At 60.5% G+C, this 55,208-nt stretch carries 51 protein-coding genes and 1 pseudogene; 31 read left to right on the forward strand and 21 right to left on the reverse strand.

What is annotated here, in order from left to right; all coding sequences use genetic code 11:
- The 3 genes from WA225_RS24385 to WA225_RS24395 form a co-directional block, all read right to left on the reverse strand.
- Nucleotides 1-193, reverse strand: a 193-nt coding sequence (locus tag WA225_RS24385; RefSeq protein WP_422609970.1) for a hypothetical protein, incomplete at its 3' end; no start/stop codon positions are given.
- Nucleotides 190-786, reverse strand: coding sequence for a DUF4123 domain-containing protein (locus tag WA225_RS24390; RefSeq protein WP_422609971.1), 597 nt, complete (start codon nt 784-786; stop codon nt 190-192). The genes WA225_RS24385 and WA225_RS24390, both read right to left, overlap by 4 nt.
- Before the next feature lie 300 nt (nt 787-1,086).
- Nucleotides 1,087-1,854, reverse strand: coding sequence for a tellurite resistance TerB family protein (locus WA225_RS24395; RefSeq protein ID WP_422609972.1), 768 nt, complete (start codon nt 1,852-1,854; stop codon nt 1,087-1,089).
- Between the two features lie 258 nt (nt 1,855-2,112).
- On the opposite strand from WA225_RS24395, the gene pcsA reads away from it, so the two are divergent.
- A complete protein-coding gene (gene pcsA / locus WA225_RS24400) occupies nt 2,113-2,835 on the forward strand; it encodes a phosphatidylcholine synthase (protein WP_422609973.1) in 723 nt (240 codons plus the stop codon).
- A 148-nt stretch (nt 2,836-2,983) separates the two neighbouring features.
- On the opposite strand, the gene WA225_RS24405 is transcribed toward pcsA, so the two are convergent.
- From WA225_RS24405 to WA225_RS24420, 4 genes are all read right to left on the reverse strand, one after another.
- The gene (locus tag WA225_RS24405; RefSeq protein ID WP_422609974.1) at nt 2,984-3,796 is read right to left on the reverse strand and encodes a class I SAM-dependent methyltransferase; all 813 of its coding nucleotides are present in this window, start codon (nt 3,794-3,796) and stop codon (nt 2,984-2,986) included.
- Nucleotides 3,797-3,829: 33 nt separating this feature from the next.
- Nucleotides 3,830-4,102, reverse strand: a complete 273-nt coding sequence (locus WA225_RS24410; protein WP_422609975.1) for a DUF4242 domain-containing protein — start codon at nt 4,100-4,102, stop codon at nt 3,830-3,832.
- 169 nt (nt 4,103-4,271) lie between these two features.
- Nucleotides 4,272-5,483, reverse strand: a complete 1,212-nt coding sequence (locus WA225_RS24415) for a cytochrome c biogenesis protein DipZ (protein WP_422609976.1) — start codon at nt 5,481-5,483, stop codon at nt 4,272-4,274.
- Between the two features lie 76 nt (nt 5,484-5,559).
- Nucleotides 5,560-5,760, reverse strand: a complete 201-nt coding sequence (locus WA225_RS24420) for a hypothetical protein (RefSeq protein ID WP_422609977.1) — start codon at nt 5,758-5,760, stop codon at nt 5,560-5,562.
- 236 nt (nt 5,761-5,996) lie between these two features.
- On the opposite strand from WA225_RS24420, the gene WA225_RS24425 reads away from it, so the two are divergent.
- Both WA225_RS24425 and WA225_RS24430 read left to right on the forward strand, forming a co-directional pair.
- The gene (locus WA225_RS24425) at nt 5,997-6,737 is read left to right on the forward strand and encodes a response regulator (RefSeq protein ID WP_064120018.1); all 741 of its coding nucleotides are present in this window, start codon (nt 5,997-5,999) and stop codon (nt 6,735-6,737) included.
- Complete coding sequence (locus tag WA225_RS24430; protein WP_422609978.1) at nt 6,734-8,041, forward strand: ATP-binding protein; 1,308 nt, start codon at nt 6,734-6,736, stop codon at nt 8,039-8,041. Before WA225_RS24425 ends, WA225_RS24430 begins: the two co-directional genes overlap by 4 nt.
- A 127-nt stretch (nt 8,042-8,168) precedes the next feature.
- On the opposite strand, the gene WA225_RS24435 is transcribed toward WA225_RS24430, so the two are convergent.
- Entirely contained in the window at nt 8,169-8,921 is a 753-nt protein-coding gene (locus WA225_RS24435; protein WP_422609979.1) for a DNA-binding domain-containing protein, read from the reverse strand.
- Nucleotides 8,914-9,753 carry a DUF692 domain-containing protein gene (locus WA225_RS24440; RefSeq protein ID WP_422609980.1) on the reverse strand — a complete coding sequence of 280 codons (840 nt, stop codon included), beginning with the start codon at nt 9,751-9,753 and terminating at the stop codon, nt 8,914-8,916. Before WA225_RS24440 ends, WA225_RS24435 begins: the two co-directional genes overlap by 8 nt.
- A 333-nt stretch (nt 9,754-10,086) precedes the next feature.
- Between WA225_RS24440 and WA225_RS24445 the strand changes: the two genes are divergently transcribed.
- Both WA225_RS24445 and WA225_RS24450 read left to right on the forward strand, forming a co-directional pair.
- Nucleotides 10,087-11,133 (forward strand): class I SAM-dependent methyltransferase, encoded by a 1,047-nt coding sequence (locus tag WA225_RS24445; protein ID WP_422609981.1) that lies wholly within the window; start codon nt 10,087-10,089, stop codon nt 11,131-11,133.
- A 55-nt stretch (nt 11,134-11,188) separates the two neighbouring features.
- Entirely contained in the window at nt 11,189-12,031 is an 843-nt protein-coding gene (locus tag WA225_RS24450) for an NAD-dependent protein deacetylase (RefSeq protein WP_422609982.1), read from the forward strand.
- Between the two features lie 199 nt (nt 12,032-12,230).
- Here WA225_RS24450 and WA225_RS24455 read toward each other — a convergent pair whose 3' ends face one another.
- Nucleotides 12,231-13,118 (reverse strand): LysR substrate-binding domain-containing protein, encoded by an 888-nt coding sequence (locus WA225_RS24455; protein WP_422609983.1) that lies wholly within the window; start codon nt 13,116-13,118, stop codon nt 12,231-12,233.
- A 147-nt stretch (nt 13,119-13,265) separates the two neighbouring features.
- On the opposite strand from WA225_RS24455, the gene WA225_RS24460 reads away from it, so the two are divergent.
- Genes WA225_RS24460 through WA225_RS24470 form a run of 3 tightly spaced genes read left to right on the forward strand, consistent with a single transcriptional unit; the run spans nt 13,266 to nt 15,847 of the window.
- A complete protein-coding gene (locus WA225_RS24460; RefSeq protein WP_103306907.1) occupies nt 13,266-13,964 on the forward strand; it encodes a CoA transferase subunit A in 699 nt (232 codons plus the stop codon).
- Nucleotides 13,965-13,988: 24 nt separating this feature from the next.
- The gene (locus WA225_RS24465) at nt 13,989-14,654 is read left to right on the forward strand and encodes a CoA transferase subunit B (protein WP_422609984.1); all 666 of its coding nucleotides are present in this window, start codon (nt 13,989-13,991) and stop codon (nt 14,652-14,654) included.
- An 11-nt stretch (nt 14,655-14,665) separates the two neighbouring features.
- Complete coding sequence (locus WA225_RS24470; RefSeq protein WP_422609985.1) at nt 14,666-15,847, forward strand: acetyl-CoA C-acetyltransferase; 1,182 nt, start codon at nt 14,666-14,668, stop codon at nt 15,845-15,847.
- Nucleotides 15,848-16,091: 244 nt separating this feature from the next.
- Here the strand turns inward: WA225_RS24470 and WA225_RS24475 are convergent, their stop codons facing one another.
- Together WA225_RS24475 and WA225_RS24480 are read right to left on the reverse strand one after the other, a co-directional pair.
- Nucleotides 16,092-17,411: an Nramp family divalent metal transporter gene (locus WA225_RS24475; RefSeq protein ID WP_422609986.1), complete on the reverse strand. Its 1,320-nt coding sequence runs from the start codon at nt 17,409-17,411 to the stop codon at nt 16,092-16,094.
- Nucleotides 17,412-17,483: 72 nt separating this feature from the next.
- Entirely contained in the window at nt 17,484-18,020 is a 537-nt protein-coding gene (locus WA225_RS24480) for a chalcone isomerase family protein (RefSeq protein WP_422609987.1), read from the reverse strand.
- A 147-nt stretch (nt 18,021-18,167) separates the two neighbouring features.
- On the opposite strand from WA225_RS24480, the gene WA225_RS24485 reads away from it, so the two are divergent.
- The gene (locus WA225_RS24485; RefSeq protein WP_422609988.1) at nt 18,168-18,944 is read left to right on the forward strand and encodes a hypothetical protein; all 777 of its coding nucleotides are present in this window, start codon (nt 18,168-18,170) and stop codon (nt 18,942-18,944) included.
- Between the two features lie 116 nt (nt 18,945-19,060).
- Entirely contained in the window at nt 19,061-19,624 is a 564-nt protein-coding gene (locus WA225_RS24490) for a hypothetical protein (protein WP_422609989.1), read from the forward strand.
- Here WA225_RS24490 and WA225_RS24495 read toward each other — a convergent pair.
- The 4 genes from WA225_RS24495 to WA225_RS24510 all read right to left on the reverse strand — a co-directional run bounded on the left by WA225_RS24495 (nt 19,614) and on the right by WA225_RS24510 (nt 23,319).
- Nucleotides 19,614-20,330 (reverse strand): alpha/beta hydrolase, encoded by a 717-nt coding sequence (locus tag WA225_RS24495; protein ID WP_422609990.1) that lies wholly within the window; start codon nt 20,328-20,330, stop codon nt 19,614-19,616. The two genes, WA225_RS24490 and WA225_RS24495, sit on opposite strands and share 11 nt — an antisense overlap.
- 180 nt (nt 20,331-20,510) lie before the next feature.
- Complete coding sequence (locus WA225_RS24500) at nt 20,511-21,623, reverse strand: succinylglutamate desuccinylase/aspartoacylase family protein (protein ID WP_422609991.1); 1,113 nt, start codon at nt 21,621-21,623, stop codon at nt 20,511-20,513.
- A 209-nt stretch (nt 21,624-21,832) separates the two neighbouring features.
- A complete protein-coding gene (locus tag WA225_RS24505; RefSeq protein ID WP_422609992.1) occupies nt 21,833-22,612 on the reverse strand; it encodes an ABC transporter substrate-binding protein in 780 nt (259 codons plus the stop codon).
- 278 nt (nt 22,613-22,890) lie between these two features.
- Complete coding sequence (locus tag WA225_RS24510; protein WP_422609993.1) at nt 22,891-23,319, reverse strand: rhodanese-like domain-containing protein; 429 nt, start codon at nt 23,317-23,319, stop codon at nt 22,891-22,893.
- Between the two features lie 101 nt (nt 23,320-23,420).
- Here WA225_RS24510 and ftrA point away from each other — a divergent pair, with 101 nt between their 5' ends.
- Complete coding sequence (gene ftrA / locus WA225_RS24515; protein WP_422609994.1) at nt 23,421-24,395, forward strand: transcriptional regulator FtrA; 975 nt, start codon at nt 23,421-23,423, stop codon at nt 24,393-24,395.
- A gap of 7 nt (nt 24,396-24,402) precedes the next feature.
- Here the strand turns inward: ftrA and cobF are convergent, their stop codons facing one another.
- Together cobF and WA225_RS24525 are read right to left on the reverse strand one after the other, a co-directional pair.
- Nucleotides 24,403-25,173 carry a precorrin-6A synthase (deacetylating) gene (gene cobF / locus WA225_RS24520; RefSeq protein ID WP_422609995.1) on the reverse strand — a complete coding sequence of 257 codons (771 nt, stop codon included), beginning with the start codon at nt 25,171-25,173 and terminating at the stop codon, nt 24,403-24,405.
- The gene (locus tag WA225_RS24525) at nt 25,173-25,742 is read right to left on the reverse strand and encodes a histidine phosphatase family protein (RefSeq protein WP_422609996.1); all 570 of its coding nucleotides are present in this window, start codon (nt 25,740-25,742) and stop codon (nt 25,173-25,175) included. The genes cobF and WA225_RS24525 overlap by 1 nt, the downstream gene beginning before the upstream one ends.
- 330 nt (nt 25,743-26,072) lie before the next feature.
- Here WA225_RS24525 and WA225_RS24530 point away from each other — a divergent pair, with 330 nt between their 5' ends.
- The 8 genes from WA225_RS24530 (at nt 26,073) to WA225_RS24565 (ending at nt 34,336) form a co-directional block, all read left to right on the forward strand.
- Nucleotides 26,073-26,927 carry a MurR/RpiR family transcriptional regulator gene (locus WA225_RS24530; RefSeq protein WP_422609997.1) on the forward strand — a complete coding sequence of 285 codons (855 nt, stop codon included), beginning with the start codon at nt 26,073-26,075 and terminating at the stop codon, nt 26,925-26,927.
- Nucleotides 26,928-26,929: 2 nt separating this feature from the next.
- Nucleotides 26,930-27,574, forward strand: coding sequence for an isochorismatase family cysteine hydrolase (locus WA225_RS24535; RefSeq protein WP_422609998.1), 645 nt, complete (start codon nt 26,930-26,932; stop codon nt 27,572-27,574).
- Complete coding sequence (locus WA225_RS24540) at nt 27,571-28,902, forward strand: glutamine synthetase (protein ID WP_422609999.1); 1,332 nt, start codon at nt 27,571-27,573, stop codon at nt 28,900-28,902. Before WA225_RS24535 ends, WA225_RS24540 begins: the two co-directional genes overlap by 4 nt.
- Entirely contained in the window at nt 28,886-29,638 is a 753-nt protein-coding gene (locus WA225_RS24545; RefSeq protein WP_422610000.1) for an N-formylglutamate amidohydrolase, read from the forward strand. Before WA225_RS24540 ends, WA225_RS24545 begins: the two co-directional genes overlap by 17 nt.
- 81 nt (nt 29,639-29,719) lie before the next feature.
- Entirely contained in the window at nt 29,720-31,069 is a 1,350-nt protein-coding gene (locus WA225_RS24550) for an APC family permease (RefSeq protein ID WP_422610001.1), read from the forward strand.
- Nucleotides 31,070-31,187: 118 nt separating this feature from the next.
- Nucleotides 31,188-32,204 carry an arginine N-succinyltransferase gene (locus WA225_RS24555; protein WP_422610002.1) on the forward strand — a complete coding sequence of 339 codons (1,017 nt, stop codon included), beginning with the start codon at nt 31,188-31,190 and terminating at the stop codon, nt 32,202-32,204.
- 61 nt (nt 32,205-32,265) lie between these two features.
- Nucleotides 32,266-33,300 carry an arginine N-succinyltransferase gene (gene astA, locus WA225_RS24560; protein WP_422610003.1) on the forward strand — a complete coding sequence of 345 codons (1,035 nt, stop codon included), beginning with the start codon at nt 32,266-32,268 and terminating at the stop codon, nt 33,298-33,300.
- A gap of 166 nt (nt 33,301-33,466) precedes the next feature.
- The gene (locus WA225_RS24565; protein WP_422610004.1) at nt 33,467-34,336 is read left to right on the forward strand and encodes an isocitrate lyase/PEP mutase family protein; all 870 of its coding nucleotides are present in this window, start codon (nt 33,467-33,469) and stop codon (nt 34,334-34,336) included.
- Between the two features lie 395 nt (nt 34,337-34,731).
- Here WA225_RS24565 and WA225_RS24570 read toward each other — a convergent pair whose 3' ends face one another.
- On the reverse strand, nt 34,732-35,970 hold the full coding sequence (locus WA225_RS24570; protein WP_422610005.1) for a M20/M25/M40 family metallo-hydrolase: 1,239 nt from the start codon (nt 35,968-35,970) through the stop codon (nt 34,732-34,734).
- 125 nt (nt 35,971-36,095) lie between these two features.
- Nucleotides 36,096-37,169, reverse strand: a complete 1,074-nt coding sequence (locus WA225_RS24575) for a diguanylate cyclase (protein WP_422610006.1) — start codon at nt 37,167-37,169, stop codon at nt 36,096-36,098.
- A 177-nt stretch (nt 37,170-37,346) separates the two neighbouring features.
- Here WA225_RS24575 and WA225_RS24580 point away from each other — a divergent pair, with 177 nt between their 5' ends.
- The 6 genes from WA225_RS24580 (at nt 37,347) to hglS (ending at nt 45,142) form a co-directional block, all read left to right on the forward strand.
- A complete protein-coding gene (locus WA225_RS24580; RefSeq protein ID WP_422610007.1) occupies nt 37,347-38,801 on the forward strand; it encodes a flavin-containing monooxygenase in 1,455 nt (484 codons plus the stop codon).
- Nucleotides 38,802-38,822: 21 nt separating this feature from the next.
- Nucleotides 38,823-39,749 carry an alpha/beta fold hydrolase gene (locus tag WA225_RS24585; RefSeq protein WP_422610008.1) on the forward strand — a complete coding sequence of 309 codons (927 nt, stop codon included), beginning with the start codon at nt 38,823-38,825 and terminating at the stop codon, nt 39,747-39,749.
- A 138-nt stretch (nt 39,750-39,887) separates the two neighbouring features.
- Entirely contained in the window at nt 39,888-41,387 is a 1,500-nt protein-coding gene (gene glcD, locus WA225_RS24590; protein ID WP_422610009.1) for a glycolate oxidase subunit GlcD, read from the forward strand.
- Nucleotides 41,387-42,436: a glycolate oxidase subunit GlcE gene (gene glcE, locus WA225_RS24595; RefSeq protein ID WP_422610010.1), complete on the forward strand. Its 1,050-nt coding sequence runs from the start codon at nt 41,387-41,389 to the stop codon at nt 42,434-42,436. Before glcD ends, glcE begins: the two co-directional genes overlap by 1 nt.
- A gap of 2 nt (nt 42,437-42,438) precedes the next feature.
- Nucleotides 42,439-43,659, forward strand: coding sequence for a glycolate oxidase subunit GlcF (gene glcF / locus WA225_RS24600; protein ID WP_422610011.1), 1,221 nt, complete (start codon nt 42,439-42,441; stop codon nt 43,657-43,659).
- An 88-nt stretch (nt 43,660-43,747) separates the two neighbouring features.
- Nucleotides 43,748-45,142, forward strand: a complete 1,395-nt coding sequence (gene hglS / locus WA225_RS24605; protein WP_422610012.1) for a 2-oxoadipate dioxygenase/decarboxylase HglS — start codon at nt 43,748-43,750, stop codon at nt 45,140-45,142.
- 54 nt (nt 45,143-45,196) lie between these two features.
- Here the strand turns inward: hglS and WA225_RS24610 are convergent, their stop codons facing one another.
- Nucleotides 45,197-45,874, reverse strand: coding sequence for a type 1 glutamine amidotransferase domain-containing protein (locus WA225_RS24610; RefSeq protein WP_422610013.1), 678 nt, complete (start codon nt 45,872-45,874; stop codon nt 45,197-45,199).
- A gap of 407 nt (nt 45,875-46,281) precedes the next feature.
- Between WA225_RS24610 and WA225_RS24615 the strand changes: the two genes are divergently transcribed.
- From WA225_RS24615 to WA225_RS24640, 6 genes and pseudogenes are all read left to right on the forward strand, one after another.
- Nucleotides 46,282-46,797, forward strand: a complete 516-nt coding sequence (locus tag WA225_RS24615; protein WP_007919523.1) for an Hcp family type VI secretion system effector — start codon at nt 46,282-46,284, stop codon at nt 46,795-46,797.
- A 91-nt stretch (nt 46,798-46,888) separates the two neighbouring features.
- The gene (tssI, locus tag WA225_RS24620) at nt 46,889-48,931 is read left to right on the forward strand and encodes a type VI secretion system tip protein TssI/VgrG (RefSeq protein WP_422610014.1); all 2,043 of its coding nucleotides are present in this window, start codon (nt 46,889-46,891) and stop codon (nt 48,929-48,931) included.
- Nucleotides 48,921-49,658: a DUF4123 domain-containing protein gene (locus WA225_RS24625; RefSeq protein WP_422610015.1), complete on the forward strand. Its 738-nt coding sequence runs from the start codon at nt 48,921-48,923 to the stop codon at nt 49,656-49,658. The genes tssI and WA225_RS24625 overlap by 11 nt, the downstream gene beginning before the upstream one ends.
- Nucleotides 49,658-54,367, forward strand: coding sequence for an RHS repeat-associated core domain-containing protein (locus tag WA225_RS24630; RefSeq protein ID WP_422610016.1), 4,710 nt, complete (start codon nt 49,658-49,660; stop codon nt 54,365-54,367). Before WA225_RS24625 ends, WA225_RS24630 begins: the two co-directional genes overlap by 1 nt.
- Nucleotides 54,368-54,377: 10 nt before the next feature.
- Complete coding sequence (locus WA225_RS24635) at nt 54,378-54,731, forward strand: hypothetical protein (RefSeq protein ID WP_155740679.1); 354 nt, start codon at nt 54,378-54,380, stop codon at nt 54,729-54,731.
- 170 nt (nt 54,732-54,901) lie between these two features.
- Nucleotides 54,902-55,208: pseudogene (locus tag WA225_RS24640) on the forward strand (IS4 family transposase); the annotation flags it as partial.

Below are 55,208 nucleotides of genomic sequence, written 5' to 3' on the forward strand. Positions count from 1 at the left end.
GGCGTATGCCCAATGGCCGCGCCGTCAGCGCATACGGCAACGTCAATTCGGCGACCGGGTCGTGAGGTCGTTCCACCAGGCCATAAGCCAAGGGCAACAGTTGCACATGGGTTTGCCGCAATGGGCAGGCGCCGGGAGAACCGATGGGGGTTTTGGACGCGGCGGCAGCGGCTAAGTTGGCGGGGTGGTTCATGATGGGCCTCGTTCAGATGCCCACTGGTGCGCCAGAGCCGCAGCCAGCGCGACGCGCTCGCCGGGTGATTGCAGCGAGGGCGTGTGGAGCAAGTGATGGATTTGCGGATGCTGTTCGAACTCGCGGCTACCGAGCCAGAACACGACGTTGGCGTAATAAAACAACGCAGAGGGACCGCCGAGGCCGAGGGCAGATGCTTGAGTTTCCAACTGATCAAGTACGCCCCAGCGTTGTGCCAGACGCAACAGCACTGCCGGGCCGCTCGGCAACTCGACGCTGATCAGTTTGCGCAGGTGTTCGGCGACGCCGTGCAGCGGCGCAGCACTGAACAACAGGACGCCCCACTCCTCCTGAGCGTTATGCAGATAGAACTGCGCCAACGGATCGTCCGGTAGCTCGATCGCCACCAACAATGGCGAGACATCGCGCAATGCCGAAAACGGTGGTTGGTCGTAGAGCGCAAGCGTGCTGGCCGTCGGGTTGAGCTGTTTCAACCGCAGCGGCAGATCGCTGATCGTCGCACCGTCCAGCAACAAAAAGGCCTGCTGCTCGCCCCAAGGCAAACCCTCGGGAAATGCACTTAAATCACTCACAGCGCCGCCTCGCCCATCAGACAGTGCGAGCCGCAAGTGAAATGCAGGGCAGGAGGTTGTTGAACCGGATCAGTTGGCCAGCGCACCCTCCTGCCCCGGAATCCGGGCAGTTGATATGGCTGGAAAACACCCTTGATTTCGAATCTGCAAGCGGCTGACGTGCCGACCGTGAGCATCCACATTTCCCTGTGTCTGGTTAAGACACAGGACTTTGCTTGGCTCCACGGATAGCCGCAGTCGGCCACTTCCCTTAATTACGTAGGACGTATCCGGTAACAACCACCACCAGTGTGGGCGTTGCTATGCCTGGCCCTTGGCTTGCCGCTCCAGATGCACCTGCAAATCCGGATCGATCTGCAGCGCTGCTGCCAGTTCATCCAGATAACTGCGCTCGGCGTCCTGCTGATCATCCACCAGGATCACGCTGACCAAATACATTTCAGCGGCCATGGCCGGATTACCATTGGCCGCCTGCGCGACCTCGTTCGCATCCAGCGGTTTCGAGACTTCGGCGTCAAACCATTGCTGCAATTGTTGATCATCGGTGTGCTTGCTGATTTCTTCATTGATCATCTGTTGTTCGCGGGCGTCGATTTCGCCGTCAGCCTTGGCCGCGGCGATCAAGGCACGTAACACCGCGTGACTGTGCTCTTCAACTTCCGGTCCCGCCAACAGATTGGCCGTTTGCGGGATCTGTTGCGGTGCTGCACTGGCCTGGCTGCGTTGCCAGGCTTGATACGCCTGATACGCCATCATCCCCAGCGAAGCCAGCGCCGCATAGTTGGTGCCGCCGGAGCGACTTTGCGTGCCGCCACCCAGCGCACCGCCCAGTGCGCCGCCTAATCCGCCGCCAGCGCCACCGCCCAACAAGCCACCGAGCAAACCGCCGAGCCCACCCAGCCCACCGGACGAGCCCGCACCACCCGCACTGGACTGCCCGCCGCCACCGAGCAGACCGCCGAGTAATCCACCCAGACCACCCAGACCGTCACCGGTCGTGGCGCCACGTTGTTGTCCCGCCGAGGCTTGGCCTCGCAGCAGTTGTTCGAGTAAATCGCTGGTGTTCATGACGTCATCCTCAGGCATAGGCAGTGACTGCGTCTGGCAACGATAGCCCCCTGCAGCCGCAGCGCCAGCACCGTTTGGCTGACATTCGATACGCGGATGATTCTGGCCTGCGTATTTTCCAGTGGCCAGCTAAGATTCAAGGATGGTGAACCTTATCCCGGCCTGACCGGTCGATAGCTGCAACCCCGACCCGGTTTGCCGGCGCCCTTCTATTCAAGGGTGATACCCGGCTTGCTTCACTTTCTGGAGAACGCCCCCGTGATATCGACCGTACACATCGCCAGGCTCAAAGCATGGGGCGCCCATGGTTTTACCGCGACCGGCGTGGTCACCGCTTTTCTCGCCACCCTCGCCCTCCTGGAAAACCAGCCGACCCACTGCCTGATGTGGCTGGGCGTGGCGCTGATCGTCGACGGCCTCGACGGTGCACTGGCGCGCAAGGTCAATGTGCAATCGGTGCTGCCGAGTTTCGACGGTTCGATCCTCGATCTGGTGATCGATTACCTGACGTATGTGTTTATTCCGGCGCTGTTCATCTACCGCTACATTCCGTTGCCTGACTACACCTTGCTGCTGACGGTGTCGCTGATTCTGGTGTCGTCGCTGTTCTGCTTCTGCAACGTCAACATGAAGAGCAAGGACAACTATTTCGTCGGTTTTCCCGCGGCCTGGAACGTCGTTGCGCTGTGTCTGTACATCATCGGACCAGGGCCGTGGATCACTTTCCTCACGGTCATCGGTCTGGCGTTGCTGACGGTGACGCGGATGAAATTCCTCCACCCGTTCCGCGTGCGCCGCTTTATGCCGATCAACATTGCGGTGACGGCGATCTGGCTGCTGTGCAGTTTGTCGCTGGTGCTCAACCACCCGGTGATCAACCCGATGGTGATGAGCTTGTGGCTGCTGATGTCGGCGTATTTTCTGGGGATCTGCATCTGGCGCACGGCACTGGAATGGTTTGATCGGGCCCACTTGAAATAGGCCTTGATGCCTCGCCTCAATCATTGTGGGAGCGAGCCTGCTCGCGAAAGCGGTGTATCAGCCGAATTATTTATCGACTGACAGGCCGCCTTCGCGAGCAAGCTCGCTCCCACAGGGTTATGCAATGAGGTGAAAGATTTGTCTCTGCCTAGCGTTTGCTGATCACCACCTCCAGATACTCACTCGGCACCACCAGCGAACCCTTCCCGGCGCGATTCGAGCGATTGAGCAGATCCGTCAGGTCACTTTCCAGCGCCTGACCGCTCTCCGGCGGCAATGCCGCGAAGGCCTTGTGCACCGGCCCGTACCAATGCCGAAAAATATCGATGAAGTGCGCGGCCGAGCGATAACGGAAATTGAATTCGCGACGGGTCACCTGCACGACAAAGTCGCGATCATCGAAATGCTCATGCAGCCACGCTTCCGTGCCCCAGTTCGAGGGTGGCTGAGCCACGGGCGGAGGCGGCAGATGCCGGCCCAGCGTCTTGAACATCTGGCCGACAAAACCTTCCGGCGTCCAGTTAGCCAAACCGATCCGCCCACCCCGGCGGCAGACACGCGCCAGTTCGGCGGCAGCCTTGTCCTGATCCGGCGCAAACATCACGCCAAAGGTCGACAACACGGCGGCAAAACTGTCGTCAGCGAACGGCAATGCCTCGGCATCAGCCACTTCAAACGTGACCTCCAGATGCTCGGCGCGGGCGCGATCCTGTCCGCGCTCAAGCAACGCGGCGACATAATCGGTCGACATCACCCGACAGCCACGCCGCGCCGCGGCCAGCGTCGCATTGCCATTGCCGGCGGCGACATCCAGCACCTCCTCATCGCAGCGCAGGTCGCAGGCTTCGGCGAGGTTTTCGCCGACGATCTGCAACGTCGTGCCGATCACGGCGTAGTCGCCACTGGCCCAGGCGACTTTCTGGCGTTCCTTCAAGGCAGTCAGATCAATCGGTGTACTCATGCAGGCGAACTCCACCAAAGTTTGAATCCGGCATCATTCGGCCGTGGTCGGGTCGATGACCGTCACCACCCGCGCCACGCTGTTGGCCGGGAATCCACCGAGCCTGGCGTGCTCGCGCACTTGCGCCTCATCGGGCGCGATGTACACGCAGTAGATCTTGTCGGCAGTGACGTAGCTCTGCAGCCACTGCACGTGCGGACCGAGTTCGCGCAAGGCCTGGCAGGACGTTTGCGACACGGCTTTGAGTTCTTGCTCCGACAGCTTTCCGGCTCCTGCAATCTCGCGTTCAATCACGAATTTCGGCATGGCAACCTCGCGTTCTTGTTATGTCGCAAGACCGGCAGTGGCCCTGCTCGCCCACTATCGCGCCGACACCGCGCGCCGTCCCTGCCAATCGTCCGGCAGCCCGGCAAAACGGCCGCTTTGCCGATGAGTGGTGCGGATCTGTTAAACCGGTGCAACAGCGCATGGTGCGTCATGCGGCCGGAGCCTTGGCTTCCTCCAGTAACTGACGAATCATCTGCTCCTGCGCTTCGTAAAGACCTTCGCCGAAGTGGCTGTAACGCACCTGCCCCTTGGCGTCGATCAGGTAATGCGCCGGCCAATATTGATTGTCGAAGTGGCGCCAGATCGCATAGTTGTTGTCGATGGCCACCGGGTAGGTGATGCCGAGCTTTTGCACCTGATCCCTGACGTTGTCGATGATCCGCTCGTAGCCGTATTCCGGGGTATGCACGCCGATCACCACCAAGCCGTCCTTCTGGTATTTCTGCGCCCAGTCTTTGACGTAGGGCAGCGTGTGCTGGCAGTTGATGCAGTCGTAGGTCCAGAAATCCACCAGCACCACTTTGCCGCGCAGGGATTCGGCGCTCAGCTCAGGGGAATTCAGCCATTGCACGGCGCCGGACAGCGACGGCATCGCGCCCTGGTTTTGCTCCGGCATCGAATCGGCGCGGACTTTACTGACGAAGTAGTCGATCACTTTCGGCACGTGTTCCAGCACGCTCTTCTCGACGGTGGCGATGCCTTCGGAAGACGTCCCGGCGAGCAGCGTCTTGTCGACACCGGTGGAAATCAGCGCCGCAGCGGCGAGTACCGCAACACCGGCGCCGCGTCGAAACCAACCGGTGAACGGAATCGACGGTTTCAGCCGATTGACCAGCCCACGCCCGGCAAAGATCAAAGTCCCCAGCGACAACGCACTGCCGGCACCGTACGCCAGGAGCAGCAAACTGGTGTGGGCATTGGCGCCTTGCAACATCGCTCCGGTCAGAATCACGCCGAGGATCGGCCCGGCACACGGCGCCCACAACAGGCCGGTGGCGACACCGAGCATGATCGAAGCCAGCGGCCCGGCGCTTTTGCGGGTGTTTGCATCGAGGCGATTACCGAGCAGTACCAACGGCCGAGTCAACCAGTCACCGACACGCGCGAAAATCAGCGACAGCGCGAACAAGACCATCACCACCAGCGCAATGTGTCGCCCGCTGTTGCTGGCCTGAATCACCCATTCACTGCTGACCACGGCCAGGCTGGAAATCAGCGCGAACGTCAGCGCCATGCCGCCAAGGGTCAGCAAAATCGAGGTGCGTTGGCGGTTGGCGCCGGCGAACAAAAACGGCACCACCGGCAAAATACACGGGCTGAGGACAGTCAACAGACCGCCGAGGAAAGCGATTAAATACATGTGGATCACCCTGAATGAATATGAACCCCTGTGGTGAGGGAATTAATCCCTTCACCACAGCGTTATTTGCAGGAAGTCAGACGCTCTGGCGGTCCAGCCGATGGCTCTGCGGCGTGCGACTGGAGCCGTCGGCGGCGAGCAAACCGTCAGCGTCTGATTTGGCAAGCGGCGTCAGTTGAAAGCAGTTGCTGCTGTGACAGCTATGCTGTTCAACCGCAGCGTTGGCATGGGCGGCGACACCGGCCAGGGAGAAGGCGATGGCGGTTTTGCTGATCATGATGGTGTCGGTGTCCTCAAGGCTGCAATGGGTTTGGGCCGAGGCGATCGGTGTGGGCCTCGATGGAACCTATTTGAAGCTCGTGAGGTATCGCGGATGTGTCGGCAAACAGTGCGTTTTTGCGTCCCCGTGTATCCGTCGACACGGCAGATACACTGCAATACAAAGGCAGGCAGGCGGGCCGTTGCAGGCTCGATAGACTGCACGGCATTCCCCTTTGCTAGAGGTTTTAACCGATGGACCATGTCGATCACATTCTCATCGTCGACGACGACCGCGAGATCCGTGAACTGGTAGGCAATTACCTGAAGAAAAACGGTCTGCGCACCACCGTGGTCGCCGATGGCCGGCAAATGCGCAGCTTTCTCGACGCCAACACGGTCGACCTGATCGTGCTCGACATCATGATGCCCGGCGACGATGGCCTGCAGCTGTGCCGCGAACTGCGGGTGGGCAAACACAAGGCCACGCCAGTGCTGATGCTGACCGCGCGCAACGATGAAACCGACCGTATCATCGGCCTGGAAATGGGCGCAGACGATTACCTGACCAAACCCTTCGCCGCCCGCGAGCTGCTCGCACGGATCAACGCCGTGCTGCGCCGCACGCGTATGCTGCCGCCCAACCTGGTGGTCACCGAAGCCGGTCGGCTGCTGGCTTTCGGTCGCTGGCAACTCGACACCTCGGCCCGCCACTTGCTGGACAAGGACGGCACCATGGTCGCCCTCAGCGGCGCCGAATACCGTTTGTTGCGAGTATTTCTCGACCACCCGCAGCGGGTGCTCAGCCGCGACCAACTGCTCAACCTGACCCAGGGCCGTGACGCCGACCTGTTCGACCGCTCGATCGATTTGCTGGTCAGCCGTCTGCGCCAGCGCTTGCTGGATGACGCGCGCGAGCCGGCCTACATCAAAACCGTGCGCAGCGAAGGCTATGTATTCTCACTGCCGGTCGAAATCCTCGGTGCGCCGGCATGAGCCGCAGTCTGCATTGGCCACGCACCCTCGCTTCGCGCCTGTCGCTGATCTTTCTGATCGGGCTGATTCTGGCCCAGGCATTGTCGTTCGGCGCGCAGTATTACGAGCGTTACCAAAGCGCGAAAAACACCATGCTCGGCAATCTCGAAACCGATGTGTCGACCTCGATTGCGATTCTCGACCGCTTGCCCGCCGAGGAACGCCCGGCCTGGCTGCAACGGCTGGCCCGGGCCAACTACGGCTATCTGCTGAGCGAGGGCGAACCGGGGGTGGCGATCAAGGCCGGCGATGTACCGATTGCCGTGACCTCGATCACCGATGCACTCGGCGAAAACTATCCGCTGACTTTTACCGACATTCCCGGTGCGCAAAAACATTTTCAGGGGCATTTACGCCTCGGCGACGGCAGCCCGGTGACCATCGATGTGCGCCCCTCGATGGTGCCGCTGTCACCGTGGCTGCCGGCGGTATTGCTGGGACAACTGGTCCTGATGATCGCCTGCACCTGGCTGGCGGTGCGCATCGCCATCCGCCCCCTCACCCGCCTCGCCGACGCCGTGGAAACCCTCGACCCCAATGCGCACCCGATCCACCTCGACGAACAAGGCCCGACCGAAGTGGTCTACGCCGCGCGCGCCTTCAACGCGATGCAGGCACGCATCGCCGCCTACCTGAAAGAACGCATGCAATTGCTCGCGGCCATTTCCCATGACCTGCAAACGCCGATCACGCGGATGAAACTGCGCGCCGAATTCATGGACGATTCGGCGGAAAAGGACAAGCTGTGGAATGACCTCGGCGAGATGGAACACCTGGTGCGCGAAGGCGTTGCCTACGCCCGCAGCATCCACGGCTCGACCGAAGAAAGTCGGCGCACCAACATGGATTCGTTTCTCGAAAGCCTGGTGTTCGACTATCAGGACATGGGCAAGGATGTGCAGTTGGTTGGCAAAAGCGAGGTGGTCATCGACACCCGTCCGCATGCCTTGCGTCGTGTGCTGGTCAACCTTACCGATAACGCGCTGAAGTTTGCCGGCGCCGCCGAAGTCTGGGTCGAAGCGAACAAGGGCAACCTCTCGCTGACCGTCATGGATCGCGGCCCGGGCATCGCCGAGGCCGAACTCAAGCAAGTGCTGGAGCCGTTTTACCGGGTGGAAAACTCGCGTAATCGCGAGACCGGCGGCACCGGGCTCGGTCTGGCCATTGCCGAACAACTGGCGATGGCGCTGGGCGGTTCGCTGACCCTGAGCAACCGCCAGGGCGGCGGGCTCTGCGCTGAACTCAAACTGCCCCTGCATGCCTGAACGCTGTGAAAAACCTGTGGGAGCGAGCTTGCTCGCGAAGGCGTCGTGTCAGTTGACCGTTTGGCTGACTGGCACACCGCTTTCGCGAGCAGGCTCACTCCCACAAGGTTTTTATAATTCCTGACGTTCAGGGTTCCAGGCCCACTACCCCGTCTTCGTGCATTTGCTGCAACAACGCCAATCCACTGTCCCTGAATGCTGCGCTGCCGGGCTGGCCCGCCTCGCTCGCCAGCGCTTGCAGATGTTCGCGCCCGGTCAAGGAAGGCAACTCGCCGATGCGCTGCAACAACCGCCAGGCCAACGGGCTCAATTGAGCAAAGCGGACACTGAAATCCGCCGTACGCCGCACCAGCAACAAGGTTGGCTGCGCTGGCGGCTCGGCGGGTTGCCAATCCGGCGACAGCAACTGCACCGGCCATGCATACGCCAACGGCCACGCCAGTGCCGACACCTGCAATGGCCGATCCAGCAACAGTGCCGGATCACTCGGTGGCAAGGGCTCGGCAGCGGACTGTTGCAGCACCATCTCCACCCATTCGTAATGTGCCAGCTCCAGCAGAAACGCCGGCCAGTCGCCGTCATTCAAAACCGCCGGCGCGGCGGCGAGAAACCCGACAAACTCTTCAGCGATCTCGCCAAACTTGGGTGTCTGCGCGCGGTAGTCGCGCAGAAAACTGCGCAGCAAGGCACGCCAGCGAGCATCGCCAATCATCCTGATCAACACCGGAAAGGTCGGACTTAACAACGCCGAAACGTTATTGAACACCAAGTCCCGATAGACATTGACCCGCGCCGCGTTCATGTCGGTTGGCAGAGGCTGATGGTCGGGGTCGCGTAAATAAGCGGTCAGCGCGTGCTGTTGCAGTGGCAGGCTATCCACGGCGCACCTCCTGATGTTGCAGTTGGCGAATGGTTTGCAACTCGGCGACCAGTTCGCAAAACGCCGGGAAGTTGAAATCCCGCTCCAGCAAAGTCGGTTGCGCGCCGAACCGAGCAAAAGCGTCAGCCAACAGCGACCAGACCACGGGTTTAACCGAAGCGCCGTGGGTGTCGATTTTCAACGTGTCCGACTCATCAAAATGCCCGGCCACGTGCATGCCGACCACCCTGCCCGGCTCGATCCCGGCGAGAAACCGCTGTGGATCAAAACCGTGGTTGATCGAATTGACGTAGACGTTATTCACGTCGAGCAGCAAGTCGCAATCAGCCTCGTGCAGCACCGCGTTGGTGAACGTCACCTCGTCCATGTCCTGACGTGGCGCGGCATAGTAAGAAACGTTTTCCACTGCCAGACGCCGCCCGAGAATGTCCTGAGACTGGCGGATCCGCGCGGCGACGTGGTGCACCGCCTCCTCGGTGAAGGGCAACGGCAGCAGATCGTAGAGATGGCCGTCGTCGCTGCAGTAGCTCAGGTGTTCGCTGTACAGCGGCACGTGGTGATGGTCGAGAAAGCCGCGCACTTCCTGAAGAAAACCGACGTCGAGCGGCGCCGATCCGCCGAGGGACAACGACAGACCGTGGCAGGTCAGCGGGTAGCGCTCGGCCAGTTCGCGTAATGCTGCACCGTGGGCGCCGCCGACACCGATCCAGTTTTCCGGGGCGACTTCGAGAAAGTCGAAAGCGCCCGAGGGGGCGGCTTGCAAGTCTTTGAGCAGGCCCCGGCGCAGGCCGAGTCCGACGCTGGGTTGCAGTGATAGGACAGGCGTTTGCATGGCGGTGTACCTCAGCGGTGGTTTTCTCCAGTTGAACCGCCGGCTGTATCGCCGCTGTGTGCACTTGACCGGGTATTTGCCGCCCCGTGTATCCGCCAACCACCACGATACACAGTGATACACCCGCCTTTCTGCACCACGGATCAACTGTAGAAGTGCGCCTGCAATTGCCCGGTGTCGCCCGGAAAAAGCCGGCTAGACTGATCTATTACCCAGTCGAGGGGGACGCAGGACGTTTGCGGTGCCCTGCCTACTTCCGCGACCACCGCCCGGTGGTGCACGCCTCGACCTTCGACGCCGCCGGACTGTGATCCTGTTTCAGGAGCACACGTGATGGACGAGGCGAAGCTCAACGAATTCATGGGCAAACTGGTCAACGACATGGGCGGTGCGGCGATGCTGGCCAATGTCATCGTCGGCGAAGAACTCGGGCTGTACCGGGCGATGGCCGACAGTCAGCCAATCAGCCCCGAAACCCTCGCCGCGAAAACCCGCTGCAACTCGCGGCTGGTGCGCGAATGGCTCAGCGCGCACGCCGCTTCAGGCTACATGGAACACCACGACGGCCAGTTCCGTTTGCCAGAGGAACAGGCGCTCGCGCTGGCCGTGGAGGATTCGCCGGTGTACGTCGCCGGTGGGTTGGGCGTGGTGGCGTCGTTTTTCCATGACAAGGACAAACTGGTCAAAGCCATGCGCGGCAACGGCGCCCTGCCCTGGGGCGATCACCATCCGTGCATGTTCAGCGGCACCGAACGCTTCTTTCGCCCCGGCTACAAAGGCCATCTGATTGCCGAGTGGTTACCGGCGCTGGACGGCGTAGTGGCCAAGCTCGAGGACGGCGCCAAGGTCGCCGACGTCGGCTGCGGCCACGGCGCCTCGACGGTGATCATGGCTCAGGCGTTTCCCAACTCGCGTTTCGTCGGTTTCGACTACCACGCGCCGTCGATCACCGTCGCCACCCAGCGCGCCGAAGAAGGCGGTGTCAGCAGTCGGGCGAAGTTCTTTCAGGGCACGGCGAAGAGCTACCCCGGCGATGACTATGACCTGATCTGCTATTTCGACTGCCTGCACGACATGGGCGATCCGGTGGGTGCTGCGCGGCATGCCTACGACTCGCTCAAGGATGACGGCACGGTGTTGCTGGTCGAACCGTTCGCCAACGACACGCTGGACGACAACATCAACCCGGTCGGGCGCCTGTTCTACGCGGCGTCGACATTCATTTGCACGCCGAACTCGCTGTCACAGGAAGTCGGCCTTGGCCTCGGGGCGCAAGCGGGGGAAATGCGCCTGCGCAAAGTGTTTGCCGAAGCCGGATTCAAGCAATTCCGTCGGGCGACGCAGACGCCGTTCAACCTGATTCTGGAGGCGCGCAAGTAACCCACGCGGGTCGCGTGCTAACCTGCTGGCAACGTCTTTCCCCGGAGCGCTGAGCATGCTCGACAGCCCGACCCGCAACCACCTCGACACCCTGCACAAGGTGATGGCAGATGGCGATTTCATCGTGCTGACCGGCGCCGGCATCAGCACCCCGTCGGGCATCCCCGATTACCGCGACAGCGCCGGTGTGCGCCGCGGGCGGCAGCCGATGATGTATCAGGAATTCCTCGCCGCGCCCGAATCGCGCCGCCGTTACTGGGCGCGGGCGATGCTTGGCTGGCCACGCGTACGCCAGGCGCAGCCGAATGCGGCGCACGAAGCGTTGGCCAGTTTGCAGCGCCATGCGCGGATCAGCGCGTTGATCACGCAAAACGTCGATACCCTGCACGATCAGGCCGGCAGTCAGGATGTGATCGAACTGCACGGCAGCCTGCATCGCGTGCTGTGCCTGGATTGCGGCCAGCGCAGCGAGCGCGATGCGATTCAGCGTCTGATGGAAATGCACAATCCGTATCTGGCCGGCGTTGACGCGGTGCAGGCGCCCGATGGCGATACGCTGCTCAACCCGGCGTTCGAGGCACGATTTCAGGTGCCGCACTGCCCGCATTGCGCTGGGGAGCGGATGAAACCGGATGTGGTGTTTTTCGGTGAGAACGTCGCGGCGCACACGGCGGCGCGAGCCATGGCGGCAGCGGAACATGCGGCGGGGATGTTGGTGGTGGGTTCTTCGCTGATGGCGTATTCGGCGTTTCGTCTGTGTCGGGTGATTGCCGATCGCGGCAAACCGTTGATTGCGATCAATCTGGGCAAGACACGGGCGGATGATTTGCTGGATTTGAAGATTGAAGCGTCGTGTGAACAGCTGTTGCCCCTGTTGGTCAGGGAGCTGGATCGGTGAGTTGCTGCACTCTGTGCTCGACTCAGGAGCCAAGCCCCTCACCCTGGCCCTCTCCCAAGGGAGAGGGGACTGACCGAGTTGTCTGGGCTGAATACTGCGACCTGAAAATGCTGAGTCGAGCTGACAAGCTGAACACCCCCCGATCAGCTCCCTTTCCCCCTCGCCCCTGGGGGAGAGGGCTGGGGTGAGGGGGTAGATCTCACTGTCGCCCCAGATCTTCCGCCTGGAGAATATCGAACAACGCCTGCGCCGCCGCCGACAGTTCATTGCCCGGCTCGGTCAGCACGCCGATCGCCCGTTCGACCGAGTCGTTCAAGGTCAGGCAATGTGCGCCCAACTCCTGCATCTGCTGCGCGCACAGCGCCGGCACGGCGCTGACCCCAAGCCCACTGGCAACCATCCGCCCGACCGTCGCCAGTTGATGGCTTTCAAATTCCACCGGCAGCTTCATGCCTCGGGCCTGCAAATGTTCTTCGAGCATCACCCGCACCGTCGACGGTCGCTGCAGCGTGATGAACGGCTCCTGCAACAACGCCTGCCAGGCAATCTCGCGGCGCGCGGCCAATGGCGAATCCTTCGGCACCACCGCGACGAAGCGGTCCATATACAGAGGGGTGAAGGTCATCGAGGTGTTCTGCATCGGCTCGAACGCCACCCCCAATTCCACCTGACGATCACGGACCATCTCCAGCACTTGCTCATTGATCACGTCGTTGACCGTGACATTCACATTCGGATAGCGCGCGCGAAAGGTCTTGAGGATCGGCGGCAGCAGGTTGCCGGCAAACGAGGGCATCGCCGCCAGCGTCACCCGCCCGCGCTGCAGGCTGAAGCGCTGGCGCATTTCGTCCTCGGCGTTGTCCCAGTCGGCGATCAGGCGCCGGGCCAGCGGTAGCAGCGATTCGCCTTCCGGGGTCAGCGCGACGTTGCGTGTATTGCGGCTGAACAGGCGCCCGCCCAGACCCTCCTCCAACGCCTTGATCGTCAAGCTAAGCGCCGACTGCGACAGGTGCAGACGCTCGCAAGCCACGGCGAAGCTGAGGCTGTGAGCCACGGCAAGAAAGGCGCGAATCTGTTTGATGGTCATACTCAAACCTCAGGACGATCAATTCCGGTCATTGTTGAGTTTTATCTATCAATCAACCTTAAAAATCAACTTAACAAATATATCTTCCAGCGAGACACTCCAACCATTCGGCTAGCCAGCCGCCCGCAAATAATAAAAGAGGTGCATATGGCAGGTTTCGACAAGCGTGTGAGTTCCTATGAGGAAGCCCTGGCCGGGCTTGAGGACGGCATGACCGTCATCGCCGGCGGCTTCGGTCTGTGCGGCATTCCGGAAAACCTGATCGCCGAGATCAAACGCAAAGGCACCCGCGACCTCACCGTGGTTTCCAACAACTGCGGCGTCGATGGCTTTGGCCTCGGCGTGCTGCTCACCGACCGCCAGATCAGCAAAGTCATCGCCTCCTACGTCGGCGAAAACAAGCTGTTCGAAGAGCAACTGCTCAAAGGCGAAATCGAAGTCATCCTGACCCCGCAAGGCACCCTCGCCGAAAAAATGCGCGCGGGCGGCGCCGGCATTCCGGCCTTCTTCACCGCCACTGGCGTCGGCACTCCGGTTGCCGAAGGCAAGGAGGTGCGTGAGTTCAAGGGGCGCAAATACCTGATGGAAGAATCCATCACCGGCGACTTCGCCATCGTCAAAGGCTGGAAAGCCGACCACTTCGGCAACGTCATCTACCGTCACACCGCGCAGAACTTCAACCCGCTGGCCGCCACCGCCGGCAAGATCACCGTGGTCGAAGTCGAAGAAATCGTCGAACCCGGCGAACTCGATCCCTCGCAGATCCACACCCCAGGCATCTACGTCGATCGGGTCATTTGCGGCACGTTCGAAAAACGCATCGAACAGCGCACCATCCGCAAATAATTCAGGCTGACGGAGAATAAAAACATGGCACTTTCCCGCGAACAAATGGCTCAGCGCGTCGCCCGCGAAATGCAGGACGGCTACTACGTGAACCTCGGCATCGGCATTCCGACCCTGGTCGCCAATTACATTCCCGAAGGCATGGAAGTCATGCTGCAATCGGAAAACGGCCTGCTTGGCATGGGCCCTTTTCCGACGGAAGACACCATCGACGCCGACATGATCAACGCCGGCAAGCAGACTGTCACTGCACGCACTGGCGCATCGATATTCAACTCCGCCGAATCCTTCGCAATGATCCGCGGTGGTCATGTCGACCTGACCGTGCTCGGCGCCTTCGAAGTCGACGTCGAAGGCAACATCGCTTCGTGGATGATCCCCGGCAAACTGGTCAAGGGCATGGGCGGCGCGATGGATCTGGTGGCGGGCGCCGATAACATCATCGTCATCATGACCCACGCTTCGAAGGACGGTGAGTCGAAACTGTTGGCCAAATGCAGCCTGCCGCTGACCGGCGCCGGCTGCATCAAACGTGTGCTGACCGACCTCGCCTACCTGGAAATCGAAAATGGCGCTTTTGTCCTCAAGGAACGCGCACCTGGCGTCAGCGTCGAGGAAATCGTCGCCAAAACCGCTGGTAAACTGATCGTCCCGGATCACGTACCGGAAATGCAGTTCGCTGCCCAGTGAGGAATTCGAAAATGCAAGACGTCGTAATTGTTGCCGCCACGCGTACCGCGATCGGCAGTTTCCAGGGTTCCCTGGCCAGCGTGTCCGCAGTGGATCTGGGCGCAGCGGTGATCCGCCAGTTGCTTGAGCAGACCGGTCTGGACGGTGCGCAGGTCGATGAAGTGATCATGGGCCAGGTGTTGACCGCCGGCGCCGGCCAGAACCCGGCGCGTCAAGCCGCGATCAAGGCCGGCCTGCCGTACGCCGTACCGGCGATGACCCTGAACAAGGTCTGCGGTTCGGGCCTCAAGGCCCTGCACCTCGGCGCGCAAGCAATCCGTTGCGGCGACGCTGAGGTGATCATCGCCGGCGGCCAGGAAAACATGAGCCTGTCCAACTACGTGATGCCGGGTGCCCGCACCGGTCTGCGCATGGGCCACGCGCAAATCGTCGACACCATGATCAGCGATGGTCTGTGGGATGCGTTCAACGATTACCACATGGGCATCACGGCCGAGAACCTCGTCGACAAATACGAGATCAGCCGCGAGCAGCAGGACGCCTTCGCTGCCGCTTCTCAGCAGAAAGCCGCCGCCGCCATCGAGGCAGGTCGTTTTGTCGATGAAATCACCCCGATTCTGATCCCGCAGCGCAAAGGCGACCCGGTGGCGTTCAAGGTCGACGAGCAACCGCGCGGCGACACCACCGCCGAATCGTTGGCGAAACTGCGTCCGGCGTTCAAGAAGGATGGCAGCGTCACTGCCGGGAATGCTTCGTCGCTGAACGATGGCGCCGCCGCCGTGATCCTGATGAGCGCGGAGAAAGCCAAGTCCCTCGGCCTGCCGGTGCTGGCGACCATCGCCGCTTACGCCAACGCCGGTGTCGATCCGGCGATCATGGGCATTGGTCCGGTGTCGGCGACCCGCCGCTGCCTCGACAAGGCCGGCTGGAACATCGATCAGCTCGACCTGATCGAAGCCAACGAAGCTTTCGCCGCGCAATCGCTGGCGGTGGCCAAGGATCTGCAGTGGGATCTGAACAAGGTCAACGTCAACGGCGGCGCCATCGCACTGGGTCACCCGATCGGTGCCTCGGGTTGCCGTGTGCTGGTGACGCTGCTGCACGAAATGATCAAGCGTGATGCCAAGAAGGGTCTGGCGACCCTGTGCATCGGCGGCGGTCAGGGTGTGGCGCTGGCGCTGCAACGGGCTTAAGCAAGCGTTCAACGGCAGGCGGCGGATCCACGACATCCGCTGATTGCTGGCAACAAAAAACCCGGTGCGACTTGCGTTGCACCGGGTGTTTTTTTGCCTGGATTTTGTGTTGCTCTCAATGGCCCTATCGCTGGCAAGCCAGCTCCCACAGTGATTGATGGTGGTTACAAATATTCTGTACACCCATTAACCCTGTGGGAGCTGGCTTGCCAGCGATGAGGCCAGCCCAGTCAGCACAAAATTTTCAGCCAGCCAATTGCAAAATCAACCAGGCATTCGCCCCGCTGATCACCACAAACAACCCCCACGCCAACACCCGTGTCGGCCAGCGGTTCACAAACGGCCCCATCAGTTGCTGGTCATTGGTCATGCGAATCAGCGGATACAGGGCAAACGGCAACTGCAGACTCAACACCACCTGGCTCAACACCAACAACTTGCCCACCGCGTTATCGCCCATCAACCACACGCCAATGAACGCCGGAATCAGCGCCAGCCCACGGGTGATCAAACGCCGCTGCCAGCACGGGATCCGCAGGTTCAGATAACCCTCCATGATCACCTGCCCGGCGATGGTGCCGGTAAACGTCGAACTCTGTCCCGACGCCAGCAACGCCACACCGAACAACACGCTGGCCAGTGCGCCACCGACCAGCGGATCGAGCAAGTGATAGGCGTCCTGAATATCCACCACATCGGTATGCCCGGACTGATGGAACGCTGCCGCCGCGAGAATCAGGATCGCCGCGTTGACCAGCAACGCCAGCGCCAGCGAGCCAATGGTGTCGATGCGCGCCAGTTTCACTGCATCCTGCTTGCTCGCCAGATCCTTGCCGATCATCCGCGTCTGCACGATCGAGGTATGCAGGTAAAGGTTATGCGGCATCACCGTCGCACCGAGAATGCCGATGGCCAGGTACAACGGCGCGGCATCGCTGATTGCCGCCAATGACGGTTTGAAGCCTTGGGCGACGTCCGGCCAGTACGGTTTGATCAGCAGCAGCTCGACGAAGAAACACACACCGATGGTGGCGACCAGCACCAGCATGATCGCTTCCAGGCGGCGGAACCCACGGTTCTGCAAGGCCAGCACCAACAAGGTGTCGAACGCCGTCAGGGCGATGCCGAAGGTCAGGGAACAGCCGAGCAGCAAGTGAAACGCCAACGCGCAACCGAGCACTTCGGCAAGGTCGGTGGCGATGATCGAGATTTCCGCCAGCACCCACTGCAACCGTGCGGTCGGCGTGCTGTAGCGCTCGCGGGACAGTTGCGCGAGGTCGCGGCCGGTGGCGATGCCCAGGCGCGAACACAGGCACTGCACGACCATGCCCGCCAGACTCGCCAACAACACCACGAACAGCAGGCTGTAGCCAAAACGCGAGCCGGCCTCGATCGCGGTCGCCCAGTTGCCCGGGTCCATGTAGCCGATCGACACCAGCAAACCGGGGCCGGCGAAACGCAGCACACGCTTGAAGAACGAGGCGGTCGGATCCACCGCAACACTGCCGGCCACTTCCGGCGGGCAAAACGGCGCGGTGGCGATTTTGGGCAAGCTGAATTTCACGCACACATCCAGAAACAAGTCGGAAAAACGCAGCTTAGACGGTTCTGTCCGAGCCTTGAAACGTAAAAAAATCTATCGACTCACCCCTAACAACTGCTCACGCAACTCGGGGCTGCGCGTACGCGGATCCAGCCAGATATCGAAAAACGCCCGGGCAAACAAAGGGTCGTCGATTTCATGCTGCAACTGCTGCCCGACAAAAAACCGCGCACCCTGCCCCGGCAGATACACGCCGGTAATCCGCGTACCGGCCTGCACATCGACGAACGATTGCTGCATCTGCATCTGCCAACCGGCCAGTTGCGCGGGGCTGACAGTGTTGCCAGCCAGGCGTTTGATCTCATCGACACTGGCCTTGACCAGATCATCGCGGGAAATGCTGCGCCGATAAATCAATTCCAGCGCAAACGGCTGGCCATCCGCCAACGGTCGCGCCGCGCTCCACAGGCGCGCGTTATAAACGTCAAAACCAAACACAGTGAAATCGCCGGTGCCGATGATCTGTGCGCCAGGGACGGCATCCTGCCAATTGGCCCAGGTCGGCGTCAGCAACAGCGCCCACAAGCCAATGCCGCAACAGCCACGCAACAATTTTGGTGTTCTGTTCATCGCGGTATCGACTCCGGCCAGCCCTGATAGTCAGAGCATAGTCGGCTATGGCCACCGGCACTTTGTATACAAAATTTGCACACACAGGCAGCAATCGTTGACCGGCGGTGCTAACGTGGCCCTCATCCATCCGACGGAGACACGTGCGTGCTGATCCTCAAACTGCTGCTGATTCCCGGTTTTCTGCTGCTGATTTCCCTCGCGGGCAAGCGTTGGGGGCCCAGCGTTGCGGGTTGGTTGTCGGGGTTGCCGGTGGTGGTCGGGCCGATTCTGTTTTTCCTCGCGATTGAACAAGGCCCGGCGTTTGCCGCGCAATCGGCCGTGGCCGCACTGTCAGCCATGTTCGCGATGATCGCCTTCTGCATCACCTACGCGCAGGTCGCGCAACGGGCCAACTGGCCGTTAGCGCTGACGGTGTCGCTGGCGGTGTGGGCGGTGATTGCCGGGGTGCTGTCGCTGGTTCCGGCGTCGTTGCCGTTCTCCGTGGCGGCGGCAGCGATTGCCCTGCTGTCATCGCCGTATCTGTTTCCCAAGGTGCAACCGGTACTCAATGGGCCGGCGCCGAAGTCGGACAAGTTGATCTGGCGGATGATTGCCGGTGCGGCCTTGACGCTGCTGGTGACGATGCTCGCCAGCACCGTCGGTGAACGCTGGAGCGGACTGCTTGCAGTGTTCCCGGTGCTTGGCAGTGTGATGGCGGTGTTCTCCCAGCAGACGCGGGGCCCGGCGTTTACCGCTGTTCTGTTGCGGGCGACGGCGACGGGGATGTATTCGTTCTCAGCGTTTTGCCTGGTCTCGGCGCTGACCTTGCCAAGCATGGGCTTGAGTGGCTTTGCCGTGGGTGTCGCGGTGTCGGTGGCAATGCTGGGGGTGACGCGCAAACTGCTGGCCAAACCCGCCCTGATAAAACAACCCCAGACTTAATATTAGCTTTGGGCAAATGCGCAACATCCATATCCGTTCAGACGAGCCGGGCTGGAGTGACAAGCCGCTGCGTGGGATGATCGCCCGCCTAGCGCGCCCATCACCCGGAGATTCGAATGTCATTGTTGAGCAAGAAAGCCGTTGTCCTGTTGCTGGCGGCAGTCGCCGGCCTCGGCGCCATTAACGCTCAGGCAGCCAAGGCCAAGGAAAAAGCCGGCACCGATAAAGTCTCGATGCTCGACGGCAAGCTCTCATTCGTGCTGCCCAAGGGCTTCGTCGCCGACCCGCTGCCGGCCAGCCCGAGCGGTGCGACGGGTACGATGTACACCAATGAGGCCACCAAGACCGTGGTCATCACCGCTGAAAACAAGATTCCCGAAGGCACCCACGTCAAGGACAACGACGGTGAATTCCTCGACGGCAGCGTGGCCCGCTTCGTCGAAGACCAAAGCAAAGCCTTGCCGGACTTCAACAAGCTCACTGAGAAAAGCCTGACCCAGAAAGGCACCGGCCTCGGTCTGCGTCAGGTCGACAGCACCGCCACCCAGGGCGGCGGCCAGACCCTCAACACCACGTTGCTGGCCGGCTCCGGGACGAAAATGGCGCTGGTGCAGGTGATCTCCCGCGCCAGCGACAAGAAAGGTCACGACGCGCTGGTGAAAACCATCCTCAAGGATTGAGCTGCTGCAACCAGGCGTTGAGATCGCGCAGTTCGGCCGCACTGATGCTGTGGCCGACACCCGGATAGGCGTGAAATTGCGGTTTGTAATCCAGCTTCTGCAGCAACGCATCGGCGGCGGTGCCATCGTGATACGGCACGCGATCATCGGCGGTGCCGTGACCGATGAAGATGTTCAGCGGCAACGGTTGCTGCTGCGATTTCAGTTCGCCCTTCAACACCGGCAACAAGCGCCCGCTCAACGCCGCAATCCCACCGACGGCGACTGGCGGCCGCAGCCCGACTTCGTACGTCATCATCGCGCCCTGACTGAAACCGATCAGGTACACCTTGTCGGGGCTGGTGTGATATTTCTTTGCCGCTTGCGCGATAAAGTCGCGCAGTTTCTGGCCACTGACCTTCAGATCATCGGTCTCGCCGTTGTAGGCACCTTCGCCTTTCTTGCGAAACCACTGGTAGCGACCCTCGCCCAACGCCAGCGGCGCCTGCACCGACAGGTAGTTGTACTGCGCCGGCAACTGGAATTTCATGCCGATCAGATCGGCTTCGTTACTGCCGTAGCCGTGCAGGAAAATCACCAGCGGACGCGGCTCGGCGTCGGCGTGAACCTGTTCGATGTATTTCAGCGGCAGATCGGATTGCAGCGTGGTTTGAGCCTGGACGGCGGTGGACGCCAGCAGGGTCAACAGAGCAAACACCTTCAACATAGAGCCTTCCTTCACAGGGTGTCGGGTTCACAGGGAGCCTAACACCCTGGGCCAAGGATCCAAATTCAGTGGTGATGTTGAAGGCCCCTTCGCGAGCAAGCTCGCTCCCACATTGGAAATGCATTCCCCTGTGGGAGCGAGCTTGCTCGCGAAAGGGCCAGTGAATCCAGCGAAGGTCCGTCAGTCGTTCGTCAGCTTGCCCGTGCGAAACGGCACCCGCCCCGCCACTTTCGCCTGCCAGATCCCAGGCTCGGTGTAACGGCCACGATCAAGCGCAAACAACACGCCACTGGTGCCGGCGCAAACGGTAGTCACGCGATCCTGCAACGGATCCACCACCTCAAACAGCGCATCGCCCTTCTCCACCCATTCGCCGGCATTGCGCAGGAAACTCACTACACCATGGTGCGGGGCGAACAGGTATTCGGTGCCCTCAAACGGCAGCCCTTCACAACATTCGCTCGGCGCCGCCGGCCATTCACCGCTGATGAAACCCTGCTCGGCAAGAAAACCAAGGATCGCTTCACAGTTGGCCTGGGCCTGATCGACCCGGGTGTCGCCCATGCTGCCTAGTTCCAGGGTGGTGGCCAGGTTGGCCGCCGGGATCGCTGCGTTCGGGAACGCCCGCGCCAGACGCAACCACGGCGTCGAGCAGGATTCATCGAACGAACTGCCGCCGGAATCCTCACACAGCAACGCCACGCCCGCCTTCAGGCGTGCCGCCAGCGATTGCCACTGCGGCCAGTGTTGCGGCAACGCATACAGGTGAATCGCAGCGTCGAAATCGCAGTGCAGATCGAGGGTAATGTCGGCATCGCAGGCATGGCGCAACAGCAAGCGATGCAGCGCTTGCAGTTGCGAGGCCGGCGCCGGCAGGCTGTCGAAGACCTGGCCCATGGTTTGGCGGATCAACGCGACGTTGGCCTCGGCATCCGCGCCCAGACGCTCGCCGATCAGCGCCTCGACCGGTGCGCTGAGTTCGACGAAGGCGCGGTTGAAGTTCTTGCCACTGCCCAGTTCAAAACGGCCCATGTGCGCGCCTTGCACGTGCTGATCGAGGCCGATCGGGTTGGCCACCGGCACCAGTTCGATCACGCCCTGCAAACGGCCTTGCCGTTCAAGTTCATTCAGGCGCTGCTTGAGTTCCCACGCGGTGCGCATGCCCGGCAGTTCATCGGCGTGCAAGCTGGCCTGGATGTACACCTTGCGGGTGCCCGCGCCGTAGCGAAACACGCTCAGAGAACGTTCGCTGCCAAGGTGGCTCCAGGGCAGAACATGGTCGATGCGTTGCATGGGGAAAACTCCTGCAGTCTGGTAGATCCGGATCAATGAGATCCCTGTGGGAGCGAGCTTGCTCGCGAATGCAATTTGACAGTCGATAAAGATGTTGAATGTTAAACCGTATTCGCGAGCAAGCTCGCTCCCACAGGGTTCTTCTATCAAATTCGAGTGCATAAAAAAGTGGCCACCGCGCAAACGGGGCCACTTTTTTCTACGGCGTATTAATGGCCGTACACGTCAAAGTCGAAATACTTGTCCTGCACTTGCTTGTACTTGCCATTGGCGCGGATTTCAGTGATGGCCTTGTTGAACTGCTCGGCCAGCGCGGTATCACCCTTGCGCACCGCAATGCCGGCGCCGCCGCCGAAGTACTTGGCGTCTTCATAGGTCGGGCCAACGAATTCGAAGCCTTTGCCGGCGTCGGTTTTCAGGAAACCGTCACTGAGGTTGACCGAGTCGGCCAGCATCGCGTCGATACGGCCGGAAACCATGTCGAGGTTGGCTTCCTGTTGCGAGCCGTAACGCACCAGGTCGATCCCGGCCGGCACCAGCACTTCGGTGGCATAACGGTCATGAGTACTGGCGCGCAGCACGCCGACTTTCTTGCCTTTGAGTTCGGTCAGCGGGTCTTTGACGCCGGAGCCTTCCTTCATCACGAAGCGCGCCGGGGTGTGGTAGTACTTGATGGTGAAGTCGACGTTTTTCTTGCGATCGTCAGTGATGGTCATCGAGGACAGAATCGCGTCGATCTTCTTCACTTTCAGCGCCGGGATCAGGCCATCGAACTCTTGCTCGACCCAGGTACATTTGACTTTCATCTGCTCGCACAGCGCATCGCCGATGTCGACGTCGAAACCGGTGAGTTTGCCGTCAGGGGTTTTCATCGAGAATGGCGGGTAACCGGCTTCGATACCGATGCGGATCGGCTTGGCGTCTTCGGCCACAGCGGTCAGGGACAACATCGACAGTGCCAGGGCACCGAACATCACTAGCTTCTTCATTTATTACTCCTGTGTGCGGAGGCTTTTATTGGCAGCTTTCGATTCAGCGTTCGGTCATGGCCATTTAGAGGCAAAAACCGAAGTGGCCGGCAGTCTATGGCGGCGCGCACAGGGCAAATTGTGTTTAAGCGACAAATATTTACAGGAATTCGGCAAGCCGATTGACCGGTGTCAACCGCTGCGCCGTCGTGGGGCAAAGGCTGTAGGACACGCCCTCAATCGGCTCATGAATCCGCCCAAAAACGGGTGGAGTTGCTCGCAGCAACTCCACCGCTTATTCAACAGGCGCAGCTGATCGGCGTTTGGGCGACGTGCGGCACGTTCAGCTCAAATCCTTCATCCAGCCATCCGGTGACGCCGCCGAGCATTTCCTTGACCGGGTAGCCCAGCGCCGCCAGTTTCACCGCCGCCTTGTTGGCGCCGTTGCAGTGCGGACCGGCGCAATAGACCACGAACAGGGTGTTCATTGGGTATTCGCTCAACCCTGCGGCTGTCAGCAGACGTGTCGGAATGTTGATCGCGCCCGGTACATGGCCCCTCTCGAACGCCAGCGGCCCGCGCACATCAACCAGCACGAAATCAATCTCCCCGGCCTCCTGGCTGCCGTGTACGTCGGAACAATCGGTTTCAAAGGTCAGACGGTTGCTGAAATGCATCAAGGCAATCGCCGACGGGGCGGCGGGGATGTCGCGAACCAGGCTGGTCATGGGCAGAACTCCTTCATCTGAACGGGTGTAAACAGACTTTATCGAGCCGCCGCGAATCGCTACAGTGGCGCACAAGACACCTACCGGGAGTTTTCCGCCAAATGCCCCCATCACCAGGATTGGTCGCCATTCTCGCCTACGACGGCCTCTGCACGTTCGAGTTCGGCATCGCCGTGGAGATCTTCGGTCTTGCCCGGCCGGAGTTCGATTTTCCGTGGTACGAACACGCCATTGCCGCCGTCGATCACGGTCCGATGCGCGCCATGGGCGGCATTCACGTACTGGCCGACGGCGGTCTGGAACTGCTGGCCGCAGCGCGCACGATCATCATCCCCGGTTGGCGCGACCGCAACGCCGCTGTACCGCCAGCGCTGATCGAAGCGTTGCGTCAGGCTCACGCCCGGGGCGCACGCCTGCTGTCGATTTGCTCGGGGGTTTTTGTGCTGGCGGCCACGGGTCTGCTCGACGGGCATGGCGCGACCACCCATTGGCGTTACACCGCAGAACTGGCGCAACGCTTTCCGGCGATCGCGGTGGATGCCGATGTGCTCTACGTCGACTCCGGCCAATTGATTACTTCGGCCGGCAGCGCGGCCGGCATTGATGCCTGCCTGCATCTGGTGGCGCGGGATTTCGGTACGCAAGTCGCCAACGCCGTGGCGCGGCGACTGGTGATGTCGCCGCAGCGCACCGGTGGTCAGGCGCAGTTCATTCCGACACCGGTCAGCGCGACACCACGCAACGATTTGTCACGGGTGATGCAGTGGGCGCGCGAGCGTTTGCATGAACCGTTGGAAGTGCGCGATCTGGCCAGCGAAGCGGCGATGAGTGAGCGGACGTTTCTGCGCCGCTTCACTGAAGCCAGCGGGCAATCGCCCAAGGCGTGGTTGCAGCATGAGCGGCTGGCGCGGGCGCGGGAGTTGCTGGAAAGCACACCGCACAACACCGAACAGATTGCCCAGCGCTGTGGTTATCGCTCGGTGGAGAGTTTTCGCGTGGCGTTTCGCAGCGTGGTCGGCGTGCCGCCGTCGGTGTATCGGGAGCGGTTTGGGCGTGGGGTCAGTGCTGTTTCCTGAGGCCGACTCAGTCATCGAAAACTGAAGGCTTGCGCAGCAAATAGGTATCCATGATCCACCCATGCTCGGCCCGGGCGGCCTTGCGCACCCGCTCGATTTCGTCCGCAACATCGGCCAACTTGCCGCTGATCAGAATCTCGTCCGGCGTGCCCAGATATGCACCCCAGTAAATCTCTGTCTGAGGATCCGCCACCCGCTGGTAGGAATCTTCGGCATCGAGCATCACCACCAGACTGTCCGCGTCACTCACCTGCCCCGCCGCCAGCCGCCGCCCCGTGGTGATTTCGACGGAGCGCCCGATGCTGTTCAGCGGCACTTTGTGCTGCGCCGCCAATGCCTGGACGCTGGTAATCCCCGGAATCACCTCAAACTCAAAGGCACAGCGGCCCGAGGCCAGAATTGCCTGCAGGATACGAATGGTGCTGTCGTACAACGCCGGGTCGCCCCACACCAGGAAACCACCACACTGGCCGTCGGACAATTCGTCATTGATCAGCCGTTCGAAGGTCTGCTGTTTGGCGCGGTTCAGCTCATCGACACTGGCGCTGTAATCGACATCACCGCGCTTGCGCTCCGGGCTGTGGGCCTCGGCGAAACGGTAGCTACGATCAGTGATGTAGCGCTCACAGAGGTCGCGGCGCAAATCGATCAGCTTGTCTTTGCTCTGGCCTTTGTCCATCAGGAAAAACACGTCGACGCGATTGAGTGCCTTCACCGCCTGCATCGTGATGTAGTCCGGATTGCCGGCGCCAATGCCGATGACCAGCAATTGTTTCATCAGAAAGTCTCCTCAGGATCAATGCCCGGCAAGCGTAGTCGCCAGATACCGTTGAAGCGCAGTTCGATCGCTGCCAGCGGCTCGACATCAATGGCGTTGAAGGCCGCCCCTTGCACGATGTGCATCAATGCCGCGCGGACCACGTACGGATGAGTCACCGCAACGACGTGGCCCGGCGTCGACTGCAAATTTGTGAGCCACGCAGCCACCCTCGCGGTAAGTTGCGTGACGGACTCGCCATCCGGCGGTGCGGCCTGCCGGTCACCGAGCCAGGCGAGCAGCGCCGCGCTGTCGTCACGCTGCAAGTCCTTGATCGACTTGCCGTGCCAATCTCCCCAGTCGCAATCGCGCAGTGCGTCGTCGATTTCGGCATCGGCACCGAACCACGCGGCGGTCTGGCGCGTGCGCAATTCGGGGCCACACAGCAAGCGCCGTGGCTGGGCAAAATGTGCGGCCAGTGCTGCGGACGCCAGCTCGCTATTTTCAACAGGCTCGTTCGTAGGAAAACACGCCAGTTTTTGTGCGACGGTTCGCGCATGGCACATCAGGGTTAAACGGGTGGTCTGCACGATGACTCGCTCTGTCGTGAGGCATGAAAATCAACGGCGCGATGCCGCTCTGTCGGCAATTGTGCCGTAAAGCGCGGGCTGCGGGGCAGTCGGAAAGCTCCCGGTTAAAACCATCCTTCTTAAAAAAGCGGCAATCTCTGACACCACCATGGGCGATGGACTACAAGTTCGATCGCCTTCGATGTAGGCCTTATTACACGGGCATCTCGCGCCCTTTTGGGACTTCCTCAACACGGCAAAAAATTCACTAGACATGTAGCGCCAGTTACATAAATACTGTTTTAACGGATTATGAAGCGAATTCGACACCCTCATCCAGCAGGAGCCCGGATGCCCCCTCTTAGAGACTTGATCACCGATCCAGGCCTCGACCTTACGCCATCGGAGCGCAAAGTCGTTCGCGCCTTGCTGGATCAATACCCGCGCAATGGCCTGGGGCCGATGGCGCGTCTGGCCGAACACGCCGGCGTCAGCGATCCGACCATTGTGCGCCTGGTGAAAAAGCTCGGTTTTGGTGGTTATGCCGAATTCCAGGAGGCCCTGCTCAGCGACATGGACCATCGCCTGCGCTCGCCGCGCACGCTGTTGCAGCCACGCGCCCAGCAACACAAGGATGACGCCTGGAGCCACTACCTGGCCGACAGCCACCGTCTGCTGGTGGAAACCCAATCGCTGACGCAACCTGAAGATGTGCGCATCCTGACCGACTGGCTATTGGATACGCGGCATCAGATCCTCTGTTTTGGCGGGCGCTTCAGCAGTTTGATGGCGACTTACCTGCTCAATCACTTGCGCTTGCTGCGTCCCGGCTGTTTCGCCCTGGAAGACAACGCGCAACTGCCCGATCGTCTGTTCGACCTGCAGCGTCAGGACGTCGTGCTGTTGTTCGACTATCGCCGCTATCAGACCCAGGCCCTGCGCGTCGCCAGCGCGGCGAAAAACAACAACGCACGCGTGGTGCTGTTCACCGACATCTACGCTTCGCCGTTGCGCGAACTGGCCGATCTGATCATCAGCGCACCCGTCGAATCGGCGTCACCGTTCGACACCATGGTGCCGGCGCTGGCTCAGGTCGAAGCCCTGATTGCCTGCCTGACCCTGCGCAGCTCGGACCTGGCCGATCGCCTGGAAGGCATCGATGCCCTGCGCAACGACTTCAAGACCCACCTGCTGGAGGATAAATAAGGATGTTCAGCCTTCCCCACCGCTCGCCGCGGGATCTGCCGTTTGTCACGGACCACACCGCACTGTTGCTGGTGGATATGCAGCGTGCCTGGCTCGAACCGCAGTTCGACGCGCACCTCAGCGGTCCCGACGCCGAGTATTTCCTCAGCCGTACGCGCACGCAGGTAGTGCCCAATCAACAGCGTTTGCTCAGTGCCTTTCGCGAAGCCGGGCAGAACGTCCTGCACACGATTATCGAAAGCCTCACCGCCGATGGCCGCGACCGCTCGCTCGACCACAAACTGTCGGACATGCACCTGCCCAAAGGCAGTTCGCAGGCACAGATCATTGCCGAACTGACACCGCTGGAAAACGAAATCGTCCTGTCGAAAACCTCTTCCGGCGTTTTCAACTCGACCAACATCGACTACGTACTGCGCAACCTTGAGACACGGCACCTGATCATCGCCGGCATCGTCACCGACCAATGCGTCGACATGGCCGTGCGTGACGCCGCCGATCGCGGCTATCTGGTGACGCTGGTCGAAGACGCCTGCGCCACCTACAGCGCCGAACGGCATCAGGCCTGCCTGAACGCAATCAAGGGTTATTGCTGGATCACCGACACCGCCACCGTACTCGGCCGCTTGCAGGAGATGCAGGCATGAGCGCCCGCCTGACGCCGCTGCCGATGACCACCATCGTCACCACGGACCTGATCGGCATCACCCGTGGCCGCTCGTTTCCCACCGATGAACTGGAGCACTACCAAGCGGCCGGTTGCGGCTGGGTGCCGGCCAACAGCGCGCTGACGCCGCAGGACATCATCGCTTCGAGCAACCCGTGGGGCGCCTACGGCGACCTGCGGCTGATTCCTGATCTGAGCAGTCGCGTCACGGTCGCCAACGGCCCGGACGCCAACGCGCCGGCGCTGGACTTCATCCACGGCGATATCCGCGAAACCGACGGCCGCCCGTGGAGCGCCTGCCCGCGCACACTGCTGCGCGACGAAATCGCCCGTTATCGCGACGAACTGGGTTTGCAGGTCAACGCCGCGTTCGAACATGAATTCAATCTGCACGCAGGCTTTGCCGAACATCTGGCGTTTTCCCTCGAAGCCCAGCGTCAGGGCGCCGAATTCGGCGGCTGGCTGCTCAGCGCCCTGCGCGCCGGCGGCGTCGAGCCGGAAATGTTCCTGCCCGAATACGGCAAACATCAATACGAAATCACATGCCGCCCGACACTCGGTGTGGCGGCGGCAGATCGCGCGGTGAACGTGCGCGAGATCACCCGCGAGATCGCCCGGCAGATGGGCCTGGACCTGAGTTTCGCGCCCAAGACCGCGGAAAATGCGGTGTGCAACGGCGTGCACCTGCACGTCAGCCTGCTCGATCTCGCTGGCCAACCGATGCTGTATGACGCCGGCACCAGCAACGGCCTGTCGAGCCTCGGCCAGCATTGGGCGGCGGGGATTCTGCATTACTTGCCGGCGCTGTGTGCCTTCACTGCACCCACACCGGTTTCCTACCAACGTTTGCAGCCGCATCACTGGAGCGCGTCCTACGCCTGCCTGGGGCAGCAGAACCGTGAGGCGGCGCTGCGCATTTGTCCGACCGTGACCTTGGGCGGCAAATCCGTGGCCCACCAGTTCAACCTGGAATTTCGCGCCATGGACGCCACCGCCTCGCCGCATCTGGCAATGGCTGCGCTGCTGATTGCCGGCCGCCTGGGCATCGAACAACGCCTGGCGCTGAACGCGATCACCGATGAAGTACCCGATTCACTCAACGACGAGCAACGCAAGGCGCGGGGCATTGTCGCCCTGCCCGCCTCACTGGCCCAGGCACTGGATTGCCTGCGTGACAGTGCAGCCTTCAACCAATGGCTGCCCAAGCCGTTGCTCGACACCTACCACGCCCTTAAAACCGAGGAACTGGCGCTGACGGAACAGCTCTCGCCCGCTGACCTGTGTGAGCACTATGCACGCCTGTACTGAATCCGCCGAGCTTGGGTTGTATACCCGACCGGTCTACAACCTGAGCCGCGCCGACTCGACGCACCCGTTGATTCTGGTGTGCGAGCACGCCAGTCGCTACATCCCCGAGGCCCTGAACAATCTGGGTCTGGACGATGCCGCTGCGCGTGAGCACATCGCCTGGGACATCGGCGCACTGCAACTGGCCGAGCAACTGTCGCAAACACTCGGCGCGACGCTGTTGAGCGCCAACTATTCACGCTTGTTGATTGACCTGAACCGCCCACGGCATGCCCCGGACAGCATCCCGGCGCAAAGCGAAATCTATCAGGTGCCGGGCAACCGCGAACTCGACGAAGCCACGCGCGAATACCGCCGCCAGACACTGTTCAAACCGTTTCACGCACGGTTGCAGACACTGATCGACGAGCGTATCGCCAAGGGCCAACCGGTGCGGGTGGTGGGGATTCACAGTTTTACCCCGGTGTATTACGGCCAGCCGCGACCACTGGAAATCGGCGTGCTGTTCGGTCAGGCCAAGGCCTACGCGCAGCGCCTGCTTGACGGCCTCGGCGAACATCCGCTGAAAGTCGCCGGCAATCAGCCGTACAAGATCGATCCGCTGGGCGACATGACCGTGCCGGTGCATGGCGACGCACGAGGCCTGGAGTCGGTGCTGATCGAGGTGCGTAACGACTTGCTGCGCAGCCCCGAAGCCGTATCGCGCTGGGCCGGATACCTCGCGCCATTGCTGTAACGAAAGACTGCTGACGCTGTAAACGATGGACCGATATAACAACTAAAAAATGACCGACTGGCTGACAAGGAGTTGCGCTTCATGGAAATTGAAGAATTCGGCTACAAGCAAGAGTTGAAACGTAGCCTGACACTGACCGATCTGGTGGTGTACGGGATGATCTTCATGATCCCCATCGCCCCATTCGGTGTGTATGGCTACGTCAACGCCGAGGCACCGGGGATGGTGCCGCTGGCGTACATCATCGGCATGGTGGCGATGCTGTTCACGGCGTTGAGCTACGGCAGCATGGCCAAGGCTTTTCCGATTGCAGGCTCGGTGTATTCCTACGCGCAGCGCGGCCTCAATCAACACGTCGGCTTCATCGCCGGCTGGCTGATGCTCCTCGACTACCTGCTGATCCCGCCGCTGCTTTACGTCTATGCGGCGATGGCACTGAACCATTTGTACCCGGACATTCCGAAAGTCGGCTTCATTCTGGCGTTCCTGGTCAGCGCAACCTTCGTCAACCTGCGTGGCATCACCTTCACCGCGCGGATGAACATTGTCTTCCTGCTGGCGCAACTGGTGGTGCTGGGGATTTTCCTGTTCTACGCCTGGAACGCCCTGCACAACGGTGGCGGCAACGGCGAGCTGACGTTGGCGCCGCTGTATCACCCGGAAACCTTCAACTTCGCCCTGCTGATGCAAGCGGTGTCGATTGCGGTGCTGTCGTTCCTCGGTTTCGATGCGATCTCGACCCTCGCCGAAGAAATCAAGGGCGATCCGGGCAAGAGCGTCGGCAAAGCCGCGCTGATCACCCTGCTGGTCATGGGTGTGATTTTCGTCGCGCAAACCTGGATCGCCACCGATCTGGCTGCGGGCATGGGCTTCAAATCCGCCGACACCGCGTTCTATGAAATCGCCGAAATCGCTGCCGGCAGCTGGCTGGCGACCCTGACCGCTGTCGCAACCGCGCTGGCTTGGGGCGTGGCCGTGGCGATCACCTCGCAAGCCGCCGTCTCACGCCTGCTGTTCGGCATGGCGCGCGACGGCAAGCTGCCGAAAGTGCTGGCCAAGGTGCACCCGAAACACAACACGCCGTACTTGAGCATCTATCTGGTCGCGGTGCTGTCGCTGGTGATCTGCTACCTGTTCATCAACTCGGTCGACACCCTGACTTCGCTGGTCAACTTCGGCGCGCTGAGCGGCTTCATGCTGCTGCACCTGACGGTGATCAACTACTACTGGCGTCGGCAGAAGTCCGGCCAGGTCGTGCGTCACCTGATCTGCCCGGTGATCGGCTTCATCATCGTCGCGGCCATCATGTACAACATGGGCGTCGATGCGCAGAAACTCGGGCTGATCTGGATTGCTCTGGGCCTGGTGTATCTGTTCTTCCTCAACAAGCTCGGCGCCAGTACCGCGCTGCCTGACCCGAGCAACGGCTGACAAGAAAAAGAGCGGCGTCTGACGACAGATCAGGCGACCGCCGATTTATCGCGTGGAAACCGACAGTGATAGTCAGGTTCGGCGAATTCGCCGGACCTTTTGATACAGGAGTACATCCATGCTGGTCTTACGCCCAGTCGAGATAACCGATCTGCCGCAGTTGCAGCAACTGGCCCGGGACAGTCTGGTCGGCGTGACGTCGCTGCCGGACGACAGCGAACGCCTGTGCGGCAAAATCCTCGCTTCCTGCGCCTCTTTTGATAGCGCTGCGGCAGCGCCCGGCCCGGAAAACTACTTCTTCGTGCTGGAAGACCTTGATAGCCAACGCCTGCTCGGCTGCTCGGAGATTCTGGCCACTGCCGGTTTCAACGAGCCGTTCTACAGCCTGCGCAATCGGCACTTCACCAGTGCCTCGCGGGAGCTGAACATCGAGCACGGTGTGCCGGCGCTGTCACTGTGTCACGACCTCAACGATCACACGCTACTGCGTGGTTTTCACATCGACGCGGCGCTGGTGCGCACGCCGTTTTCCGAATTGCTGTCGCGCGCGCGCCTGCTGTTTATCGCCGCCCACGCACCGCGCTTCGCCGAAGCGGTGATCACCGAAATCGTCGGCTACAGCGACGAAAACGGTCATTCACCGTTCTGGGATGCGCTGGGCAAGCATTTCTTCGACCTGCCCTACGCTGAGGCCGAGCGCCTGTGCGGATTGCAGAGCCGCACCTTTCTCGCCGAACTGATGCCGCAATACCCGATCTATGTGCCGATGCTGCCGCCCGATGCGCAGGCCTGCATTGGCCGCATCCACCCGGACGGGCAGGAAGCATTCGACATTCTCGAACGCGAAGGTTTTGAAACCAACAGCTACATCGACCTGTTCGATGCCGGCCCGACCTTGTATGCGCGTACGGCGAATATCCGCTCGATCGCCCGCAGCCACACGGCGCCAGTGCAGCAACAGGCGCAAATCGATGCCCGTGGCCGGTATCTGCTGAGCAACGATGCGCTGCACGACTACCGCGCGATCATCGCCGAACTGGATTACCAGCCCGGTCAACCGCTGGCGCTCACCCCGGCAATGTGTACGGCGCTGAACGTGACCGATGGCAACCCGATCCGCCTGGTTGCCCTGTGAGCCGCGCCCGGTTCAGCACCCAACGACAGTGCCCGAACAGGCGCGTAGAAGGAGTTACCGCATGATTGTCCGACCGGTCAAAGTCAACGACTTGCCAGCCTTGATGACGCTGGTGCGCCAGGCCGGCCCGGGGTTCACCACCCTGCCGGCCAATGAAGATCGCCTGGCCCACCGGGTGCGCTGGGCGCAACGGGCGTTTGCCGCGCAAGTGGAGCGTGCCGATGCCGATTACCTGTTCGTGCTCGAAGACGATGACCTGCGCGTGGTCGGTGTCAGCGCATTATCCGGCGCGGTCGGCCTGCGCGAGCCCTGGTACAACTATCGAGTCGGACTGACCGTGAGTTCGGCGCCGGACCTGGGCATTCAGCGGCAGATTCCGACGCTGTTCCTCAACAACGAACTGACCGGCCAATCGGAGCTGTGCTCGTTGTTCCTCGGTCATGATTACCGTCACGGCAGCAACGGCCGGCTGCTATCGCTTGGGCGCTTGCTGTTTGTCGCCGAATTTCCGCACCTGTTTGGCGAGAAGATGATCGCCGAACTGCGCGGCAGTGCCGATGAACAGGGCTGTTCGCCGTTCTGGGACAGTCTGGGCCGGCACTTCTTCCAGATGGATTTCAGCCACGCCGATCACTTGTCAGGATTGGGCAACAAATCGTTCATCGCCGAACTGATGCCGCGCCAGCCGTTGTACACCTGCCTGCTCACCGAACAGGCGCAGGCGGCCATCGGCCAGGCGCATCCCAATACCGAACCGGCGTTGAAAATCCTGCAGGCGGAAGGTTTCACCCACAAAGGCTACATCGACATTTTCGACGGTGGCCCGGTAATCGAAGCACCGGTGCACAACATTCGCACGGTGCGCGATAGCCTTGAGCTGACCCTGAGCCTCGGCACGCCGGACGAACAGGCACCGCTGTGGCTGATCCATAACCGTCGCCTGGAAAACTGCCGCATCACCGTAGCCCGCGCCCGGCGGGTCGGCAGCAGCCTGGTGATCGACCGCCTGACCGCCAAGCGCCTGCAACTGCAACCGGGCAATTCGGTACGCGCGGTGATGCTGCCCAATCAACAGCAGCAGGCCGTGGCGGCCTGACTGCCCGCCTCTTTGGAGATGAATCCTTTCAGCGCAGAATTCATCCTCCAGCGTCACGGCGTAAATTCGTCATGATCCTTGACCCATTCGCGTGATAGCCTTTTCATTCTTCGGCGTTGACACATTTGCTCAAGCCTTTCCATTCCTTTGTATTGGTGGAACTCGTATGACCAGGCTTTCTCATCAAGATTTGCGCCGTAGTTTCCGTCAGCTACTGGCCTCCGACAGCTGCTATCACACCGCGTCGGTGTTCGACCCGATGTCCGCCCGCATCGCCGCTGACCTGGGTTTTGAAGTGGGGATTCTCGGCGGCTCCGTGGCCTCGTTGCAGGTGCTCGGCGCACCGGACTTCGCCCTGATCACCCTCAGCGAGTTCGCCGAACAGGCCACCCGTATCGGCCGCGTCGCTCAACTGCCGGTGATCGCCGACGCCGACCACGGCTATGGCAACGCCCTCAACGTGATGCGTACCATCGTCGAACTGGAGCGCGCCGGCGTCGCCGCCCTGACCATCGAAGACACCTTGCTGCCGGCGCAATTCGGGCGCAAATCCACCGACTTGATCACGGTTGCCGAAGGCGTCGGCAAGATCCGTGCGGCACTGGAAGCCCGGGTCGACTCGGAAATGGCAATCATCGCCCGCACCAATGCCGGCATCCTGCCAAACCAGGAAATCATCAGCCGCACCCGGCAGTATCAGGCAGCGGGCGCTGACGGCATTTGCATGGTCGGGATTCAGGATTTCGATCAGTTGGAGCAGATCGCCGAACACCTGACCGTGCCGTTGATGCTGGTGACCTACGGCAACCCGGCGTTGCGCGATGACAAACGTCTGGCCGAACTCGGCGTGCGCGTGACCATTGATGGCCATGGCGCTTACTTCGCGGCGATCAAGGCCACTTACGACAGCCTGCGCGAACAGCGGCAGATCTTCACCCAGGCGTCCGACCTGAGCGCGACCGAATTGACGCACACCTATACCCAGCCGGAGGAATACATTCTCTGGGCCAAGGAATACATGAGCGTCAAGGAGTGATGGGTTGACCGGGCTGACGCCATCGCTGGCTAGCCAGGCTCCCACAGGTTATGCGGTTCAACATCGATTGATGGTTCAGCACCAAACCCTGTGGGAGCTGGCTTGCCAGCGATGAGGCCTACCGCTACAGCGCTAAACCGGCGTCTTGTAAGCCTCTTCCCGCTGCACCGCTCGCGACTTCCACTTTTCCCACAAAAGCCCCTCTCCCGGAGGGAGAGGGACTGATTGGGGGATGCTCGGGATCTACGCCGACGTGAGAAACCGCGCTGTATCCGATTCTGAATTCAAAATGGATCTTTCAGGTCGCCGTATTCATCACAAACAACGCGATCAGTCCCCTCTCCCTCTGGGAGAGGGTTAGGGTGAGGGGCCGACACACCGCAAGTCACCTCACCTCACCGCGGCTTGGCCAACTCCATAATCATCCGCGACAACAAATAAATCCGCGGTGCCACGCTCGCCACTTCGGCGTATTCCTCTGGCGTATGAATATTGCCGCCGACAATCCCGAAACCATCCAGTGTCGGCGTGCCGACGCCGGCCGACAGACTGGCATCCGCTGCACCACCACTGCCCTCCTCGGTCAACTTGCGGCCAATCTCGCCGTAAATCCCTTGAGCCATGGCCATCAGACGGTCCGACTCAGGCGTCTGCGGCATCGGTGGCAGGCCGCGCTGTAGAGAAGTCTTCACTTCAGTTTCAGGAATCAGCTTGTCCTGCGACACCCGCGCCAGGTCCTTCTCGATCCGGTCGAACTCTTCCGGCACTGCCGCACGCACGTCAGCTTTCGCCGTGGCCTGATCGGGGATCACGTTGGTGCGGTCGCCGGCCTTGAGCACGGTGAAATTGATGGTGGTTTTCTTCGCCTCGTCGCCGAGTTTGCCCAGTTGCAAAATCTGATGCGCCGCTTCCATCGCCGCGTTGCGTCCCAGTTCCGGCGCGACGCCGGCGTGCGCGGCTTTGCCCTTGACCTCGACCAGCGCCGTCGCGCTGCCCTTGCGCCACACCACCAGACCGTCGGCCGGACGCCCCGGCTCAAGATTGAGGGTCACGTCGTGCTGTTTGGCGGTGTTCTTGATCAGGTCGGTGGCGACGTCCGAACCGGTTTCTTCGCTGGCATCGAGCAGGAAGGTGATTTGCGCGTAGTCCTTGAAATCGAGGTTTTTCAGCACTTTCAGTGCGTAGATCCCGGCGACGATGCCGCCCTTGTCGTCCATCACGCCCGGCCCGTAGGCGCGGCCGTCCTTGATGTGGAATGGCCGTTCGGCGGCGGAGCCTTCCTTGAACACCGTGTCCATGTGCGCCATCAGCAGGATTTTCGCCTTGCCGGTGCCTTTGAACGTCGCCAGCACGTGGTTGGATTTTTCCGGCGTGTTGGGCACTAACTCAATGGTGGCGCCGAGTTTTTTCAGTTCATCGATGGCGATGTCACTGACCTGTTTCAGGCCCGGTTCATAACCGGAACCGGAGTCGATATTGACCAGACGCTCCAGCAGTTTCAGCGCTTCGGGCTGATATTGCTCAGCATCGGCGAGCACTTGTTTGTGCGGTTCGGCGATGGCGTAGACAGAAGAAAATGCGAGAGACAGGCCAAGGCTGGCCGCCAGCAGGGAACGGGGAAATGAGCACGTCATGAAGCGATCCTTGTTTCGCGTCGGGAGGGATTTAACCGTACCCGACATCGGCGCGAGGCTCTACACCGAATGCGACACTGATCTAACCGACAACACAAAACCCAGCGGGAGCTACGGTGTAGGGCTCAGACCGAATCGAGCAACGTTTGCCGGGGCTTGTCATCGCAATTGCAGATCACCCGGTTACGCCCGCTCGCCTTGGCCTCGTACAACGCCTGATCGGCATCATTGAGCCAACGCGTCGCATCGACATGTGCCGGATCGTAGGCCGCCAGGCCAATGCTCAAACTGACTTTCAACGCCGGATTCTGCTCATAACCCAAAATGGCGAAACGCTCGCGCAACGCTTCCATTGCCTGGGCGGCGTTGAACAGCGGCAGTTCCGGAAGAATCACGCAGAACTCATCACCGCCGTAGCGCCCGGCAATATCAGTCGCGCGCAAATTCTGTTTGAGCATCTTGCTCAACTGGCGCAGGACGATATCGCCGGCGACGTGACCGTAAGTGTCATTGATCGCCTTGAAATGATCGATGTCGATCAACGCAATCGCCGCGCCCTGTTTCTGCCGCTTGCAGCGCTGAAAGGCGATTTCCAGTTGATCCTTCCACGCGCCGTGGTTGAGCAAACCGGTAAGGCTGTCGGTGCGGCTCAGCGCCAGCAACTCGCGTTTATGCCTGCCCAGCGTGTAGGCCTGCCGAAAGCAGATCCAGCCCAGCGCCAACGGGTACAGCAGCAGTAACGGGAAACAGGCATACATTTGCGCAGGCGAGGTCTGCGGAACGAATGCCGGAGCAAAGACCACCAGCCCGACGCCAACCCCGAGCAACTGCGCGGCAGAGCCTGCCATCAGGAAGCGTGAACCACCGATAGCGACGTTGTTCATCGCCATCATCGAAATGGTCGTCGCCGTGGGCAACGGATTGAAATGCATGGCGGCGACCCAGAAGCCGCCGAGGAACGCGTCGATCAACAGATTTCGATGTTCGGCGTGATAAGGCACGCTCGAACGGCGCGCCCATTGAAAGGCCAGGTGCGGCCAGACCAGGCCGTTGAAGAGCATCAGCGCCCAGACCCACAGCGGCGGATCCAGCGCATACATCGCCACGGATACACACAGTAGCCCAAGCAACAGCCCGAGGGTTCGCGACGTATAAAGCCTCCTGGCCAATGAAAGTCCCTTTCCTCCCGTGTTTCCCATAAGGACCTCGATCACGCACACCGCAGGACGGATGTGTTGGAAGTCTAACAGGGCGACGTTAAATAGCCATCACCGGCCAGCGGGGTGAATAGAGCGCCATCACGGCCGCACGCAGAGCAAATATTTGGCTATACATGAAAGGAGGAAAACGGAAAAACAACTATAAGAAGGAGGCCCATGCACACCTATCACGTGTTGATCATCGGCAGCGGATTTGGCGGCCAATGCGCGGCCGTCAACCTGCTCAAAGCCGGGATCGACGACTTTCGCCTGCTGGAACGCCGGGACTTCTTCGGCGGCACCTGGTGCCAGAACACCTACCCCGGCGCTGCGGTGGACGTGCCGTCGCCGCTGTATTCGCTGTCGTTCGCTTCATACCGCTGGTCGCAGATGTTCGCCGAGCAGGCCGAACTGCAGCGCTACACCGAACATGTGATCGACCAGTTCGGCTTGCGCGAGCGCGTCGAACTGCAAACCAACGTCGAACGCATCGAATGGGACGATGAGGCCAAGCACTGGGCCGTGCACACCGCCAACAAGGGCACTTTCTACGCGCAGTTCCTGATCAACGCGACCGGGCCGTTGAGCCAACCGGTAATCCCACACTTCCCCGGCCAGGATCGCTTTCAGGGCAAGACGTTTCACACAAACCATTGGGATCACCGCTACGACTATCGCGGTAAACGCGTGGCCATCGTCGGCAGCGGGGCCAGCGCGGTCCAGGTGATTCCGGCGATTGCGCCGCAGGTTGAGCAACTGCATGTTTTTCAACGCACGCCGCATTGGGTGCTGCCCCGTGCTGACCGCGCCTTCGGCCCGCGGCAACGCTGGCTGCTGAGCTTGAAACCGGCCTATAAACTGCTGCGCTGGCTGATTTACTGGCAATTCGAAACCCGGGTGATCGCGTTCAAATACTCGAAAGCGGCAATCCACATGGTCCAGCGCCAGGCGCTGCGCTTGCTCGAACGTCAGGTGCGCGACCCGGTGCTGCGGAAAAAACTCACCCCGGACTTCACCATCGGCTGCAAGCGCGTGTTGCTCTCCAACACCTATTACCCGGCGTTGAGCCGCGCCAACGTGACGCTGCACACCCGTGAGCAAGGCATCGCCTCAATCGATGAAAGCGGGATCAACACCGAGGACGGCCAGCACATCGATGTGGATCTGATCGTCTGGTCGACCGGTTACGACGCCACCGACGGGGTGATTTCCTACCCGGTCAGCGGAAAAAACGCCGTGCAACTCAGAGACGTCTGGGCGCAATACCCGCGCGCCTACCTCGGCACCAGTCTGCCGGACTTTCCCAACCTGTTTATCGTCACCGGCCCCAACACCGGCATTGGCCACACATCGGCGCTGTTCATCATCGAATCGCAGATGAACTACATCATCGACTGCATCCGCACGCTGAAAGCCCAAGGCTTGCGCAGCATCGAAGTGCGCCCCGAAGCGGAACGTACCTACACTGCAATGATCCACCGGGAAATGGAGCGCACGGTGTGGAAGTCCGGTGGCTGTCACAGTTGGTACCAAAGCAAGAGCGGTCATGTGATCGCGATGTTTCCCGGCTTCAGTTTCAGCTATTACCGCTTGACCCGGTCGCTGAAACCGGCCGACCACATTCTGTCCTGAACACGTAAAAGGAAGACGTCGATGCTTTTGCTGTTTGTCGCCCTCGCGGTTTTCGTGGCCTGGAGCTGGTTGAGTTATCCGGCGGTCGGTCATTGGCTGTATGACCTGAACATGGCCATCGAGGCCAAACTGTACAAACTGCACAAGATCGAAGTGCCGATCGCCGAGATGACGGTTTCGACTTGGCAAGGCGGGCCGTACGAGGCGGCCAGCGCGATCCTGATGTTGCACGGTTACAGCGCCGACAAAAACCTGTGGCTGCGCTTTTCCCGGCACTTCGTGCGCCAGTATCGAGTGATCATCCCGGACCTGGCCGGCCACGGTGAAACCGGCTTCAAGGCCGGCGGCGGCTACGACATCCCGCTGCAAGCCAAGCGCATGATCCAGTTGCTCGACGTCTGCGGTGTGGAGAAAGTCCATGTGGTCGGCAACTCGATGGGCGGCTACATTGCCGCGTGGCTGGCCGCGACCTACCCGGACCGGATTGCCTCGTTGGCATTGATCGACCCGGCGGGCGTCACCGCGCCCGAGGCCAGCGACATGGAGCGGCATCTGGCGCGCGGACATAACCCGTTTCTGATCAATTCGCGGGAAGAGTTCCAGCAGTTCTACGCCATGACCATGGCCTCGCCGCCGTGGGTGCCGAAACTGGTACTGGACGCCATTGCTCAGCGCTACGAACAACAGCGTGATGAACTGGAAGAGATCTTCCGCGACTTCCGCGCCAGCCCGCCGATGGAGCCGAAACTCGCCGACATCAAGTGCCCGGCGCTGTTGCTCTGGGGGCGCAAGGATCGGCTGATCGACGTCAGCAGCGTGCCGGTCTGGAGCAAAGGCATCGCCAATTTGCGCGTGGAGGTGTGGGATCACGTCGGGCATATGCCGATGGTTGAACAGCCGGGGAATACTGCAGAGCTTTATCGCGAGTTTCTGGGAAGCCAAAGATGACAATGCACCCAGCCCCTGATCGTTCCCACTCTCTGCGTGGTAATGCCTCAAGGGACGCTCCGCGTCCAGTGACGCGGAGCGTCACGGGCTGCATTCTCACGCAGAGCGTGGGAACGATCAGCAAGGGGTAAGCCTGAGATGAACATTCTTTATGACGAACGCCTCGACGGCCCGCTGCCGCAGGTGAACAAGGCCGAGCTGCTCAAGGCCTTGCAGCGCGCCGTACCAGACCTCGACATCTTGTGGCGCGAAGACGAACTGAAACCCTACGAATGCGACGGTCTCTCGGCCTATCGCACCACGCCGATGCTGGTCGCCCTGCCGCGTCGACTCGAGCAGGTGCAAACCCTGCTCAAACTCTGCCATGAAAAAAACGTCCCGGTGGTGGCCCGTGGCGCCGGCACCGGTCTGTCCGGTGGCGCCTTGCCGCTGGAACAAGGCCTGCTGCTGGTGATGGCGCGCTTCAACAACATCCTGCACATCGACCGCGCCGCACGCACCGCGCGGGTTCAGCCGGGGGTGCGCAATCTGGTGATCTCTCAGGCAGCGGCGCCGTTCGGCCTGTATTACGCGCCGGACCCCTCCTCGCAAATTGCCTGTTCGATCGGCGGCAACGTCGCCGAAAACGCCGGCGGCGTGCATTGCCTCAAGTACGGCCTGACCGTACACAACCTGCTGAAAATCGAAGTGCTGACCATCGAAGGCGAACGCCTGACGCTGGGCTCCGACGCCCTCGATTCAGCGGGTTTCGATTTGCTCGCCTTGTTCACCGGTTCCGAAGGTTTGCTGGGGATCATCACCGAAGTCACGGTCAAACTGCTGCCCAAACCGCAAGTCGCCAAAGTGCTGCTGGGCAGTTTCGATTCGGTGGAAAAGGCCGGGCGCGCCGTGGCCGAAATCATTGCGGCGGGGATCATTCCCGGCGGCCTGGAAATGATGGACAACCTCGCCATTCGCGCCGCCGAAGACTTCATTCACGCCGGTTACCCGGTCGACGCCGAAGCCATTCTGTTGTGCGAACTCGATGGCGTCGAAGCCGATGTCCACGACGATTGCCAACGGGTGCGCGAGGTCATGACATTGGCCGGTGCCACCGAAGTGCGCCAGGCGCGTGACGAAGCCGAGCGCGTGCGTTTCTGGGCCGGACGCAAAAACGCGTTCCCCGCCATCGGCCGTTTGTCGCCCGACTATTACTGCATGGACGGCACCATCCCGCGCCGCGAATTGCCCGGCGTGCTGCAAGGCATCGCCCGCCTCGGCGAAGAATACGGGTTGCGCGTGGCCAACGTGTTCCATGCCGGCGACGGCAACATGCACCCGCTGATCCTGTTCGACGCCAACCAACCGGGTGAACTGCACCGCGCCGAAGCGCTGGGCGGCAAGATCCTCGAATTGTGCGTGCAGGTGGGCGGCAGCATCACCGGCGAACACGGCGTCGGCCGCGAGAAAATCAATCAGATGTGCGCGCAATTCAATAACGATGAATTGCGCCTGTTTCACGCAGTAAAAGCCGCCTTCGACCCACAAGGCCTGCTCAATCCCGGCAAGAACATTCCGACCCTGCACCGCTGCGCCGAATTCGGCGCGATGCACATTCATGCCGGACAGTTGCCGTTCCCCGAGCTGGAGCGTTTCTGATGGTCGACGCCGATGCCGCCAGCGCCCTGCTTGATCAAGTCAACGAGGCGCGGGCCAACGCCACCCCGCTGAAGATTCAGGGCGGCAACAGCAAAGCCTTTCTCGGCCGCGAGGTCGCCGGTGAAGTGCTCGACACCCGCGTCCATCGCGGCATCGTCGGTTATGAACCGACCGAACTGGTGATCACCGCGCGCGCCGGCACGCCGTTGTCCGAGTTACTTACGACGCTGGATGCCGCCGGACAGATGTTGCCCTGCGAGCCGCCGGCGTTTGGTGACGGTGCAACCGTCGGCGGCATGATTGCCACGGGGCTGTCCGGGCCACGACGGCCATGGTCAGGCTCGGTGCGCGATTTCGTCCTCGGCACCCGAGTCATCAGCGGCCTCGGCCAGCACTTGCGCTTTGGCGGTGAAGTGATGAAAAACGTCGCCGGTTATGACCTTTCACGGCTGATGGCTGGCAGTTTCGGCTGCCTCGGCGTCATCACCGAAGTCTCGCTGAAAGTCCTGCCCAAACCGCGCCAATGCCTGAGCATTCGTCTCGATATCGATTGCACCCGGGCACTGGCCAACCTCGCCGAATGGGGCCAGCAACCGTTGCCGATCAGCGCTGCCTGTCACGACGGTGAAAGTCTGTATCTGCGTCTCGAGGGCGGCGAAGGTTCGGTGACGGCGGCGCATCAACGCCTCGGTGGCGAGCCGTTGGACTCGCAGTTCTGGCGTGATCTGAACGAACAGCGCCTGGCGTTTTTCGACGAAGGCCTGCCACTGTGGCGCCTGTCGCTGCCGAATAATCTCGGGCCGCTGGACCTGCCCGGCGCGCAGTTGATCGACTGGGCCGGCGCGCAACGCTGGCTGAAATCCGACGTCGAGCACATTCACATCCTTGCTCAGGAACTCGGCGGCCATGCCACGTGTTTCAGCCATGGCGCCAGCGACTCGCCGTTCCAGCCACTGGCGCCAACGCTGCTGCGCTATCACCGGCAACTCAAGGCGCAACTCGACCCGCAAGGGCTGTTCAACCCCGGCCGGATGTACGCGGAGTTCTAGCCATGCAAACCACCCTCAGCGAACAATCGCGCCAGTTGCCCCGCGCCGCCGAGGCCGAAAAAATCCTCCGCAGCTGCGTGCATTGCGGTTTTTGCAATGCGACCTGCCCGACCTATCAATTGCTCGGCGATGAACTCGACGGCCCGCGCGGGCGCATCTACCTGATCAAACAAGTGCTCGAAGGCGCACCGGCCACGGCGCAGACGCAACTGCATCTTGATCGCTGCCTGTCCTGCCGCAACTGTGAGACCACCTGCCCGTCCGGTGTCGATTATCACAACTTACTCGACATCGGCCGCGCGGTGGTCGATCGCGCAGTGCCGCGCCCGGCTGCGCAACGTCTGTTGCGTGAAGGCTTGCGCGCGTTGGCGCCGAATCCGGGATTGTTCAAAGGCTTGCTGCGGGTGGGCTCGACGTTCCGCCCGCTGTTGCCGCGACTGCTGGAAAACAAACTGCCGCAGTATCTGCCACTTGCCGGTTTGCGCCCTGCCCCGCGCCATGCGCGGCGGGTGTTGTTGCTTGAAGGCTGCGTGCAACCGGGCTTGGCGCCGAACACCAATGACGCCACGGCGCGGGTGCTGGATCGCTTGGGCATCAGCGTCACGCCGGTGGCCGAGGCCGGGTGTTGCGGCGCGCTGGACTATCACCTCGACGCGCAAGCCAAAGGCCTCGATCGCGCACGGCAGAACATCGACGCCTGGTGGCCACACCTACAAAACGGTGCCGAAGCCATCGTGCAAACCGCCAGTGGTTGCGGCGCTTTCATCAAGGACTACGGGCATTTGCTCGAAGACGATCCGGCGTATGCCGCCAAGGCACGGCAGATCAGTGAGCGGACACTGGATCTGGTGCAGATTCTCGATCGCGAACCGCTGGAAAAAGTCTGCGCGGCGAGCGAGCGGCGGATTGCCGTGCATTGCCCGTGCACCCTGCAGCATGCGTTGAAACTGGGCGGCGCGGTGGAAGCCGTGCTGACTCGGCTGGGTTTCAACCTGACGGCGGTGCCGGACGGTCATTTGTGTTGCGGCTCGGCCGGCACTTATTCGCTGACGCAACCGGTGCTGGCCCGGCAACTGCGCGACAACCGCCTCAATGCGCTGGAGAGCGGACGCCCGGAATTGATCGTCACCTCCAACGTCGGCTGTCAGAGCCATCTGGGCAGCGCCGGGCGCACGCGTGTGATGCACTGGATCGAACTGCTGGATCAGTCGTTGGCAGAATGAAGTTCGTAGGATTCTTCGTTTGCCCGCGTGCGAGAAGGCTGCGATCTTTTCCACCATTCACTCCGTGACCGTGGCAGGAATTTTTTTCATGACCGTGCAGCCGTTCGTCAGCCCCGACCTGATCCGCCAACGCTTCTCCAAAGCGATGTCCGACATGTACCGCGAAGAAGTGCCGTTGTACGGTGCGCTGATGGCGTTGGTGGAGCAGACAAACCGCGAGGTGCTTGCAGTTCAGCCGGCTATTGCCGAGCAGCTCGACAGCACCGGTGAAATCGAGCGGCTGGACATGGAGCGTCACGGCGCGATCCGCGTCGGCACCGCCACGGAACTGGCCACCCTCGCCCGCCTGTTCGCGGTGATGGGCATGCAACCGGTGGGCTATTACGACCTGACGCCGGCGGGCGTGCCGGTGCATTCCACGGCGTTTCGTGCGGTGCATGAAGATGCGCTGCAGATCAGTCCGTTCCGAGTGTTCACTTCGTTGTTGCGGCTGGAGTTGATTGAGGATCCTGAACTGCGTGCCTTTGCCGAGTCAGTGTTGGCCCAGCGTTCGATCTTCACCCCGCAGGCGTTGCGCCTGATCGCACAAGCTGAAAGCGCAGGCGGACTGGATGAAAGCGCAGCCGAGGCATTCGTCCTGCAGGCACTGGAAACTTTTCGCTGGCACCACAGCGCCACGGTCAGCGCCGCGCAGTACCAGACCCTGAGCGCCCAGCACCGTTTGATCGCCGACGTGGTGGCATTCAAAGGCCCGCACATCAACCACCTGACCCCGCGCACGCTGGACATCGACCGTGTGCAGGAACAGATGCCGGCCCACGGCATCACGCCCAAAGCGGTGATCGAAGGTCCGCCGCGCCGTCAGTGCCCGATCCTGCTGCGTCAGACCAGTTTCAAGGCGCTGGATGAGCCGATTGCCTTCACCGATCAGAATGAAACCCGTGGCAGCCACAGCGCTCGCTTCGGTGAAATCGAACAGCGTGGCGCAGCGCTGACCCCCAAGGGCCGCGCGTTGTACGACCGTTTGTTGAATGCCGCTCGCGATGAACTGGGGGACTTCCCCAACGAAGCCAACGCCGCACGCTACAACGCGCTGATGACTCAGCACTTTGGCGAATTTCCTGACAGCGTTGAGGGCATGCGTGAACAGGGGCTGGCGTACTTTCGCTATTTCGCCACAGAAAAAGGCCTTGCGGCGGGTAGGCTGGCTGATGCGTCGCTGGAGGATTTGTTGCGCGACGGCCATGTGAAAGCCGAACCGTTGGTGTACGAAGATTTCCTGCCGGTCAGTGCGGCGGGGATTTTTCAGTCGAACCTCGGCGATGCGGCGCAGGCGCATTATGGCGAGCATTCCAATCGCCAGGCCTTCGAACAGGCGCTGGGGCGCGCGACCATTGATGAGTTGGCGTTGTATGCCGAGACGCAGCAACGTTCGATCGAGGAATGCGCCAAAGTATTGGGCCTTGATCGATCCTTGGATTAGCCCGGCCTCTGTGGCGAGGGAGCTTGCTCCTTCGCCACAAAGTCAGTGTTGTAATCAGCGCAATCGGGACAACAACGCAAATGCGGTTTCCTCGGAAGACGCCGGATTCTGCCCGGTCAGCAACAAGCCATCCTCACGGGTGTAACTCGACCAATCCGCGCCTTTGGAGAAAATCCCGCCCTTGGCCTTGAGTTCATCTTCGACCAGAAACGGCACGACATTGGTCAACTGCACCGCTTCTTCTTCACTGTTGGTAAACCCGGTGACTTGCTTGCCCTTGACCAGCGGCTGGCCGTCCTGCCCCTTGGTGTGGCGTAACACACCCGGCGCGTGACACACCGCCGCCACGGGTTTGCCGCCGTTGTAAAACGCCTCGATCAGCGCGATCGAGTGCCGATCCTCGGCCAGATCCCACAGCGGGCCGTGGCCGCCGGGATAGAACACGGCATCGAAATCCGCTGCTTTCACGGTGTCCAGCTTGACCGTCGAAGACAGTGCCGATTGCGCGGCGGAATCCTTGCGAAAACGCTCGGTGGCATTGGTCTGCGCGTCCGGCTCGTCACTCTTCGGGTCCAGTGGCGGCTGACCGCCCTTGGGGGATGCGAGGGTCAGCTGCGCCCCGGCGTCCTTGAACACGTAATACGGCGCCGCGAATTCTTCCAGCCAGAAGCCGGTTTTCTTGCCGGTATCGCCCAGTTGATCGTGGGAGGTCAGAACCATCAGGATTTTCATGTCGTTCTCACTCGTATGGGGATTGTTCAGGCGCCTTTGGCGCGGGTGTGAGTGATTGACCCTGGAGGACGGCGGATCGTTTCACCCGGCTCAATGATGGCGCTTGGCCTTACTGCGCAAGAAGTTGCGCACTTGCTGACGAAATCTGGCTCTCGATCTCGCTACAGCCCTTGATCTGCGTGGCTTCCAGACGAGTGCGCAAGAAGTTGCGCAGTACTGCGCAACTTCTTGCGCACTTTTGCCATTGATCAGCGACAGCGAGCGGCGAAAAACGCAGTCAAAACTGCTTTCGTCCAGCGCCACCGGGGGTCTCGCAAAAGCTGGCACGCTCCTTGATAACAGTCAGGCACCCACCGGGCGATTCCGCCTCCCGGGCACCCTAAATTTATCCGCAAGGAGAGCACCCCATGGCAACACCAGCGTACATGTCGGTTACCGGCGAAAAACAAGGCCTGATCACTGCAGGCGCTTTCACCGCTGACTCCGTAGGCAACACCTACCAGGAAGGCCACGAAGACCAGGTTATGGTTCAGGCTTTCAGCCACGACGTGATCATCCCGCGTGACCCACAATCCGGTCAGCCAACCGGTCAGCGCGTTCACAAGCCAGTTGTGATCACCAAGGTCTACGACAAGGCTTCGCCTCTGCTGCAAGCTGCTCTGACCTCCGGCGAGCGCATGAGCGAAATCGTTATCCAGTGGTTCCGCACTTCTGCTCAAGGTACCCAAGAGCACTACTACACCACCAAACTGGAAGACGCGATCATCGTCGCCATCAACAACAAAATGCACAACTGCCAGGATCCAGGCAACTCGCACTTCACCCACCTGGAAGAAGTGCAGTTCACCTACCGCAAAATCACCTGGACCCACGAAGTATCCGGTACTTCGGGTTCCGATGACTGGCGTGCTCCAGTCGTTTAATTACGGCTGATCGTTACAAGCATCGGCCAGCTCTGCTGGTCGATGTTGTTTTCGCAACTCCAGATTTTTGTGACAGCACGAGGAACAAGGGATGTTCGCGCCGGCCAATGAAACCCACTTTGCCCTGACTATCGAAGGTCTTTCCGCTGACTTTCAGGTGTTTACCCTGCAAGGCCGGGAAGCCATCAGCCAGCCTTTTGTCTTTGAGGTGGAGCTGGTCAGTGAGCAGCCGTCGCTGGACCTCGAAACCCTGCTGCACAAGCCGGCCTTCCTGCAACTGTCGCCCGACGGCAGCGGCATTCACGGCCAGATCTACCGCGCCGCGCAAGGCGATTCGGGCAAACGCCTGACCCGTTATTCGGTGACCCTGCGTCCGCAATTGTCCTACCTGGCGCACCGCGTCAATCAACGCATCTTCCAGAACCTCACCGTGCCGAAAATCATCGGCAAGGTCCTCGAAGAGCACGGTATTCAAAGCAACGCCTACGAATTCAAGACCGGTTCGATTTATCCCGAGCGCGTTTACTGCGTGCAATACGATGAATCGGACCTGCATTTCATCCAGCGCCTGTGCGAGGAAGAAGGGATCCACTACCACTTCGAGCACACGGCAACGGCGCACAAACTGGTGTTCGGCGATGACCAGACGGTGTTCCCGAAACTCAAACCTGTGGCCTATCAGCAAGACTCGGGCATGGTCGCCAGCGACCCGGTGATCAAGCGCTTCGACCTGCGCCTGGAAACCCGTACCAGCCGCACCACGCGCCGCGATTACGACTTCGAAAAACCACGCATCACCCTCGAAAGCGAGAACCGTGGCGACGCCCTGCCCGACCTTGAGGATTACGATTATCCCGGTCGCTTCGTTGATCGCGAGCGTGGCAAACATCTGGCCAAACGCGCCCTCGAGCGGCATCGCAGCGACTTCCAGTTGGCTGAAGGCAAGAGCGATCAGCCATTACTGGTCAGCGGCCACTTCCTTGCGCTCACCGCGCACCCGAAAGCCAAGTGGAACGACCTCTGGTTACTGACCGAAGTCCTCCACGAAGGCAAACAGCCGCAAGTCCTCGAAGAGTCGGTGACCAGCGATACCACCGCGCTGAAAGACGATTTCCACCAGGGCTACCGTAACCGTTTCCAGGCCACGCCGTGGGACGTGCCGAATCGCCCGCCCCTGCGCCACCCGAAACCACGCATTCTCGGCAGCCAGAGCGCCGTGGTCACCGGCCCGAAAGGCGAAGAGATCCACTGCGACGAATATGGTCGCGTCAAAGTGCAATTCCATTGGGACCGCGAAGGCCAGGCCGACGACAAAACCAGTTGTTGGCTGCGCGTCTCCAGTGCCTGGGCCGGCGCCCAGTACGGCGGCATCGCCATCCCGCGCATCGGCATGGAAGTGCTGGTCACCTTCCTTGAAGGCGATCCCGATCAACCGCTGATCAGCGGCTGCCTGTACCACAAGGAAAACACCGTCCCGTATGAGCTGCCGGCGAACAAGACCCGCAGCACCTTCAAGACCCTGAGCTCGATGGGCGGTGGCGGCTACAACGAACTGCGCATCGAAGACAAAAAAGGTCAGGAACAGATCTACCTGCACGCCCAGCGTGATTGGGACGAAAACGTCGAGCACGACCAGAAAATCCGCGTCGGCAACGAACGCCACGACACCGTCGAAAAGAACAGCTACAGCGAATTCAAGGCCGAAGAACACCACACCGTCTACGCCGACCGCAAAGTCGAAACCCGCGCCAACGACCACCTGACCGTCGGCGTCAATCAGCACATCAAGATCGGCACCGGCCAGTTCATCGACGCCGGGCAAGAAATCCACCTCAGCAGCGGCATGAAAGTGGTGATGGAAGCCGGCGCCGAGCTGACCCTGATCGGCGGCGGCAGCTTCATCAAAATCGACGCCGGCGGCGTGACCCTGAGCGGCCCGGTGATCAACATGAACTCCGGCGGCAGCCCCGGCAGCGGCACCGGCGCCGCCCCGCTGATGCCCGGCCTGCTGAAACAGGCCGACGCCGACAAGGCCGGCCAGGTCCTCACCCCGGCCCAGATCAACACCCTCAAACGTAACGCGCCGTTCTGCGAAGAATGCGAAAAATGCAAGGCAGGTGCCTGTGCCATCTGATCGAATTACGCCCAAGGATTGGCTGGCGCAACAGCCGTTGCAGACTGGCGAGCGCTTGTATTTGGTTATTAGTGCGGCGAGTGATTCCGACGCGCTGAAAACCCTCTACCTCTCCGAACCCACCGCCCAGCTCATCCCGATCTGGGGCGGCACGCCCTACTCCACCTGGCAACCGGTGATGCCCTACGTTACCGAACTCAAACCCAACTCGGCATTCTTGCCGTGGATCGCCGAAACCGACGCCCTTGACTGGGGCTGGCTGGCCATCTCACGCGCCGAACCGAACGACGTGTTCGAGCATCTGCGCAGCCTGACTCAGGTGAAAATGCCGGATGGGACCGAGGTGTTTTTCCGGTTTTGGGATGGACGGCATATCTACCCGATTCTGCATGGGCTGGGGGAGAAGGCTGGGGAAGTGCTGCCGATGTTTGAGCGGTATCTGATTAATGGGCAGTCGCTGGAGGTTGGGACGCGGGTGTTGCCGAAGGTGAAGGATTGGCCGTGGTGGGAGGTGCCGAAGGCGTTACTGGACGGCTTGGCCAAGGAAAATCCGACGACGCTGATCAGCAACTTGATGCAGTGGCTGGAAGAAGACCGACCGGACATTTACACCGCCTGGCCCGAAAACAACCTGAAGCTGAAAATCAGCCGTTTCGTGCGCCGTCCGGACGCACCAAAAAACCTTAAAGAAGCACTGTTAAACCACCTGATTCTGGAGCAAGGCTGATGGATCGCGTTGCCTTTGTTGACAACCAACTGAACACCTTCAAGGACAGTTTGAAGCTGTATCAGGAACAAACCAAAACCTGGTACGCGAGGGCCGCCGACAAAGCCAGTCGCGCCGCTGACCTGCCCTCTCTGCTGGGTATGGAGCGAGTGATCAAGGTTGGCGACACCAGCAAAGCGGTGAGCATGACCGACGGTAATTTCACTTCGAACGTTGCTCAGTGCCCGCTCAAGGGACCGTTGCTGATCGAGAGTAAATTCGAGTCGGTTTACGACATTCCTATTGGCGAAATCGAAGTCGAAATCGTCGCTGTGGAAGGTGGCGCAGTCAGCAAGGTCAAACTCGACGCACAAGGCAAAGCCGCCTGGACCGGGGGTATTCCAGGCAAATTCTATGAGATTCGCGTTCATAACGAAGTGACGCCGGCACAAATCGATGCGCTGTTCAGCTCCTACAGCGGCGTGACAGCTGACCTGGAAGGTTTTCTTCGCAAAGAGTGGGCCGGATTCAAACCGCAATGGTCGAACGTTTCCACCTCGGGCACCGCGATGGCGATTGGCACCGGCATTCTTGAAGGTGGCTGGGAGGCCATCAAGGGTGTGTGGGATGGCATCAATCAGGTGCTCGACATCCTGCAAGACCCGGGAAAATTCAAAGATGATCTCGGTGCTGGCGCACAAAAGCTAATCGATATCGCCCAAAGCACACCGGACGTCATGAAAAAGGCCATGTTGCTGGCCAGTGACGAAGCTGCTTTGTTCCTGTTGGTACGCAGCGCCGTGATCTGGTTGGCGGGCTTGCCGCCGATGAAGATGGCGGGCGACATAGCGAAAACCACCACGGCAATGGTCGTTGGTATCGCCATCGATATCGTGATTGGTGTGGTATTGACCATCGCGGCCGAAGGCACCGGGGTGATCTACCTTGCTGCCCGACTGAAGAATTACGGTGAGCTTGTCATCAACGCCGTGGTCGGTTTCGTTAAGTCGCTGTTCAAGATCATCAATGGATTCATGGAATACGTCGCGAAATACACCGCTGTTGCGGCGCGGGGTGTGACGGCCAAGGTGAGAAACGGAATTTCTGAGTTGCGTTTTGATGGGAAGAAAAACGCGAAACTTGCCGAAGGCAAAATAGCTGACGATGCCTCGAAGCAAGCCACGACTCCCGCTAATAAAAGCGCGGAGCCTGTGTCCTGCACGCGCGTCGACAAGTGCCCGGTTTCGATGGTGACCGGTGAAGAACTGTTGACGCTGACCGATGGTCAACTCGATGGCCTGCTGCCGTTTGAATGGACACGCCTCTATCGAACCAGCGCAGTGGAAATCGATTGCGGCCTAGGTTATGGCTGGAGCCACGCACTCGCGCATCGTGTCGAGATCGTTGGTGACGAAGTCATCTGGACCGACCACGAGAACCGCGCCACAGTTTTCCCACTTCCAAGCGAGCAACGTCCGGCCATCACCAACAGCCTTTCCCGTGCTGCCATTTTTCTCGGTGACGACCCATCGGAACTGATTCTCGCCCAAGCCGGCAAGCGACCATCGTTCTACCACTTCCGCTTTAACAGCAAAGGCGCCACCCTGATCGCCATCAGCGACAGCTATGGCAATCGACTGCACGTTACACGCGACATCCACGGTCGCATCAAACGCCTCGACAACGGCGCCGGTCGCGCCCTGCTTCTACGTTACGACCGCAAACACATTGTCGCAGTCGATTATCAGCAGTTCCTGCCTGCGGACAATCTGGAGGACGCCTGGAATACGGTGCAAACGCTGGTCACCTACAGCTATGACACCCAGTATCGTCTGATCGAGGCGAAGAACGCGGCCGGTGAAGCCGAACATTATCGCTACAACGAACAGCACGTCATTCTCGAGCGGCAACTGGCGGGCGGTGCTGCGTTCTACTGGGAGTGGGAGAACGAAGGCAAACTGTCTCGTTGCACACATCACTGGGCCAACTTCTCGCAGATGGAGGCGCACTACGCCTGGGATGACAAAGGCAGCGTGACTGTCACCAACGCCGACGGCAGCGAAGAGGTGTACACCCACGATGATCAGGCGCGACTGATCAGCAAGATCGACCCGGACGGTGCCGAGCACCTCAAGGCCTACAACGACAAAGGCCAACTGATCGCGGAGAAGGATCCGTTGGGCGCGGTCACCGAGTACCGCTACGACGACAACGGCTTGATGACTGCCGTCATCCCGCCAGAAGACGAAGCCACCACCTACGAATACATCAACGGTTTCATCAGCGATGTTCATCGCGGCAAAGCCAGTTGGAAGTACCAACGCAACCGTCAGGGCGATATCACCCAGCAAATCGATCCGGACGGCAATGCCACGCTATACAGCTACGACGGCCAGGGGCGTCTGCTGGAGATTCGCCACCCGGACGGCAGCCGTCATCAACTCGGCTGGAACAACCTCGGCCAGTTGCTGGAAGAACGCCTGCCCGATGGCGGCCAGCGCAAATATCGCTACGACGCACTGGGTCGGCAGATCACCCGCCAGGAAGAATCCGGCGCCATCACCCAATATCAATGGGACGCAGCTAATCGTCTTGCCCAAGTCACGCTACCGGGCGGTGCAACCCGTGCGTTTACCTATAACGCTTACGGCAATGTCACCGCCGAACGCGATGAACTCGGCCGCATCACTCGGTACGAATACGCCGACAACCTGCATCTGGTCAGCCGCCGCATCAATCCGGACGGCAGCCAACTGCGCTATCGCTATGACAACTCACGTCTGCTGCTGACTGAAATCGAAAACGAGCGCGGCGAGCAATACCACCTCGACTACTACGCCAACGGCCTGATCCAGCAGGAAACAGGCTTCGACGGTCGTCGCACGGCTTACGAGTATGACCTCAACGGCCAACTGCTGAAGAAAACCGAATTCGGCGACGATGGCAGCGAACTGGTCACTGAGTATCAGCGCGATGCTGCTGGTCGGCTGCTGGTGAAAACCCTGGCCGATGGCGAAGAAATCCACTACAGCTACGACGCCCTCGGTCGCCTCGTAAACGTCGATGACGGCAACTGGCCGCTCGCCTACAAATACGACCTGCAAGACCGCCTGATCGAAGAACACCAAGGCTGGGGCACCCTGCGCTACGAATACGACAGCGTTGGTCAGCTCAAACACTGCCGCCTCCCTGACGGCAGCAAACTCGATTACCGTCATCAACCGGGCGGGCAACTGAGCAACATCGACCTCAATGGCTCACGTCTGACCTCTCACCAGTTCAGTGCTGGGCGCGAACAAAAACGTCAGCAAGGTTTGCTGCTCAGCCAATACCAGTACGACGAACAAGGCCGCCTGCAAGCCCACACTGTTGGCCAGCGAGACAAGAACCTGTTCCAGCGTCGTTATAATTACGATGCCAACGGCAACCTCGCTGGCATTGATGACAGCCGCAAAGGCAATCGCAGCTACCACTACGACCCGCTCGATCGACTCATCAGCGTGCGCGGTGCTACGCCGGAAAGCTTCGCCCATGACCCGGCGGGCAACCTGCTGGGCCAAAGTAATGAAGGCACAGCAAACCTCGCCAACGTCAAAGGCAACCGCCTGCTGATGCAGGGTGATCGTCACTACGAGTACGACGCGTACGGCAACCTGACTCGCGAACGCCGTGGCACAGGACAGAAACTCGTCACCGAGTATCGTTACGACTGCCAGCACCGCTTGATCGGCGTTAGCCTGCCGGGTGGCAGCACTGCAACCTACAAGTACGATGCCTTCGGTCGACGTATAGAGAAAACCGTCGACGGCCACATCACCGAATTCCTTTGGCAAGGCGAACGCCTGATTGCCGAAAGCGCCGAAAACCGCTACCGCAGTTACATCTATGAACCGGGCAGCTTCCGTCCGTTGGCCATGCTCGATGGCGAAGGCCCACGTAAAGCCACGCCGTTCTATTACCAACTCGACCACCTCGGCACACCGCAGGAGCTCACCGACTACAGCGGCGAGATCATGTGGTCGGCGAAGTACCGAGCCTACGGTAATCTCGCCGCGCTGGACGTCAGCGAGATCGATAACCCGTTGCGGTTCCAGGGCCAGTATTTCGATGCGGAGACAGGGTTACATTACAACCGCCACCGCTACTACAATCCGGGGACTGGGCGGTTTTTAACGCCGGATCCGATCAAGCTTGCGGGAGGACTGAACAACTACCAATACGTTACCAACCCAACTGGGTGGATTGACCCCTTAGGGCTAAACAACTGCCCTGGCGTCACCATGCATAAAGGCGTGCCCATCAGTAATGATGCTCGAGGTCACCTTGAAAGAGCCGATGGCTATAGCTCCAAGTCTGGCGTTAAAGGAGCTCATAACCGAGATGATTTCCTCCAAGCAGCCACTGACAATAAATTACATATCCTTTCAGAGACGCAAAGTCCCAGCACCCCTGGTCTCTCGGAAATTACCTATGGGCGAGACTCTCTGGACAGAACGGGTAAGGTTGATGGTATTAAGGAGTTTGGTAATCCGAAAACAGTCTACGACCCGAGTGTAATATCTACTGACCAGATGTTCGAGGCGGGGAAAGAGGCCGCTGCCTCAGGTTACAGCGAAGCGAAAGCCAGTGGAAAGCGGGTATATAGTGCGTACCATGATGGTATAAAATTTCGAATTTATCTGGACGAGTCGCTAACAACCGTCACAAATTTCCACCCTTCTATGAAGTGATGACAAGAATATGACTACGCTGACTACAAGCCAAAAAAGCACAATCAATAATTGCTTATTAGATCTTTTGGAGTCCTCATCGCTGCACAACTCCAGCTTTCTTCCAAAAGCGCTGGAAAGCCTTCTCGACTCACAAGGATTCGGAATTGAAATGTCAGGAATTTATATCAGCACTGATGCTGACCCAGATAACATCCCCGAATACCTAATAGAAGGTATTGCATTCGAATTCATGGAGAGCCATGTTTCCCTACCTTTCAATGAGGCCATTGAGTGCATAATAGAGTGGTGTCAGTCGGAAAAACTGCCGAAAACTATGCATATCGAGCCAACGCTGAAAAAACTGCAAGATAAATACAAATAATCCGATCCACTTCGAATTATCTTACACGGGGAATAAAACGAGGTAAAACGGGGGCAGACCCTGAGGGATCCCCGAATTTTCTTACAGAAAATCAAGAAGTTGGAATATTGAAGAGACCTGCATGAGTCGGCAACTTGGTTTGCACCACACAAATACAAGAAACCGAACCCATGCAGGCCATCCGATTTTTACACAGAGCGCTCGCTCAAGCACTGCCCTCTATCCATTCTCGCCGCCTGACATCACTGATGAGTTGTGTCAGTTCGTTACTGCATGGACGTCGCCTGACACTGACCGCTCTTGGGCGCTTCATGAAGGGGCGTGCTTACCCCAAGCATTCGATCAAGCGTGTGGATCGCTTGCTGGGCAATCAACACTTGAGGTCAGAGCGCCCATTGTTCTATTGGGTAATGCTCCGGGCATTGCTGGGTTCGTTGAAGCATCCTTTGATCCTGGTCGACTGGTCTCGAATTGACG

The organism is Pseudomonas sp. (assembly GCF_049300855.1).
In the GTDB taxonomy this organism is placed as follows: Bacteria; Pseudomonadota; Gammaproteobacteria; order Pseudomonadales; family Pseudomonadaceae; genus Aquipseudomonas.

Bases quoted from the DNA above. Each gene is read 5' to 3' on its own strand.
- WA225_RS24460 (WP_103306907.1), top strand. From the start codon at position 13,266: ATGGCAGGTTTCGACAAGCGTGTGAGTTCCTATGAGGAAGCCCTGGCC.
- WA225_RS24580 (WP_422610007.1), top strand. From the start codon at position 37,347: ATGCACACCTATCACGTGTTGATCATCGGCAGCGGATTTGGCGGCCAA.
- glcE (WP_422610010.1), top strand. From the start codon at position 41,387: ATGGTCGACGCCGATGCCGCCAGCGCCCTGCTTGATCAAGTCAACGAG.
- WA225_RS24510 (WP_422609993.1), bottom strand. From the start codon at position 23,319: ATGACCAGCCTGGTTCGCGACATCCCCGCCGCCCCGTCGGCGATTGCC.
- cobF (WP_422609995.1), bottom strand. From the start codon at position 25,173: ATGAAACAATTGCTGGTCATCGGCATTGGCGCCGGCAATCCGGACTAC.
- WA225_RS24450 (WP_422609982.1), top strand. From the start codon at position 11,189: ATGCTCGACAGCCCGACCCGCAACCACCTCGACACCCTGCACAAGGTG.
- astA (WP_422610003.1), top strand. From the start codon at position 32,266: ATGATTGTCCGACCGGTCAAAGTCAACGACTTGCCAGCCTTGATGACG.
- WA225_RS24575 (WP_422610006.1), bottom strand. From the start codon at position 37,169: ATGGGAAACACGGGAGGAAAGGGACTTTCATTGGCCAGGAGGCTTTAT.
- WA225_RS24555 (WP_422610002.1), top strand. From the start codon at position 31,188: ATGCTGGTCTTACGCCCAGTCGAGATAACCGATCTGCCGCAGTTGCAG.
- WA225_RS24615 (WP_007919523.1), top strand. From the start codon at position 46,282: ATGGCAACACCAGCGTACATGTCGGTTACCGGCGAAAAACAAGGCCTG.
- WA225_RS24470 (WP_422609985.1), top strand. From the start codon at position 14,666: ATGCAAGACGTCGTAATTGTTGCCGCCACGCGTACCGCGATCGGCAGT.
- WA225_RS24415 (WP_422609976.1), bottom strand. From the start codon at position 5,483: ATGTATTTAATCGCTTTCCTCGGCGGTCTGTTGACTGTCCTCAGCCCG.
- WA225_RS24630 (WP_422610016.1), top strand. From the start codon at position 49,658: ATGGATCGCGTTGCCTTTGTTGACAACCAACTGAACACCTTCAAGGAC.
- WA225_RS24455 (WP_422609983.1), bottom strand. From the start codon at position 13,118: ATGACCATCAAACAGATTCGCGCCTTTCTTGCCGTGGCTCACAGCCTC.
- WA225_RS24495 (WP_422609990.1), bottom strand. From the start codon at position 20,330: ATGTTGAAGGTGTTTGCTCTGTTGACCCTGCTGGCGTCCACCGCCGTC.
- WA225_RS24425 (WP_064120018.1), top strand. From the start codon at position 5,997: ATGGACCATGTCGATCACATTCTCATCGTCGACGACGACCGCGAGATC.
- WA225_RS24565 (WP_422610004.1), top strand. From the start codon at position 33,467: ATGACCAGGCTTTCTCATCAAGATTTGCGCCGTAGTTTCCGTCAGCTA.
- WA225_RS24570 (WP_422610005.1), bottom strand. From the start codon at position 35,970: ATGACGTGCTCATTTCCCCGTTCCCTGCTGGCGGCCAGCCTTGGCCTG.
- tssI (WP_422610014.1), top strand. From the start codon at position 46,889: ATGTTCGCGCCGGCCAATGAAACCCACTTTGCCCTGACTATCGAAGGT.
- WA225_RS24635 (WP_155740679.1), top strand. From the start codon at position 54,378: ATGACTACGCTGACTACAAGCCAAAAAAGCACAATCAATAATTGCTTA.
- WA225_RS24480 (WP_422609987.1), bottom strand. From the start codon at position 18,020: ATGAACAGAACACCAAAATTGTTGCGTGGCTGTTGCGGCATTGGCTTG.
- ftrA (WP_422609994.1), top strand. From the start codon at position 23,421: ATGCCCCCATCACCAGGATTGGTCGCCATTCTCGCCTACGACGGCCTC.
- WA225_RS24535 (WP_422609998.1), top strand. From the start codon at position 26,930: ATGTTCAGCCTTCCCCACCGCTCGCCGCGGGATCTGCCGTTTGTCACG.
- WA225_RS24410 (WP_422609975.1), bottom strand. From the start codon at position 4,102: ATGCCGAAATTCGTGATTGAACGCGAGATTGCAGGAGCCGGAAAGCTG.
- WA225_RS24430 (WP_422609978.1), top strand. From the start codon at position 6,734: ATGAGCCGCAGTCTGCATTGGCCACGCACCCTCGCTTCGCGCCTGTCG.
- WA225_RS24540 (WP_422609999.1), top strand. From the start codon at position 27,571: ATGAGCGCCCGCCTGACGCCGCTGCCGATGACCACCATCGTCACCACG.
- WA225_RS24440 (WP_422609980.1), bottom strand. From the start codon at position 9,753: ATGCAAACGCCTGTCCTATCACTGCAACCCAGCGTCGGACTCGGCCTG.
- WA225_RS24420 (WP_422609977.1), bottom strand. From the start codon at position 5,760: ATGATCAGCAAAACCGCCATCGCCTTCTCCCTGGCCGGTGTCGCCGCC.
- WA225_RS24585 (WP_422610008.1), top strand. From the start codon at position 38,823: ATGCTTTTGCTGTTTGTCGCCCTCGCGGTTTTCGTGGCCTGGAGCTGG.
- glcD (WP_422610009.1), top strand. From the start codon at position 39,888: ATGAACATTCTTTATGACGAACGCCTCGACGGCCCGCTGCCGCAGGTG.
- WA225_RS24500 (WP_422609991.1), bottom strand. From the start codon at position 21,623: ATGCAACGCATCGACCATGTTCTGCCCTGGAGCCACCTTGGCAGCGAA.
- WA225_RS24550 (WP_422610001.1), top strand. From the start codon at position 29,720: ATGGAAATTGAAGAATTCGGCTACAAGCAAGAGTTGAAACGTAGCCTG.
- WA225_RS24405 (WP_422609974.1), bottom strand. From the start codon at position 3,796: ATGAGTACACCGATTGATCTGACTGCCTTGAAGGAACGCCAGAAAGTC.
- WA225_RS24610 (WP_422610013.1), bottom strand. From the start codon at position 45,874: ATGAAAATCCTGATGGTTCTGACCTCCCACGATCAACTGGGCGATACC.
- WA225_RS24395 (WP_422609972.1), bottom strand. From the start codon at position 1,854: ATGAACACCAGCGATTTACTCGAACAACTGCTGCGAGGCCAAGCCTCG.
- WA225_RS24445 (WP_422609981.1), top strand. From the start codon at position 10,087: ATGGACGAGGCGAAGCTCAACGAATTCATGGGCAAACTGGTCAACGAC.
- glcF (WP_422610011.1), top strand. From the start codon at position 42,439: ATGCAAACCACCCTCAGCGAACAATCGCGCCAGTTGCCCCGCGCCGCC.
- WA225_RS24505 (WP_422609992.1), bottom strand. From the start codon at position 22,612: ATGAAGAAGCTAGTGATGTTCGGTGCCCTGGCACTGTCGATGTTGTCC.
- WA225_RS24530 (WP_422609997.1), top strand. From the start codon at position 26,073: ATGCCCCCTCTTAGAGACTTGATCACCGATCCAGGCCTCGACCTTACG.
- WA225_RS24545 (WP_422610000.1), top strand. From the start codon at position 28,886: ATGCACGCCTGTACTGAATCCGCCGAGCTTGGGTTGTATACCCGACCG.
- WA225_RS24490 (WP_422609989.1), top strand. From the start codon at position 19,061: ATGTCATTGTTGAGCAAGAAAGCCGTTGTCCTGTTGCTGGCGGCAGTC.
- hglS (WP_422610012.1), top strand. From the start codon at position 43,748: ATGACCGTGCAGCCGTTCGTCAGCCCCGACCTGATCCGCCAACGCTTC.
- WA225_RS24465 (WP_422609984.1), top strand. From the start codon at position 13,989: ATGGCACTTTCCCGCGAACAAATGGCTCAGCGCGTCGCCCGCGAAATG.